52 protein-coding genes, 1 tRNA gene and 1 pseudogene (1 of these 54 cut by a window edge) are annotated in these 56,941 nt (G+C 67.4%); 7 read left to right on the top strand and 47 right to left on the bottom strand.

Translation table 11 applies throughout. The features are described 5' to 3' along the window. From atpA to ACZ4N5_RS05465, 22 genes are all read right to left on the bottom strand, one after another. On the bottom strand, positions 1-1,489 hold the 5' portion of the coding sequence (atpA, locus tag ACZ4N5_RS05570; protein ID WP_467755806.1) for a F0F1 ATP synthase subunit alpha. It extends 101 nt beyond the left edge of the window; only the first 1,489 of its 1,590 coding nucleotides appear in the window; its start codon is at positions 1,487-1,489; its stop codon lies beyond the left edge, outside the window. A 126-nt stretch (positions 1,490-1,615) separates the two neighbouring features. Further along, entirely contained in the window at positions 1,616-2,437 is an 822-nt protein-coding gene (locus ACZ4N5_RS05565; RefSeq protein WP_467755805.1) for a F0F1 ATP synthase subunit delta, read from the bottom strand. Continuing rightward, positions 2,434-2,976 carry a F0F1 ATP synthase subunit B gene (locus tag ACZ4N5_RS05560; protein WP_328553385.1) on the bottom strand — a complete coding sequence of 181 codons (543 nt, stop codon included), beginning with the start codon at positions 2,974-2,976 and terminating at the stop codon, positions 2,434-2,436. The genes ACZ4N5_RS05565 and ACZ4N5_RS05560 overlap by 4 nt, the downstream gene beginning before the upstream one ends. Positions 2,977-3,018: 42 nt before the next feature. Then, the gene (atpE, locus tag ACZ4N5_RS05555; protein ID WP_391858896.1) at positions 3,019-3,246 is read right to left on the bottom strand and encodes an ATP synthase F0 subunit C; all 228 of its coding nucleotides are present in this window, start codon (positions 3,244-3,246) and stop codon (positions 3,019-3,021) included. Positions 3,247-3,320: 74 nt separating this feature from the next. Further along, complete coding sequence (gene atpB, locus ACZ4N5_RS05550; RefSeq protein WP_467755804.1) at positions 3,321-4,148, bottom strand: F0F1 ATP synthase subunit A; 828 nt, start codon at positions 4,146-4,148, stop codon at positions 3,321-3,323. A gap of 225 nt (positions 4,149-4,373) precedes the next feature. Next, positions 4,374-4,811 (bottom strand): hypothetical protein, encoded by a 438-nt coding sequence (locus ACZ4N5_RS05545; RefSeq protein WP_467755803.1) that lies wholly within the window; start codon positions 4,809-4,811, stop codon positions 4,374-4,376. 294 nt (positions 4,812-5,105) lie between these two features. Beyond that, complete coding sequence (locus tag ACZ4N5_RS05540) at positions 5,106-6,473, bottom strand: MraY family glycosyltransferase (protein ID WP_467755802.1); 1,368 nt, start codon at positions 6,471-6,473, stop codon at positions 5,106-5,108. Between the two features lie 129 nt (positions 6,474-6,602). Further along, positions 6,603-7,841 carry a serine hydroxymethyltransferase gene (locus ACZ4N5_RS05535; protein ID WP_467755801.1) on the bottom strand — a complete coding sequence of 413 codons (1,239 nt, stop codon included), beginning with the start codon at positions 7,839-7,841 and terminating at the stop codon, positions 6,603-6,605. Between the two features lie 71 nt (positions 7,842-7,912). Further along, entirely contained in the window at positions 7,913-8,560 is a 648-nt protein-coding gene (locus tag ACZ4N5_RS05530) for an arsenate reductase/protein-tyrosine-phosphatase family protein (RefSeq protein WP_467755800.1), read from the bottom strand. 52 nt (positions 8,561-8,612) lie between these two features. After that, positions 8,613-9,260, bottom strand: coding sequence for an L-threonylcarbamoyladenylate synthase (locus ACZ4N5_RS05525; protein ID WP_103550972.1), 648 nt, complete (start codon positions 9,258-9,260; stop codon positions 8,613-8,615). A gap of 116 nt (positions 9,261-9,376) precedes the next feature. Continuing rightward, entirely contained in the window at positions 9,377-10,222 is an 846-nt protein-coding gene (prmC, locus tag ACZ4N5_RS05520) for a peptide chain release factor N(5)-glutamine methyltransferase (protein WP_467755799.1), read from the bottom strand. Between the two features lie 36 nt (positions 10,223-10,258). Continuing rightward, a complete protein-coding gene (gene prfA / locus ACZ4N5_RS05515) occupies positions 10,259-11,335 on the bottom strand; it encodes a peptide chain release factor 1 (protein ID WP_467755798.1) in 1,077 nt (358 codons plus the stop codon). 170 nt (positions 11,336-11,505) lie between these two features. Beyond that, entirely contained in the window at positions 11,506-11,727 is a 222-nt protein-coding gene (gene rpmE, locus ACZ4N5_RS05510) for a 50S ribosomal protein L31 (protein ID WP_266762813.1), read from the bottom strand. A 148-nt stretch (positions 11,728-11,875) separates the two neighbouring features. After that, complete coding sequence (locus ACZ4N5_RS05505) at positions 11,876-13,012, bottom strand: LCP family protein (protein WP_467755797.1); 1,137 nt, start codon at positions 13,010-13,012, stop codon at positions 11,876-11,878. A gap of 209 nt (positions 13,013-13,221) precedes the next feature. After that, entirely contained in the window at positions 13,222-14,982 is a 1,761-nt protein-coding gene (locus ACZ4N5_RS05500; protein WP_467755796.1) for a trypsin-like serine protease, read from the bottom strand. 220 nt (positions 14,983-15,202) lie between these two features. Continuing rightward, a complete protein-coding gene (gene rho, locus ACZ4N5_RS05495) occupies positions 15,203-17,248 on the bottom strand; it encodes a transcription termination factor Rho (RefSeq protein ID WP_467755795.1) in 2,046 nt (681 codons plus the stop codon). A 388-nt stretch (positions 17,249-17,636) separates the two neighbouring features. Further along, complete coding sequence (gene thrB, locus ACZ4N5_RS05490) at positions 17,637-18,566, bottom strand: homoserine kinase (protein ID WP_467755794.1); 930 nt, start codon at positions 18,564-18,566, stop codon at positions 17,637-17,639. A gap of 492 nt (positions 18,567-19,058) precedes the next feature. Further along, positions 19,059-20,117, bottom strand: coding sequence for a threonine synthase (thrC, locus tag ACZ4N5_RS05485; protein WP_467755793.1), 1,059 nt, complete (start codon positions 20,115-20,117; stop codon positions 19,059-19,061). A gap of 6 nt (positions 20,118-20,123) precedes the next feature. Next, on the bottom strand, positions 20,124-21,413 hold the full coding sequence (locus ACZ4N5_RS05480; RefSeq protein ID WP_467755885.1) for a homoserine dehydrogenase: 1,290 nt from the start codon (positions 21,411-21,413) through the stop codon (positions 20,124-20,126). A 290-nt stretch (positions 21,414-21,703) separates the two neighbouring features. Further along, positions 21,704-23,095, bottom strand: coding sequence for a diaminopimelate decarboxylase (lysA, locus tag ACZ4N5_RS05475; protein ID WP_467755792.1), 1,392 nt, complete (start codon positions 23,093-23,095; stop codon positions 21,704-21,706). A 34-nt stretch (positions 23,096-23,129) separates the two neighbouring features. Next, positions 23,130-24,257: an ArgS-related anticodon-binding protein NrtL gene (gene nrtL / locus ACZ4N5_RS05470; RefSeq protein ID WP_467755791.1), complete on the bottom strand. Its 1,128-nt coding sequence runs from the start codon at positions 24,255-24,257 to the stop codon at positions 23,130-23,132. A gap of 1,027 nt (positions 24,258-25,284) precedes the next feature. Next, complete coding sequence (locus ACZ4N5_RS05465) at positions 25,285-25,776, bottom strand: response regulator (RefSeq protein WP_467755884.1); 492 nt, start codon at positions 25,774-25,776, stop codon at positions 25,285-25,287. A gap of 173 nt (positions 25,777-25,949) precedes the next feature. On the opposite strand from ACZ4N5_RS05465, the gene ACZ4N5_RS05460 reads away from it, so the two are divergent. Beyond that, positions 25,950-26,021: transfer RNA gene (locus ACZ4N5_RS05460), tRNA-Arg, on the top strand. A gap of 63 nt (positions 26,022-26,084) precedes the next feature. Continuing rightward, complete coding sequence (locus ACZ4N5_RS05455) at positions 26,085-26,663, top strand: hypothetical protein (RefSeq protein WP_467755790.1); 579 nt, start codon at positions 26,085-26,087, stop codon at positions 26,661-26,663. Positions 26,664-26,796: 133 nt separating this feature from the next. On the opposite strand, the gene ACZ4N5_RS05450 is transcribed toward ACZ4N5_RS05455, so the two are convergent. The 13 genes from ACZ4N5_RS05450 to ACZ4N5_RS05390 form a co-directional block, all read right to left on the bottom strand. Further along, on the bottom strand, positions 26,797-28,170 hold the full coding sequence (locus tag ACZ4N5_RS05450) for a tyrosine-type recombinase/integrase (RefSeq protein WP_467755789.1): 1,374 nt from the start codon (positions 28,168-28,170) through the stop codon (positions 26,797-26,799). Beyond that, positions 28,167-28,337 carry a helix-turn-helix transcriptional regulator gene (locus ACZ4N5_RS05445; protein WP_392180785.1) on the bottom strand — a complete coding sequence of 57 codons (171 nt, stop codon included), beginning with the start codon at positions 28,335-28,337 and terminating at the stop codon, positions 28,167-28,169. Before ACZ4N5_RS05445 ends, ACZ4N5_RS05450 begins: the two co-directional genes overlap by 4 nt. 11 nt (positions 28,338-28,348) lie before the next feature. Next, positions 28,349-29,731: a replication initiator protein RepSA gene (repSA, locus tag ACZ4N5_RS05440; RefSeq protein WP_467755788.1), complete on the bottom strand. Its 1,383-nt coding sequence runs from the start codon at positions 29,729-29,731 to the stop codon at positions 28,349-28,351. Beyond that, on the bottom strand, positions 29,728-31,284 hold the full coding sequence (locus tag ACZ4N5_RS05435) for a DNA cytosine methyltransferase (RefSeq protein ID WP_467755787.1): 1,557 nt from the start codon (positions 31,282-31,284) through the stop codon (positions 29,728-29,730). Before ACZ4N5_RS05435 ends, repSA begins: the two co-directional genes overlap by 4 nt. Next, a complete protein-coding gene (locus tag ACZ4N5_RS05430; RefSeq protein ID WP_467755786.1) occupies positions 31,274-31,501 on the bottom strand; it encodes a hypothetical protein in 228 nt (75 codons plus the stop codon). The genes ACZ4N5_RS05435 and ACZ4N5_RS05430 overlap by 11 nt, the downstream gene beginning before the upstream one ends. A gap of 90 nt (positions 31,502-31,591) precedes the next feature. Continuing rightward, positions 31,592-31,927, bottom strand: coding sequence for a SpdD-like protein (locus ACZ4N5_RS05425; RefSeq protein WP_326842332.1), 336 nt, complete (start codon positions 31,925-31,927; stop codon positions 31,592-31,594). A 24-nt stretch (positions 31,928-31,951) separates the two neighbouring features. After that, positions 31,952-32,107 (bottom strand): hypothetical protein, encoded by a 156-nt coding sequence (locus ACZ4N5_RS05420; protein ID WP_467755785.1) that lies wholly within the window; start codon positions 32,105-32,107, stop codon positions 31,952-31,954. A 15-nt stretch (positions 32,108-32,122) separates the two neighbouring features. After that, positions 32,123-32,314, bottom strand: coding sequence for a mobile element transfer protein (locus ACZ4N5_RS05415; protein ID WP_326842333.1), 192 nt, complete (start codon positions 32,312-32,314; stop codon positions 32,123-32,125). A 19-nt stretch (positions 32,315-32,333) separates the two neighbouring features. Then, positions 32,334-33,002, bottom strand: coding sequence for a DUF2637 domain-containing protein (locus ACZ4N5_RS05410; RefSeq protein ID WP_467755784.1), 669 nt, complete (start codon positions 33,000-33,002; stop codon positions 32,334-32,336). 74 nt (positions 33,003-33,076) lie between these two features. After that, positions 33,077-33,271 carry a hypothetical protein gene (locus ACZ4N5_RS05405; RefSeq protein WP_326842335.1) on the bottom strand — a complete coding sequence of 65 codons (195 nt, stop codon included), beginning with the start codon at positions 33,269-33,271 and terminating at the stop codon, positions 33,077-33,079. Between the two features lie 2 nt (positions 33,272-33,273). Beyond that, positions 33,274-33,480, bottom strand: a complete 207-nt coding sequence (locus ACZ4N5_RS05400; RefSeq protein WP_326842336.1) for a hypothetical protein — start codon at positions 33,478-33,480, stop codon at positions 33,274-33,276. Positions 33,481-33,562: 82 nt separating this feature from the next. Further along, positions 33,563-34,900: an FtsK/SpoIIIE domain-containing protein gene (locus tag ACZ4N5_RS05395; RefSeq protein ID WP_467755783.1), complete on the bottom strand. Its 1,338-nt coding sequence runs from the start codon at positions 34,898-34,900 to the stop codon at positions 33,563-33,565. 2 nt (positions 34,901-34,902) lie between these two features. Further along, a complete protein-coding gene (locus ACZ4N5_RS05390; protein WP_326842338.1) occupies positions 34,903-35,259 on the bottom strand; it encodes an SCO3933 family regulatory protein in 357 nt (118 codons plus the stop codon). 163 nt (positions 35,260-35,422) lie between these two features. Here ACZ4N5_RS05390 and ACZ4N5_RS05385 point away from each other — a divergent pair, with 163 nt between their 5' ends. Together ACZ4N5_RS05385 and ACZ4N5_RS05380 are read left to right on the top strand one after the other, a co-directional pair. Beyond that, entirely contained in the window at positions 35,423-36,196 is a 774-nt protein-coding gene (locus ACZ4N5_RS05385; protein WP_387301145.1) for a GntR family transcriptional regulator, read from the top strand. Between the two features lie 7 nt (positions 36,197-36,203). Next, on the top strand, positions 36,204-36,752 hold the full coding sequence (locus ACZ4N5_RS05380; RefSeq protein WP_467755782.1) for a GNAT family N-acetyltransferase: 549 nt from the start codon (positions 36,204-36,206) through the stop codon (positions 36,750-36,752). Here the strand turns inward: ACZ4N5_RS05380 and ACZ4N5_RS05375 are convergent. The 7 genes and pseudogenes from ACZ4N5_RS05375 to ACZ4N5_RS05345 all read right to left on the bottom strand — a co-directional run bounded on the left by ACZ4N5_RS05375 (position 36,725) and on the right by ACZ4N5_RS05345 (position 45,603). Next, positions 36,725-37,690, bottom strand: coding sequence for a nuclease-related domain-containing protein (locus ACZ4N5_RS05375; protein WP_467755781.1), 966 nt, complete (start codon positions 37,688-37,690; stop codon positions 36,725-36,727). The genes ACZ4N5_RS05380 and ACZ4N5_RS05375 overlap by 28 nt on opposite strands. Before the next feature lie 823 nt (positions 37,691-38,513). Continuing rightward, on the bottom strand, positions 38,514-39,320 hold the full coding sequence (locus tag ACZ4N5_RS05370) for a protein NO VEIN domain-containing protein (protein WP_467755780.1): 807 nt from the start codon (positions 39,318-39,320) through the stop codon (positions 38,514-38,516). Positions 39,321-39,466: 146 nt separating this feature from the next. Further along, positions 39,467-41,257, bottom strand: coding sequence for an SNF2-related protein (locus ACZ4N5_RS05365; protein WP_467755779.1), 1,791 nt, complete (start codon positions 41,255-41,257; stop codon positions 39,467-39,469). Between the two features lie 181 nt (positions 41,258-41,438). Continuing rightward, positions 41,439-42,785 carry a hypothetical protein gene (locus ACZ4N5_RS05360; protein WP_467755778.1) on the bottom strand — a complete coding sequence of 449 codons (1,347 nt, stop codon included), beginning with the start codon at positions 42,783-42,785 and terminating at the stop codon, positions 41,439-41,441. Between the two features lie 31 nt (positions 42,786-42,816). Beyond that, positions 42,817-44,415, bottom strand: coding sequence for a hypothetical protein (locus ACZ4N5_RS05355; protein ID WP_467755892.1), 1,599 nt, complete (start codon positions 44,413-44,415; stop codon positions 42,817-42,819). 162 nt (positions 44,416-44,577) lie between these two features. Continuing rightward, positions 44,578-44,808: pseudogene (locus ACZ4N5_RS05350) on the bottom strand (DUF1156 domain-containing protein); the annotation flags it as partial. Between the two features lie 483 nt (positions 44,809-45,291). Then, the gene (locus tag ACZ4N5_RS05345; protein ID WP_467755777.1) at positions 45,292-45,603 is read right to left on the bottom strand and encodes a hypothetical protein; all 312 of its coding nucleotides are present in this window, start codon (positions 45,601-45,603) and stop codon (positions 45,292-45,294) included. 176 nt (positions 45,604-45,779) lie between these two features. Here ACZ4N5_RS05345 and ACZ4N5_RS05340 point away from each other — a divergent pair, with 176 nt between their 5' ends. Beyond that, positions 45,780-46,469 carry a hypothetical protein gene (locus ACZ4N5_RS05340; RefSeq protein WP_467755776.1) on the top strand — a complete coding sequence of 230 codons (690 nt, stop codon included), beginning with the start codon at positions 45,780-45,782 and terminating at the stop codon, positions 46,467-46,469. Positions 46,470-46,539: 70 nt separating this feature from the next. Here the strand turns inward: ACZ4N5_RS05340 and ACZ4N5_RS05335 are convergent, their stop codons facing one another. The 4 genes from ACZ4N5_RS05335 to ACZ4N5_RS05320 form a co-directional block, all read right to left on the bottom strand. Then, positions 46,540-47,493, bottom strand: a complete 954-nt coding sequence (locus ACZ4N5_RS05335; protein WP_467755775.1) for an IS481 family transposase — start codon at positions 47,491-47,493, stop codon at positions 46,540-46,542. Between the two features lie 819 nt (positions 47,494-48,312). Continuing rightward, positions 48,313-49,272 (bottom strand): hypothetical protein, encoded by a 960-nt coding sequence (locus ACZ4N5_RS05330; RefSeq protein ID WP_467755774.1) that lies wholly within the window; start codon positions 49,270-49,272, stop codon positions 48,313-48,315. 396 nt (positions 49,273-49,668) lie between these two features. Next, on the bottom strand, positions 49,669-50,205 hold the full coding sequence (locus ACZ4N5_RS05325; RefSeq protein WP_467755773.1) for a hypothetical protein: 537 nt from the start codon (positions 50,203-50,205) through the stop codon (positions 49,669-49,671). A gap of 107 nt (positions 50,206-50,312) precedes the next feature. Beyond that, on the bottom strand, positions 50,313-51,068 hold the full coding sequence (locus ACZ4N5_RS05320; protein WP_467755772.1) for an SCO4225 family membrane protein: 756 nt from the start codon (positions 51,066-51,068) through the stop codon (positions 50,313-50,315). Positions 51,069-52,907: 1,839 nt separating this feature from the next. Here ACZ4N5_RS05320 and ACZ4N5_RS05315 point away from each other — a divergent pair. Then, positions 52,908-54,086 (top strand): hypothetical protein, encoded by a 1,179-nt coding sequence (locus tag ACZ4N5_RS05315; RefSeq protein ID WP_467755771.1) that lies wholly within the window; start codon positions 52,908-52,910, stop codon positions 54,084-54,086. Between the two features lie 62 nt (positions 54,087-54,148). Next, the gene (locus ACZ4N5_RS05310; RefSeq protein ID WP_467755770.1) at positions 54,149-55,525 is read left to right on the top strand and encodes a hypothetical protein; all 1,377 of its coding nucleotides are present in this window, start codon (positions 54,149-54,151) and stop codon (positions 55,523-55,525) included. Between the two features lie 468 nt (positions 55,526-55,993). Here the strand turns inward: ACZ4N5_RS05310 and ACZ4N5_RS05305 are convergent, their stop codons facing one another. Next, positions 55,994-56,896 (bottom strand): PhzF family phenazine biosynthesis isomerase, encoded by a 903-nt coding sequence (locus ACZ4N5_RS05305; protein WP_467755769.1) that lies wholly within the window; start codon positions 56,894-56,896, stop codon positions 55,994-55,996. Positions 56,897-56,941 lie beyond the last annotated feature (45 nt).

The raw sequence follows: 56,941 nt of genomic DNA, 5'->3' as shown, positions 1-56,941 counted from the left end.
TGTCGTCCGACATCTTGCCGCCCTCCTTGATGGAGGTCATGAGGCCCTGCTCCTTGCGGTGCAGGTACTCCAGGAGCTCCTTCTCGAAGCGGCGGACGTCGACGACCGGCACGTCGTCCATCTTGCCGGTGGTACCGGCCCAGACGGAGACGACCTGGTCCTCGGTCGGCATCGGCTGGTACTGAGCCTGCTTGAGCAGCTCGACCAGACGCTGACCGCGCTCCAGCTGCGACTTCGACGCGGCGTCCAGGTCGGAACCGAAGGCGGCGAACGCCTCCAGCTCGCGGTACTGGGCGAGGTCGAGGCGGAGCCGGCCGGAGACCTGCTTCATCGCCTTGTGCTGGGCGGAGCCACCGACGCGGGAGACCGAGATACCGACGTTCAAGGCCGGACGCTGGCCGGCGTTGAACAGGTCGGACTCCAGGAAGCACTGGCCGTCGGTGATGGAGATGACGTTGGTCGGGATGAACGCCGACACGTCGTTCGCCTTGGTCTCGACGATCGGCAGACCCGTCATCGAACCGGCGCCCAGGTCGTCGGAGAGCTTCGCGCAGCGCTCCAGCAGACGGGAGTGCAGGTAGAAGACGTCACCGGGGTAGGCCTCGCGCCCCGGCGGACGGCGGAGCAGCAGGGACACGGCGCGGTAGGCGTCGGCCTGCTTCGAGAGGTCGTCGAAGATGATGAGGACGTGCTTGCCCTCGTACATCCACTGCTGACCGATGGCCGAACCGGTGTACGGCGCAAGGTACTTGAAGCCGGCCGGGTCGGACGCCGGGGCGGCGACGATGGTCGTGTACTCCAGCGCGCCGGCCTCTTCGAGGGCGCCACGCACGGAGGCGATGGTCGAGCCCTTCTGACCGATGGCGACGTAGATGCAGCGGACCTGCTTCTTGGTGTCGCCCGAGCGCCAGTTGTCGCGCTGGTTGATGATCGTGTCGACGGCCAGCGCGGTCTTGCCGGTCTGACGGTCGCCGATGATCAGCTGACGCTGGCCACGGCCGATCGGGGTCATCGCGTCGACGGCCTTGTAGCCCGTCTCCATCGGCTCGTGCACCGACTTGCGGACCATGACGCCCGGGGCCTGCAGCTCGAGGGCGCGGCGGCCGGACGTCTCGATCTCGCCGAGGCCGTCGATCGGGTTGCCGAGCGGGTCGACGACGCGGCCGAGGTAACCCTCGCCCACGGCGACGGACAGCACCTCACCGGTGCGCTGCACCGGCTGGCCCTCTTCGATACCGCTGAACTCGCCGAGGACGACCGCACCGATCTCGCGCTCTTCCAGGTTCAGCGCGAGGCCGAGGGTTCCGTCCTCGAACTTCAGCAGCTCGTTCGCCATGGCCGAGGGGAGACCCTCGATCTTGGCGATACCGTCGCCGGCGACGGTGACCGTACCGACCTCCTCGCGCGAGGCCGCGTCCGGCTTGTACGACTGGACAAAGTTCTCCAGCGCATCCCGGATCTCCTCCGGCCGGATCGTGAGCTCCGCCATCTGGGTTCCCTGCTCTCCTTGTTGGGCCCGAAGTTTCACTTGGGGGGATGGGGACTCCCCCCTATGAGAGGTGAATCCTCTGCACGGCCCAACATGGGCCGTAATTGCGTACTGCTTATGGGATTACTAGCTCGCCATGCGGCGGGCGGCGTCCTCGAGACGGTCCGCGACGGAACCGTTGATGACCTCGTCGCCGACCTGCACCCGGATCCCGCCGAGGACATCGGGGTCCACGTCGAGGTTGAGGTGCATCGGGCGGCCGTAGAGCTTCGCCAGAGCGGCGCCGAGGCGCTGCTTCTGTCCGTCACTCAGCGGCACCGCCGAGGTGACCACGGCGACCATGCGGTTGCGGCGCTCGGCGGCGAGCCTGGACAGGGACTCGAGTCCCGCTTCCAGGCTACGTCCGCGAGGCGCGGTCACAAGGCGCGTCACCAGACGCTCGGTCGTCACGTCGGCCCGGCCGCCGAGCAGGCTGCGCAGCAGCTCGCTCTTGGCCGCCGTGGTGGCGGCCCGGTCGGTCAGCGCGGCGCGCAGCTCGGTGTTCGAGGCGACGATCCGGCCGAAGCGGAACAGCTCGTCCTCGACGTTGTCGAGCGCACCCGTCCGCTGCGCCGCCGTGAGGTCGGCGGTGGCGGTGAGTTCCTCGAGGGCGTCCACCAGGTCGCGAGGCTGCGACCAGCGGGAGCGCACCATGCCGGACACCAGGTCGGCGGCGGTGCCGCCCACCTGGGCGCCGAGCAGCCGCTGGACCAGCTCGGCCTTGGCCTCGCCGGGCTGCGCCGGGTCGGTGAGGACCCGACGCAGCGACACCTCGCGGTGGAGCAGCGCGGTGACCGCGGCCAGCTCGTCGGCGAGCTGTGCCGCGTCCACGGACGTCGAGTCCGTCAGCGCGTCGAGACGCTCACGTGCGGCTGCGGTTGCCTCGCGGCTCGCTCCGTGTGCAGTCATCGAGCCGCCTCGGCCTTCTCCTCAAGCTCGGAGAGGAAACGGTCGATGACGCGGCTCTGCCGGGCGTGGTCCTCGAGGGACTCGCCGACCAGCTTGCCGGCCAGGTCGGTGGCCAGGTGGCCGACGTCCTGACGCAGCGCCTGAGCGGCGGCCTTGCGGTCGGCCTCGATCTGCGTGTGACCGGCGGCGACGATCTCCTCGCGCTGCCGCTGGCCTTCCGCGCGCATCTCGGCGATGAGCGTGGCGCCCTGCTCCGTTGCTTCCTGGCGCAGGCGCGCGGCCTCGTGACGGGCTTCGGCGAGCTGAGCCTTGTACTGCTCAAGAACGCTCTGGGCCTCGGTCTGCGCGGCCTCGGCCTTTTCGATACCGCCCTCGATGGCCTCGCGGCGCTGCTCCAGAACCTTGTTGATGTTCGGGAGAAGCTTCCAGGCCAGGAAGCCGAAGACGATGACGAAGGCGAGCAGGCCGATGACAAGCTCGGGGATCGGCGGGATGAGAGGGTTTTCCTTCTCGGCCGCCAGAATGAGCATGTGGCTCATGTCAGTGCCTTTCGTCTAGTGGGCTGTCGCTGATCGGGTGGATCAGGTGCCGTAGACGAACGGCATGACCAGACCGATGAGGGCGAGCGCCTCACAGAAGGCGAAGCCGAGGATCTGGTTGGCGCGGATCAGACCGGCGGCCTCAGGCTGACGGGCGAGGGCCTGGGTGCCGTTACCGAAGATGATGCCGACGCCGACGCCGGGGCCGATGGCCGCGAGGCCGTAACCGATCGAGCCGAGCGAGCCGGAGACAGCGGCAAGGGTCTGCATGCCAGTTATTCCTTTTCTTTACGGACCGGTGGGGGTTGGCCACCGGACGACTGGGGGGTCGTGAGGACGGGCGCTCAGTGGTGCTCGGCCAGCGCGCCCTGGATGAAGGTGCAGGTCAGCAGCACGAACACATACGCCTGCAGAGCCTGGATGAACAGCTCGAAGGCCGTCATCACGATGACCATGATGAACGAGACGCCCGAGTAGACGATCCCGAGACCGTTGAGCAGGTACCAGGTCGCGATCGTGAACAGCAGCAGCAGAGTGTGACCCGCGAACATGTTCGCGAAGAGTCGCACCGCGTGCGTGAACGGCCGGACGATCAGGTTCGAGAGCAGCTCGATGAACATGGCCAGCGGGAGAACCGGGCCCAGCGACTTGTCGTAGCCGCTGATGTTCTTGAACGCTCCGACGAATCCGTGGCGCTTGAACGTCAGGGACACCCAGACGATGTAGACGATTCCGGCCAGTACCGCGGGGTACGAAATGATCGCCGTGACCGGGAACTGGGCGACGGGAATGATCGACCAGAGGTTCATCATCCAGACGAAGAAGAACAGCGAGACGACCAGCGGTACGTACTTCTCGCCTTCCTTCTTGCCGATCGTCTCGTAGACGACACCGCGGCGGATGAAGTCGTAGCCGGCCTCGGCGACCATCTGCAGCTTGCCCGGGACGACCTTCGGCTTGCGGAAGGCGGCCCAGAAGAAGCTGACGACGATGAGCGAGCCGAGCAGCGCCAGGAGCATCGTCTTGTTGAAGTACACGTTGCTGTCCCCGTTGCCCCAGAGGGGCTCGAACAGGAACGAGTGCAGGCCGGGTGCCGGGAAGCCACAACCGTTGTTCTCGAAGATGTGGCAGTCGGTCTCGAAAGCGAGCACCTGCGTCGGGTCAGCACTCACCGCGGGCTCCTTCAGCGTGGCGCATAGGTACGGCAACCTCGTTGTGTCGGCGCGGCGCACAGCCGCGGTTCGGCACTGGACTGGTGTTACGGATGTGGGGGCGGCAGTGGGGCATCAAGCCTCGCGATTGAGCAGGCGTCAGCTCAGATGCCCGCGCCCGCGATGCCGCAGTTGGCACCGGACGATAGCAGGATCTCCTACGTGCACTTATCCCGGCCCTACCCCTCACGACGAGTGCCCCTTGTTTTCGGGCTTGTCGCCCTTCGAGGGGTCGGGCTCGACATAGAGGATCTTGGCCTTCATATGGGCACGCGCCTGTGCGCCGATCCACACGAGGGTGGTGACGACCAGGGTGAGCGCGAAGGACTTGGGGTTGAACAGCGAAGTGTTCTTGAACACGGCGACAAAGATGAACAGCAGAAGAATCTGCGCCGTGTAGAGCAAGAGACCCATCGCCTGGAACAAGTGCGGAAGCGATTTGGCAACGCGCTGCAGAACGTAGAGCCCGATCCCCATGAAGAGAATCACGACCAGCGTCGCGACGATCGCCCCGACCGCTCCCTTGCCGCCGGCGACCACACCGCTGACGACGGCGGCAATCGCGCCGACGGCAGCTGTGGGTACAGCGGCCTGAAGGAGGATCCGGGCGTCATTGGACGGCATGGCGGCAACTCCGCTTGCTAAGGGGGGCGTGTCGTCATGGACGAGCGTAGTCCCGGGCTGAGAGAGAACCTCACGCCAAAGGACCGTGGTGCTGGGGTCCTTCGGCTCTGCCCTGGGTTCTCGTGAACCGTATCACAAACTATTTGATGAGGTCTTTACCTGGTTGGTGTGCCGACTGTCACACATGAGTGTGAAGGCGCGCGTCTGTGCATCCCGAGAACCAACTTGTCTGGTATTGGGACGCTTTGCTACCCCACGATTTGGTCACGCGTTAGTCAGATTCTTACCTTCGACTCAGCGCGAGGACTCGGCCTCGCGTCGGTCCAGAAGTCGCGGACGGGCACCAATTGCCGTCGCTCCATTGACTCCTGAGACTCCGGCAGCCGCCGGCGCACGGTGCTCACGCGCCTCGTCCTGCTCGCCTGCCACCGCCGCCTCGTGGGTGACGGGCGACCCCGCCTCGACGGCCGCTCCGGCCGCCAGGGCGGCGGCCCTGCGGCGGCGGTAGCGGGGCGGCAGGAGGTGCTCGGCCCAGCGCGGGGCACGCGGTGTGAAGCGCGGCAGCAGGAGCAGCACGAGACCGACCGCGCTGAGTGCCGCGATGGCGAGCACGCTCCACATGGCCCCGGAGTTGACCGAGTAGGCGAGGGCGCCGAAGGCGATCAGCGCCGACCAGAAGTACATGATCAGGACGGCCCGGCTGTGCGAGTGGCCGACCTCCAGGAGGCGGTGGTGCAGATGGCCGCGGTCGGCGGCGAACGGCGACTGCCCGCGCCAGGTGCGCCGCACGATGGCGAGCACCAGGTCGGCGGCCGGGATCGCGATGATCGTCAGCGGCAGCAGCAGCGGGATGAACACCGGCACCGTCTGGTGCACGGTGTTGCGCTCGGAACCGGAGAAGAGGTTCATCACGTCGGGGTCGATCTGCCCGGTGATGGAGATGGCGCCGGCGGCCAGCACCAGCCCGATGAGCATCGAACCCGAGTCGCCCATGAAGATCCGCGCGGGGTGCATGTTGTGCGGCAGGAAGCCCAGGCACATGCCCATCAGGATCGCCGCGAACAGCGTCGCCGGGGCGGCGGCCTCGATGCCGTACGAGTACCAGATCCGGTAGGCGTAGAGGAAGAACGCGGCGGACGCGATGCACACCATGCCGGCGGCCAGTCCGTCGAGACCGTCCACGAAGTTGACCGCGTTGATCGTGATGACGACGAGCGCCACCGTCAGCAGCGTGCCCTGCCACTGGGTCAGCGCGACCAGGCCGACGCCCGGGATCGGCAGCCACAGGATCGTCAGACCCTGCATCACCATCACGCCGGCGGCGATCATCTGGCCGCCCAGCTTGATCAGGGCGTCGATCTCGAACTTGTCGTCCAGCACGCCGATCAGCCAGATCAGCGCGGCTCCGGAGAGCAGGGCGCGTGGTTCGTTGGAGTTCGAGAAGACCGCGTTGAGGTTCTTCAGGTGGTCGGCGACCAGCAGGCCGGCGCACAGTCCGAAGAACATCGCGATGCCGCCGAGCCTCGGCGTGGGTTCACGGTGCACGTCGCGCGCCCGGATTTCCGGCATGGCTCCGGCCACGATCGCGAATTTCCGTACCGGCCCTGTCAGCAGATACGTCACCGCGGCCGTGATGCAGAGCGTCAGCAGGTATTCACGCACGGGCTTCCCCACAGGTCTCGCTGGCCATCACAGCCCCACACCCTAGCGATGCACGCATATGGTTGAGGACTTTCGGGTAGCGACGATGGTTGCACGAGTGGCTGTGCAGCCCGGTACGCGTACCCCCGGTCAGTCCGGATAAGGCGGAAATCTACCGGTCAGTTCCCGCACTTCCTCCCGCGCCGTCCGGCCGTCGATCTCGTCCCGCAGCACCCCCGCGAACAGTGCGGCGACCCGTGCCATCTCCGGCTCGCCCATCCCCTGCGTGGTCAGCGCCGCGGTGCCGAGCCGCAGGCCACGGGTGTCGCCGTGAGGCAGCGCACACGTGTCGAGGACCATACCGGCGGCGGCGAGCCGGCCGCGCGCGGTGCGCCCCTCGACACCGAGCGGCGCCGGGTCCGCGACGAGCAGATGGGTGTCGGTGCCGTCCGTGGTGATCGCGAGCCCCTCCGCAGCCAGCCCCTCGGCCAGCACGCGCGCGTTGGCGACGACCTGATGGGCGTACGCCGTGAAAGCGGGGGTCGCGGCCTCGCCGAACGCGACGGCCTTGGCCGCGATGGTGTGCATCTGCGCGCCGCCCTGGGTGAACGGGAAGACGGCCCGGTCGACGCGCTCGGCCAGTTCGCTGCCGCACAGGATCATGCCGCCGCGCGGTCCGCGGAGCACCTTGTGGGTGGTGGCGCACACGACATCGGCGTACGGCACCGGGTTGGGCGCCGCTCCGCCCGCGACGAGCCCGATCGGGTGGGCGGCGTCCGCGATGAGATAGGCGCCGACCTCGTCGGCGATCTCCCGGAACAGCGCGTAGTCGATGTGCCGGGGGTACGAGATCGATCCGCAGACGATGGCCTTGGGGCGACGGGCGCGGGCCAGGGTGCGCACCTGCTCGTAGTCGATCAGTCCCGACTCCGCCTCGACGCCGTAGCCGACGAAGTCGAACCAGCGGCCGGAGAAGTTCGCGGGCGACCCGTGGGTCAGATGACCGCCGAAGGGCAGGCCCATCGCCAGCACGGTGTCACCAGGGCGCAGCAGGGCGGCGTAGGCGGCCAGGACGGCCGAACTCCCGGAGTGGGACTGGACGTTGGCGTGGTCGGCGCCGAAGAGTGCCTTGGCGCGGTCGACGGCGACGCGTTCGGCGACGTCGACGATCTCGCAGCCGCCGTGGTGGCGGGCGCCGGGATATCCCTCGGCGTACTTGTTCGCCAGCGGCGAGCCGAGCGCGGCCAGCACGGCACGCGAGGTGAAGTTCTCGGCCGCGATCAACTGCAGCGTGGTCGACTGCCGGTCCAGCTCACCGATGAGGATCTCGGCGAGCTCGGGGTCCTGGCGGCTCAGGACATCCGCTTCGAGGGTGGTGGCGACCGGCATGGTGGGCTCCGGACATCTGCGGGGGGACGCTTACGTCCAATGTAGAACCGGGACGGGTGGGACGCCCGGTGTCACGTCCGTGCGGGTACCCCCGTCAGAGCGGTGACGACCGGATCCAGGGCCTCGTTGATCTCGTCCCCGATGGAGCGGAAGAACGGCAGCGGCGCCCCGTAGGGGTCGTAGACCTCGTCGGCCTCGGCGGTCGGGGCCAGCAGCCAGCCGCGCAGGGCCGCGGCGGCCCGCACCAGGGCGACGGCGCGTTCGATCACGCCGTCCTGGAGGGGCGGCAGGGTCGCCGTGTCTATCGCGCGGACCAGCCGGGTGAACTCCTTCAGGGTGAAGGTGCGCAGGCCCGCCGAGTGGCCCATGGAGATGACCTGGGCGCGGTGGTCGCGGGTCGCCGTCAGGACCAGGTCGGCCCGGATGACGTGGTCGTCGAGGAGCTCGCGCCCGACGAAGCCGGAGGGGTCCGCGCCGAAGTCGGTGAGGACGGTCGCGGCATTGGCCTCCATGGGCGCGCCCTCGTGGCCCCAGGTGCCGGCGCTCTCCACGATGAGACCGCCCCACAGGGGGTCGCCGAGCCGATCCGCCAGGGCATGCCGGGTCAGCCGCTCGGTGATCGGCGAGCGGCACACGTTGCCGGTGCTGACGTGGAGGATGCGGAAGGACCCTCTCGGGGACCCACCGGTACCCGAGATCCCCGTGCCTATGCCACGCATGGGGGTGCTCCCTGGTCGAGCGGAGCCGGGAGCCGGGGGGAGTCAGGGGCTGTCAATTCGCCACCTCGAGGTCGGGTACGACCTTCCGGAGCTCCTCCGCCGACAGTGCGCCCGCGCGCAACAGCACCGGCACCTTGCCGGTCACGTCGACGATCGAGGAGGGCACGTTGCCCGGGGTCGGGCCGCCGTCCAGGTACACCGAGACGGAGTCGCCGAGCATGCCCTGCGCGGCGTCACAGTCCTCCGGCGCCGGGTGGCCCGTGAGGTTGGCGGACGAGACGGCCATCGGGCCGACCTCCGTGAGGAGCTCGATGGCGACGGGGTGCAGCGGCATGCGGATCGCCACCGTGCCCCGGGTGTCCCCCAGGTCCCACTGGAGGGACGGCTGGTGCTTGGCGACGAGCGTCAGGGCGCCCGGCCAGAACGCGTCGACGAGCTCCCAGGCCATCTCGGAGAAGTCCGTGACGAGGCCGTGCAGGGTGTTCGGGGAGCCGATGAGGACAGGGGTGGGCATGTTGCGGCCCCGGCCCTTGGCGTCCAGCAGGTCGGCGACGGCCTCCGAGGTGAACGCGTCGGCACCGATGCCGTAGACGGTGTCCGTCGGGAGGACCACCAGTTCGCCACGGCGGACGGCGGACGCTGCCTCACGCAGACCTGTGGTGCGGTCGGTCGCGTCGTTGGTGTCGTATCGCCGTGCCATTTAGCGGGCCTCCTCGTACACGTACTGCTGGCTGGGGGTGCGGAGAAACGCGGTGCGGGGAATCGCGGTGCGCGGGCGCACGACGGCGCCGCGCGCCGGAACCCCGTGGGCCGCGCTCACGGCATCGCCTTGCGGGCGGTCGCGAACCGCGGCCGGTTGTTGAGGTCCGGGTGATCGGCCGCGTCGGCCCAGCCCCGCTCCTCGGTGAAGATCCAGGGCACCTGTCCGCCCTGGGTGTCGGCGTGCTCGATGACGACGACGCCGCCGGGACGCAGCAGCCGGTGCGCGGTGCGCTCGATGCCGCGGATGAGGTCGAGTCCGTCCTCGCCCGAGAAGAGGGCGAGTTCGGGGTCGTAGTCCCGGGCCTCCGGCTGCACGTACTCCCATTCGGTGAGCGGGATGTACGGAGGGTTGGAGATCACCAGGTCCACCTGGCCGTCGAGGTCGGGGAAGGCCGCGAGAGCGTCTCCCTGGCGCAGGTCGACCCTGGACCCCTCGACGTTCTTGCGCGTCCACTGGAGGGCGTCCTCGGACAGCTCCACGGCGTGCACACGGGAGCGCGGGACCTCCTGGGCGAGGGCGAGCGCGATGGCGCCCGAGCCGGTGCACAGGTCCACGATCAGCGGTTCGACGACATCCATCGCGCGGACGGCGTCTATGGCCCAGCCGACGACCGACTCGGTCTCCGGGCGGGGGACGAACACGCCCGGACCCACCTGGAGTTCGAGGTAGCGGAAGTAGGCGCGCCCGGTGATGTGCTGGAGCGGCTCGCGGGCCTCGCGGCGCGCGGTCACCTCCCAGTAGCGGGCGTCGAAGTCCACGTCCTTGACGGTGTGCAGCTCGCCCCGCTTCACGCCGTGCACGAAGGCGGCGAGCTCCTCCGCGTCGTTGCGCGGCGAGGGCACGCCGGCGTCGGCCAGCCGCTGGGTGGCCTGGGCCACTTCCGCGAGCAGCAGGTTCACGCTGGTCCTCCGGGGCTGAGCTGTTGTCGATTGCTGTTATGCGGCGGCGAGCTTGGCGGCCGAGTCCGCGTCGACGCAGGCCTGGATGACGGCATCGAGCTCACCGTCGAGGACCTGGTCCAAGTTGTACGCCTTGAAGCCGACGCGGTGGTCCGAGATGCGATTCTCCGGGAAGTTGTACGTACGGATCTTCTCGGAGCGGTCGACCGTGCGGACCTGGCTGCGGCGCGCGTCGGCGGCCTCCCGTTCCGCTTCCTCCTGCGCCGCCGCGAGGAGCCTGGAGCGCAGGATACGCATCGCCTGCTCCTTGTTCTGCAGCTGGCTCTTCTCGTTCTGGCAGGAAGCGACGACTCCGGTGGGAATGTGCGTGATGCGCACCGCGGAGTCGGTCGTGTTGACGGACTGGCCGCCGGGGCCCGAGGAGCGGTAGACGTCGATACGGAGATCGTTCGCGTGGATCTCGACGTCGACCTCCTCGGCCTCGGGCGTGACAAGGACACCGGCGGCGGAGGTGTGGATACGGCCCTGCGACTCGGTCGAGGGCACGCGCTGCACCCGGTGCACACCGCCCTCGTACTTCAGCCGGGCCCAGACGCCCTGGCCGGGCTCGGTGGCACCCTGGCCGCCCTTGGTCTTCACCGCGACCTGGACGTCCTTGTAGCCGCCGAGCTCGGACTCGGTGGCGTCGATGAGCTCGGTCTTCCAGCCGACGCGCTCGGCGTAGCGCAGGTACATGCGCAGCAGGTCACCGGCGAACAGGGCGGACTCGTCGCCGCCGGCGCCCGCCTTGATCTCCAGGATGACGTCCTTCTCGTCGCTCGGGTCGCGCGGGACCAGCAGCAGGCGGAGCTTCTCGGTGAGCTCCTCTTTCTGCTTCTCCAGGTCCTTGACCTCGGCGGCGAAGTCGGGGTCGTCGGCGGCGAACTCCTTCGCCGTGCCGATGTCGTCCCCGGTCTGCTTCCAGGAGCGGTACGTCGCGACGATCGGGGTCAGCTCGGCGTAGCGCTTGTTGAGCTTGCGCGCGTTGGCCTGGTCGGCGTGGACCGACGGGTCAGCGAGCTTCTTCTCCAGATCGGCGTGCTCGCCGATCAGTTCCTCGACCGCCTCGAACATCTCCGGCTCCAATGGACTGTCCCCAGCTCCATGAAGGGCTCGGGGACGTAGGTACGGCGTGGGGTTCCCCTGCTCGAACGGGTCGAGAAGCCTGGGGAGGGGGCTGGACCGCAAAGCGCCGGTCCCGGCGTCCCCGTGCGGGGACCCCGAAGACCGGCGCTGTGGGCTCGCTACTTGTTGGCAGCGGCAGCCTTGCCGAAGCGGGCCTCGAAGCGGGCCACACGGCCACCGGTGTCGAGGATCTTCTGCTTGCCCGTGTAGAACGGGTGGCACTCGGAGCAGACCTCGGCGCGGATGGCGCCGCTGGAGATCGTGCTACGGGTGGTGAACGACGCGCCACAGGTGCAGCTGACCTGCGTCTCGACGTACTCGGGGTGGATGTCGCGCTTCAAGGTGTCTCCTAGTTTCGGGAGGGCACCGGGTCGCCGCCGCTGGATGCGGATGCGTGAACCGGGGCCGACGTACCAGTCTGCCAGCACTGGCCGTATCCCCCAAAACGGGGGGACGCGACGATCTATTCCCTGGGGGTACGCGCGCGGGTCAGCCGGGGCTGACGACGCCCTTCGCGGTGCCGGTGGCGGTTCCCTCGGTGGCCGCCTTCGGGATCGGCCGGTCGTCCTTCAGCGCCTTCCAGACCAGTTCGGCCTTGGCCTTGTCGACGAGGACGCGGTTGGCGTCGGCGCGGTCGTACTGGACCGGCATCGTCACCATGTTCATGTGGGACGAGCCGATGCCCTTGAGGCCGCTCGCGAAGGAGGCGAGGCGGGTGACACTGCCGATGTCGGTGTCGGTGGTCACCGTCTTGGTCGCGGTGTCGGCGAGGTCGTACAGCTTTTTCGGGTTGGACAGGATCCCGACGTGCTTGACCTGGTCGACCAGTGCCTTCATGAACGCCTGCTGGAGCTGGATGCGGCCGAGGTCGGAGCCGTCGCCGACGCCGTGCCGGGTGCGGACCAGGCCGAGCGCCTGCTTGCCGTTGAGCTCGTGCGACCCGGCCGTAAGATGCAGATGGCTCTCGTGGTCCGAGATGGCCTTGGTCGTGGTGACCGTGACGCCGCCCAGGTCGTCGATCAGCTTCTGGAAGCCGCTGAAGTCGACCTCGAGGTAGTGGTCCATGCGGATGCCGGACATGGACTCGACGGTCTTCACCGCGCAGGCGGCGCCGCCGGTGGAGTAGGCGGAGTTGAACATCACGCCGGAGGCCGCGCCGTGGATGGTGCCCTTCGTGTCGACGCAGGCGGGCCGCTCGACGAGGGTGTCGCGGGGGATGGAGACCACGCTGGCCCTCTTGTGGCCCTTGTACACGTGGACGATCATCGCGGTGTCGGAGCGGGCGCTGCCGTCGTCGGTGCCGCCACCCAGCTTCCTGTTGGTGCCGGAGCGGGTGTCGGAGCCGAGGACCAGGATGTTCTCGGAGCCGTTGTCGACCTTCGTGGGCCGGTCGCTGCCGAGCGCCTGGTTGATGTCGACGCTCTTGAGGTTGCCGTTGAGCTTGAAATACAGGTAGCCGGCTCCGGTGCCGCCGAGCACCACGACGCCCGCCGCGGTCCAGGCCGTGATGAGCAGTGCCTTGCTCCGCGTGCTGCGCGTCTTGCGGCGGCGGCCCTTCGGGCGGCGCTGGGTGCTGTTCCCGGGATCCCCCGGTATACCGGGCTCCGGCGTGCTCTCGGCAGGCATGTGCTCCTCAGTTCCTTTGCGGTCGGTTACCCCCTGCTTTCAGGGCTAGGCCCATCTGGTCGTGACGAGGCGTACCGCTCCATGGTCACTCCGTACGGTCAGACGGGGAAACTCGGGAAAGGGTTGCACAACGCAAAGTGCCCACCGCGTGACGCGATGGGCACTCTGCGTGTTCGGCGAGAGCGGGGAGAACCCGCTCACCTGCGCGGTCAGCCGAAGATGTCGTACGCCTGGAAACCGGTACCTACCGAGATCCTTGTGGCAAAGATCTCGCTGGTGGCCTTTCCGGTACCTGCGTACAGGTACAGCGTGCCGCCGGGGGTGCGGGCCAGGAAGTCGGCCTTGCCGTCGCCGGTCACGTCACCGACGGCGTCGAAGGCGTTGTAGTCGGGCCAGGTGCGCACCTTGATGCGGGTGGAGAAGGCGCCGCTGCCGGTCTTGCCGGTGCCCTTGTACAGGTACATGTACGAGCCGCTGCTGCTGCGCGCGATCAGGTCGGCCTTGCCGTCGCCGGTGAAGTCGCCGTGTCCGCGAACGGAGTTGTACTGGTTCCAGCCGGTGCCGACCTGGACCCGCGTCGGGAAGGTGCCGTCGCCCTTGCCCGGGTACTCCCACATCGCTCCGGAGGAGTCGACGGAGAGGATGTCGGGCAGGCCGTCGCCGGTGAGGTCGCCGGGGGCGACGATCCGGGTGCGGGTCTTCCAGTTGGTGAAGATCTTGTCGTTGGCCCACTTGCCCGTCGCGGGCAGCCAGTGCATCCAGTGGACGTCGCCGGTGGCGCTCTCGCGGACCACGAAGTCCTGGTAGCCGTCCCGGTTGAGGTCGGTCTGGAGCACGACGTTGACGCCGTCCCAACTGGACCACGACTGACGCGCGCCGAACGAGGTGCCGTTGGAGTCCTTCTCCCAGCCCACCTTGGTCGACGAGCTGCGCACCCACAGGTCAGCCCTGTGGTCGTCGTTCAGGTTGGAGTCCTCGACGCGCGGCCAGGCGGCGCCGACGTAGGTGCCGACCTTCGAGAAGACGCTGTACGCGCCCTTCGCGACGCAGTTCTCGACACCCCAGGAGACGACACCGACGATGCGGCCGCCGACGATCAGCGGGCCGCCGGAGTCGCCGTTGCAGGCCGAGGTGGTGCCGGCGTCGCTGCCGGTCGCCGGCTTGCCCGCGCAGACCATGTGGCCCTTGATGAAGTCGCTGCCGAAGGCGGTGGCACACGTGGTGTCCGAGTTGATCGGCAGCGTGGCTGTCTTCAGCGTGTCGGAGATGTCCTGCGTGGTGGAGCTGGTGCGGCCCCAGCCGTAGAGCGTCGCCGTGGTGCCCGCCTTGTACGAGGTGGTGTCACCGGACGTCGTCATGTTGATCGGCTTGGCGGTGACGGGGTTCGCCAGCGTGATGACCGCGATGTCGTTGTCGATGGTCGTCGAGCTGTACGACGGGTGGTTCCACTGCCGCCAGGGGGCGGTGACCGTGCCCCCGTGCACGTCGCTGCCGGTCGGCAGCTGGGAGGTGCCGGTGATGACGGCGCCGTTGGCCTTCCAGTTGTAGCCCTTGACGCAGTGCGCGGCGGTCAGGATCTTCGTCGGCGAGACGACGGAGCCACCGCAGAAGAAGCCGAGGTCGTCGGACTCGTCTGTGGTGCCCTTGTCGTCGTAGTACCAGAGCTGGGCCATCCACGGGGCGGTGCTGATGGTGGTCGTCGTGCCGCCGATGATCTTCGGGTCGACCTGCACCGGGGTCGTGGAGGCGCTCAGGGACGCCTTCTGGGTCGTCCGGCCCGCGATGTCGTCACCGGCGACGGCACCCGCCACACGCTTCTCCAGCTCGGCCAGTGACGGCGTCGAGTGGGTGAGCCGCACGGTCGGAGTGGGCAGCGTCGTAATGGGCGCGGCGTTCGCGGACGACATCAGAAGCGCACCGGCGACGGCGGCGGCGAGGCCGGCTGCGGCGACCGGGACGGCGATCCGCATGCGGCGTCTGTGCCGACCGCCCCCAGGCATGGATGTTTCCACTCAAGTCCCCCCTCAGAGATAAGAGTTCAGATCTGTTTCAGCAAAAGTTCAAGGGCGCGATCGTACACGCGCCCCGAACAGCACAAGGGGCCGCCCCCGTCACCTGCGTGACGGGGGCGGCCCCTGGTGGTTCTTGCCCTGCGGACCTCGGTCGTTGCGGACCTCAGCCGTGGAGACCTCAGTCGTTGCCGTTGCCCGGCGACGGCGTGGTCTTCTGGATCTGGAGCAGGAACTCGGCGTTCGACTTCGTCTGCTTCATCTTGTCGAGCAGCAGCTCGATCGCCTGCTGCTGGTCGAGCGCGTGGAGCACGCGACGCAGCTTCCAGGTGATGGCGAGCTCGTCGCTGCCGAGCAGCAGCTCTTCCTTACGGGTACCGGACGCGTCCACGTCCACCGCCGGGAAGACACGCTTGTCGGCGAGCTTCCGGTCGAGCTTGAGCTCGGCGTTGCCGGTGCCCTTGAACTCCTCGAAGATGACCTCGTCCATGCGCGAGCCGGTGTCGACGAGCGCGGTGGCCAGGATGGTCAGCGAGCCGCCGTCCTCGATGTTGCGCGCGGCACCGAAGAAGCGCTTCGGCGGGTACAGCGCGGTCGAGTCGACACCACCGGACAGGATGCGGCCGGAGGCCGGGGCGGCGAGGTTGTACGCACGGCCCAGACGCGTGATCGAGTCGAGCAGCACGACGACGTCGTGGCCCAGCTCCACCAGACGCTTGGCGCGCTCGATGGCGAGCTCGGCGACCGTGGTGTGGTCCTCGGCCGGGCGGTCGAAGGTCGAGGAGATGACCTCGCCCTTGACCGACCGCTGCATGTCGGTGACCTCTTCCGGACGCTCGTCGACCAGGACGACCATCAGGTGGCACTCGGGGTTGTTGTGCGTGATCGCGTTGGCGATCGCCTGCATGATCATGGTCTTGCCGGTCTTCGGCGGGGCCACGATCAGACCGCGCTGGCCCTTGCCGATCGGCGCGACGAGGTCGATGATCCGGGTCGTCAGCACGCCCGGGTCGGTCTCCAGGCGGAGCCGGTCCTGCGGGTAGAGCGGCGTCAGCTTGTTGAACTCCGGCCGGCCGCGACCGGAGTCGGGGGCCATGCCGTTCGTCGAGTCCAGGCGCACCAGCGCGTTGAACTTCTCGCGGCGCTCGCCGTCCTTGGGCTGACGGACCGCGCCGGTGACGTGGTCACCCTTGCGCAGACCGTTCTTGCGGACCTGGGCGAGCGAGACGTACACGTCGTTGGGACCCGGCAGGTAGCCCGACGTACGGATGAACGCGTAGTTGTCGAGGATGTCGAGGATGCCCGCGACGGGGATCAGCACGTCGTCGTCGGCGACCTGCGGCTCGGCGATCTCGTCGCGTCCACGACGCCCACGGCGGTCCCGGTAACGGCCGCGGCGGCCGCGGCGGCCGCCCTCGAAGTCGTCGTCGTCCTGCGGACCGTTGTCACGCGGGCCGTTGTCACGGGGACCGGTGTCACGGGGGCCGTTGTCGCGCGTCTGCTGACGGTCCTGACGACCGCCGCCCTGCTGCTGACGGTCCGGACGGTCCTGGCGCTCCTGACGGTCCGGGCGCTGCTGTCCGGCACCCTGGCCGCCCTGCTGCTCGTCGCCCTTGCCCGGACGGCGGTCGCGGTCACGGCCGCCCCGGTCGCGGTCACGGCGGTCACGGCGCTCACGACGTCCGTCGGCGCCCTCGGCGTCGCCCTGCGTCTCGGCCCTCGGCTCGCTCTTCGCCTCGGCGGCAACCGTCTCGGGGCTGCCCGCCTCGGCGGTGGCACGGCGACGACGGCGCTCGGCGGGAGCATCGTCGCTGAGCGGCTGGCCGGGGATCTCGATCTGCTGCTGGGCCACGGCCTTCTCGGCGGCGACCTTCTCGGCCTTGTCCTCGGCCGGGGCCGCGGCCTCGTCGCCCGTACGGGCCTTCGAGGTGGTCCGGCGCTTCGGCTTGGTCTCGGCGGCGTCGTCGGACGCCGTCTTGGCCGGGGCGCCCCCTCCGGCCTGCGCCTCCTTGATGACCTCGATCAGCTGGCTCTTGCGCATACGCGCGGTGCCCCTGATTCCGAGGCCGGATGCGACCTGCTGCAGCTCGGCCAGCACCATGCCTTCGAGGCCGGTACCGCGGCGTCGCCTGGAGCCGGCACCGGTGGCAGGCGCGGAGGCGTCCGTGGCGGGCGCGGCAGCGGTCTCCTCGACACGTGCGCCCATCAGATCGGTGGTGTCGCTCACGAAGGGTCCTTCCCTGGAGCGGACGTCGGCCTGTCTGGCTCGGCGACCGGTTGTGCTGTCCGGCATTGGTCCTTGCTGTGTGGACCGTGCCGGGGCGGTGGTCCGCCAAAGCGGCGGAAGACATTGCAGATGATGACGATTCCGGAGCCGTGGCACTGAGGTTCGGTGTCATCGGCTCGGTCACGCCGGTTCCGGAGCGTGCTCAGCACTGCTCAGCGCATAGCACCCAATGCAAGGCACGTAGCAGTTTGGGAGGCTCCCGGAAGAATGGGTGTCCCGGACGGGGACGCGAAGCACCTCGCCATGGTGGGGTCGGGTGCAGACTTGAGGTTAACACTACCGGATCCAACAAACATTCCCCCTCTCCAAATCCGGCAACCGTGCGTCGTCAATTGACCCCGACAGGTGCGAGCGGCAACACGCACGCCCCCTGGGCGTCGAGGTCCAGACGGTTGGCGGCCCAGCCCTGACCTGCGAGATCGGCCACCTTGTCGGCCGACGCGCGGTCCGCCAGCGCGAGGACGGTGGGGCCCGCGCCGGAGATCACCGCCGGGATGCCGTCGGCGCGCAGGCGCTCGACGAGCGCGGCGCTCTCCGGCATCGCAGGGGCGCGGTACTCCTGGTGCAGTCGGTCCTCGGTCGCGGGCAGCAACAGCTCCGGGCGCCGGGTCAGTGCCTCGACGAGCAGTGCGGCGCGACCCGCGTTGGCCGCGGCGTCGACATGCGGAACGGTGCGCGGCAGCAGACCGCGCGCGGTCTCGGTGAGCACGGGCTTTCCCGGTACGAACACCACCGGAACGATGGATTCGGCGGGTTCCATCCTGATCGCCCGCGCGGCGCCGGACTCCATCCAGGAGAGCGTGAACCCGCCGAGCAGACAGGCCGCGACGTTGTCGGGGTGTCCCTCGATCTCGGTCGCGAGCTCGAGGAGCGCGGTGTCGTCGAGCCTGCTGTCCCCGCCTATCGTCACCGCGCGGGCGGCGACGATGCCGGCGCAGATGGCGGCCGAGGAGGAGCCGAGACCCCGACCGTGCGGGATGCGGTTGGCGCAGACGATCTCGAGGCCGCGCGGCTGTCCGCCCAGCAGATCGAAGGCGGTGCGCAGGGAACGTACGAGGAGATGGTTCTCGTCGCGCGGCAGCGTCTCGCTGCCCTCCCCCGCGATGTCGATGTGCAGCCCGGAGTCGGCCACCCGGACGACCACGTCGTCGTACAGCCCAAGTGACAGCCCGAAGGCGTCGAAACCCGGGCCGAGGTTGGCGCTGGTGGCGGGGACGCGCACCCGGACGGCGGCGGCGCGGAACGCTGGACCGGCCATCGCTCGATGACTCTCCTTGAGCTGCGTGATGTACGAGATTTTCGAAGAACTGCGAGATGAACCGCGACAGACGGGCACAGGACCCGGAGTCCGCAAAGACGGCGCGGCGCCGCGGCATATGCGGCGGGCGGGTTCGGTACAGCCTATCGAAGGAAGGTTCTGTGGCGACATAGGGCGCACAGGAGGCGCACGATGCGTGTCGTAAGCCCCTCGTGCACCCCCCGTCGGGTCGCCGTGGGGATGACCCCCACGAACGGACGGTTTCCGTCGGCTTTCTGACGGTTTCCCGCCCGCTCACGGCGCGTTCCGCCCTGTTGGACGGGTCCCGTCGGGTCGGACGGGGGCCGACCGGCCCCGCCTGGCGGGTTCACGCCTGGCGGGTTTACGCCATACCGGGCCTGGATCCGGGCCGGACCGGACCTGGTTCTACGCCCAACCAGATCTGGATCCACGCCGGATCGAGCCCGGATCGACGCCGGACCGGGCCTCGATCTAGGCCAGTCCGAGCCGCTCCGCCGCCGTAGCCGCGTCCACCGGGACCGTGACCGGCTGCGGAGCACCCGCGACGGCCCAGTCGGGGTCCTTGAGACCGTTTCCGGTGACCGTGCAGACGATGCGCTGCCCCGGGTCGACCTTGCCCTGCTCGGCGGCCTTCAGCAGACCGGCGACGGACGCGGCGGACGCGGGCTCGACGAAGACACCCTCCTGCGCGGCCAACAGCCGGTAGGCGCGCAGGATCTCACGGTCCGTCACCTCGTCGATGAGGCCGCCCGACTCGTCCCGCGCGGCCAGCGCGAACTTCCACGAGGCCGGGTTGCCGATCCGGATCGCGGTCGCGATGGTCGAGGGGTCCTTGACGATCTCGCCGCGCACGATCGGCGCGGAACCGGAGGCCTGGAATCCCCACATGCGCGGGGTCCGCCGGGCGATACCGTCGGCGGCGTACTCCGTGTAACCCTTCCAGTACGCGGTGATGTTGCCCGCGTTGCCCACCGGAAGGACATGGATGTCGGGCGCGTCGCCGAGCATGTCCACGATCTCGAAGGCGGCGGTCTTCTGGCCCTCGATACGCACCGGATTGACCGAATTGACCAGCGCCACCGGGTAGTTGTCGGACAGCGAGCGCGCCAGCGCCAGACAGTCGTCGAAGTTGCCGTCGACCTGGAGGATCTTGGCGCCGTGGATGAGGGCCTGGCCCATCTTGCCGAGCGCGATCTTGCCCTGCGGCACGAGGACGGCACAGACCATCCCGGCGCGTACGGCATAGGCGGCGGCGCTCGCCGACGTGTTGCCGGTGGAGGCGCAGATGACGGCCTTCGCGCCCTCCTCCTTCGCCCGCGTGATGGCCATGGTCATACCGCGGTCCTTGAAGGAACCGGTCGGATTGGCGCCCTCCACCTTGAGGTGGACCTCGCACCCTGTGCGCTCCGAGAGCACCTGCGCGGGTACGAGCGGCGTACCGCCCTCGCGGAGCGACACGACCGGCGTGCTGTCGGACACCGGAAGCCGGTCCCGGTACTCCTCGATGATTCCGCGCCACTGGTGGGTCATTGCTGGTTACTCTCCTTCAACCCGCATGATGCTGGCGACACCCCGCACGGTGTCGAGGCTGCGCAACGCCTCGACGGTCCCGGCGAGGGACGCGTCGGACGCGCGATGGGTGACGACGACGAGGGAGGCCTCGCCGTCCTTGCCCGACTGACGCACGGTGTCGATGGACACCCCGTGCTCGGCGAAGACGGTCGCGACCTGGGCGAGAACACCGGGTTTGTCGGCCACGTCGAGACTGATGTGGTAGCGCGTGACGACCTCGCCCATGGGTGAGACGGGCAGCTGGGTGTACGCGGAGTCGCCGGGCCCGGTGGCGCCGCCGAGCTTGTTGCGGCACACGGCCACCAGGTCGCCGAGGACGGCGGAGGCGGTCGGGGCGCCGCCGGCGCCCGGCCCGTAGAACATCAGCTGACCGGCGGCGTCCGACTCGACGAACACGGCGTTGTACGCGCCGCGCACGGAGGCGAGCGGGTGCGTCAGCGGAATCATCGCGGGATGCACGCGCGCCGTCACCGAGCCCCCGTCGGCGGCCCGCTCGCAGATGGCGAGCAGCTTGATGGTGCAGCCCATCCCCCGCGCCGAGGCGAAGTCGGCGGCGGTGACCTCGGTCATGCCCTCGCGGTAGACGTCGTCGAGGCGCACGCGCGTGTGGAAGGAGATCCCGGCGAGGATGGCGGCCTTGGCGGCGGCGTCGAACGCCTCGACGTCGGCGGTGGGGTCGGCCTCGGCGTACCCGAGGGCGGTGGCCTCGTCGAGGGCCTCCTGGTAACCCGCTCCCGTGGAGTCCATCTTGTCGAGGATGAAGTTGGTGGTTCCGTTGACGATCCCCATCACCCGGTTGATCTTGTCGCCGGCGAGGGACTCGCGCAGCGGCCGGATCAGCGGGATGGCGCCGGCGACGGCGGCCTCGTAATAGAGGTCCCTGCCGTGCTCCTCGGCCACCGCGTGCAGGGCGGCACCGTCCTGGGCGAGCAGCGCCTTGTTCGCGGAGACGACGGAGGCGCCGTGCTCGAACGCGGTGGTGATCAGCGTACGGGCGGGCTCGATGCCGCCGATGACCTCGACGACGACGTCGATGTCCCCGCGTTTGACGAGGGCGGTGGCGTCGGTGGTGACCAGGTCGGGGTCGATGCCCTCGCGCACCTTGGAGGGTCGGCGCACGGCCACGCCCGCGAGCTCGACGGGGGCGCCGATCCTGGCCGCGAGGTCGTCGGCGTGCGTCGTCATGATGCGCGCCACCTCTGAGCCGACAACCCCGCAGCCCAGCAGCGCCACCTTCAGCGGACGCGTACGCATCATCCGACCTCGTTTCCTCATACCGTCTTCGGTTGGACCAGTCTCACTCACCGGACGGGAGTTTCTACCCTTCGTCCGGATCGTGAGACGTCCATTTCATTTTTCTGGTAGGTGACGACAGGAGATCTTCCACCCGTGGGCACCCGGTACATCCGATCACCTGAAGTCACCTCCTGTCACCTGACGTCATACCTGGACCCGATGTCGCCCGCCCCCCGACGCCACCCCGGCGCCGGAAGCCCCTCCGGTCAAGTCCCCCCGACCAGGTCCTTCCGGCCAAGTCCCTCCGGTCACCCGACATCGAGGCGCAGCAGGTCCTCCTCCGTCTCGCGGCGGACGATCACCCGCGCAGAGCCGTCCTTCACGGCGACGACCGGCGGGCGCAGCGCGTGGTTGTAGTTGCTGGCCATCGACCGGCAGTACGCGCCGGTGGCCGGGACCGCGATGAGGTCGCCCGGGGCCAGGTCAGCGGGCAGGAATGCGTCCTTCACGACGATGTCACCGCTCTCGCAGTGCTTGCCGACGACGCGCACGAGCATCGGCTCGGCGTCGGAGGTACGCGAGACGAGGGCGACGCTGTACTCGGCGTCGTACAGCGCGGTCCGGATGTTGTCGGACATGCCGCCGTCCACCGACACGTACGTCCGCAGCCCGTCGAGCGGCTTGATGGTGCCGACCTCGTAGAGCGTGAACGCGGTGGGACCGACGATGGCGCGTCCCGGCTCGACGGAGATCCGCGGCGTGCGCAGCTTGGCGGCCTCGCACTCGCGCGTCACGATCTCGCTCAGCGACTTGGCGATCTCGTGCGGTTCGCGGGGGTCGTCGTCGCTGGTGTACGCGATGCCGAGACCGCCACCGAGATCGATCTCGGGCAGCTCGACCCCGTGCTCGTCGCGCACGGCGGCCAGCAGCGCGACGACGCGTCGGGCGGCGACCTCGAAGCCGGCCATGTCGAAGATCTGCGACCCGATGTGCGAGTGGATCCCGACGAGTTCGAGCGCGTCGAGCGCGAGCGCCCGCCGTACGGCCTCTGCGGCCTGCCCGTCGGCGAGCGCGATGCCGAACTTCTGATCCTCGTGCGCCGTGGCGATGAACTCGTGCGTGTGCGCCTCGACGCCCACCGTCACCCGGATCTGCACCCGCTGCCGCTTGCCCAGGGACTGCGCGATGTGCGCCACCCGCACGATCTCCTGGAAGGAGTCGAGCACGATCCGCCCGACACCGGCCTCGACAGCCGTACGGATCTCGTTCTCGGACTTGTTGTTGCCGTGGAAGGCGATGCGGTCGGCGGGCATCCCGGCGGACAGCGCGGTCGCCAGCTCACCCCCGGAACACACGTCCAGGTTGAGCCCCTCCTCGTGCAGCCACCGCACGACGGCGCGCGACAGGAAGGCCTTGCCCGCGTAGAAGACATCGGCGTCGTGCCCGAACGCGGTACGCCAGGCACGCGCCCGCTCGCGGAAGTCCGTCTCGTCGAGGAAGTACGCGGGCGTGCCGAACTCCTCGGCCAGCGCGGTGACTTCGAGTCCGCCGACGCTCACGACACCGTCGTCCGTACGGCTGACGGTGTGCGACCACACCTTCGGGTCGAGGGCGTTGAGGTCGGCGGGCGGGGCGCTGTAGTGGCCCTCGGTGAAGACGTCGGCGTGACGGGGCCCGGCGGGATGTGCGGAACGGCTCATGTCTTTAGGGCTTTCTGCTGTGTCATCTGCTGTGTCAGAGGTATTCGGGTGCACTGATGCCGAGCAGGGACAGGCCGCCGGCCAGCACCGTCCCGGCGGCTTCGGCGAGCGCGAGCCGGGCGCGGTGGGCGGCCGAGGGTTTCTCGTCGCCGAGCGGCAGCACGACATGCTGGAAACCGAGAAGGGCGTCGGCGGTCACGACGAGATGCCGCGCGAGCCGATCAGGCGCCCGGTGCCGCGCGGCGACACACAGGGCGTGCGGATATTCGGCCAGGGCGGCGAGGAGATCGGCTGCGTCCTGGTGGGAAGGGGTGGGGAGCGCGGCAGGGAAGGCGCCGGTGCCGCTGGGGGTGCGCGGGCCCTCGTTGCCCGAGGAGGTGGGCGAGCCACCTTCGCGGGGAACGGCGTCGGCGCGGGCGCCGGAACCGTTCGGAGGGCGTACGCCGTGGGGGGCGCCGGCGAAGCCGAGGGTGGTGGCGGCGAAGCCGAGGGTGGCGGCGTTGCGGCGCAGGGCCCGGGTGCGGGCGTGGGCGTAACGGACGCGGAAGAGAGGATTGCTCTCGCGCTGAACCAGGTGGTCGGCGCTGATCCGGGGCCGGTCGTGGGGCGCGGGGTGGAGCAGCGCCCAGCGGGCGGCGTCGGGGCCGAGGGGGGTCGGGTCCTCGGGCGCGGGCACGGGCCGCAGGTTCACGGGCTCGGCGTGGCGCACCTCGGCACGTCCGCCCTGGGTGGCGACGATCCGTACGAGGGTGTCGGCGACCACTTCGGCCCGGGTGTCGTAGGGAACGCGCAGCTCGACGACCTGCCCGGCGAAGGTGTCGCCGTACCCGTACCGCGTCCCCTGCTCCAGAACCTCCGCCACCAGGGCGGCGAACGCTCCACCCCCGAGTGTGATGTTGAGGAACCCCGGTCCGGTGACGGCCACGTCGGCGACGCCGGGGGCACCCGCGATGTGCGGCCGCAGAATCTCGGCGACCTCCGGAGCGGGCCGCCCGGCCGGACCGGCCAGCCGCAACGCGATGTTCGTCGCGTAGTCACCGCACCCGCCCGGCCCCGGCGGCGTGACCACCGCACTCGCGGGCACGGAGACGCTCAGTGCCCCCACGTCGACAGCACGACGCACCGCGCGCAGCACGGTACGGGAGAGCTCGACGGGGGTCACGGGACAAGCCTAGGGGAGGAGGGGGGTGGGAATGCGAGCCGGTTTGGACGATGGTCCGGCATGTGGACGGGGGCGAGGGGGTGCGGTGGCCGGGGGCGGGGGTGTGGGTGGGGGTGGTGGCTGAAGTTGGGGGCGGGGGTGCGCTGTCCGGGGGCGGGGGCGAGGGGGTGCGGTGGCCGGGGGCGGGGGTGTGGGTGGGGGTGGTGGCTGGAGTTGGGGGCGGGGGTGCGCTGTCCGGGGGCGGGGGCGAGGGGCGGAAGGTCTGGGCCCGGGGGGCGTGGGCCCGGGGGCGGGGCCGGAGGTCGGGGCCGGAGGTCGGGGCCGGAGGCCATGACTCGGGGGTCGGGGCCGCGGTCGGACGGGGCCGGGGGGGCCGTGGGCCCGGGGAGCGGGGTGCCGGGGCCGGAGGCCGGGGGTCCGTGAGCCCGGGGAGCGGGGTGCCGGGGCCGGAGGCCGGGGGTCCGTGAGCCCGGGGAGCGGGGTGCCGGGGCCGACATAGGGGGTCGGGGCCCGGAGGTCGCGGGTCGGGCCGAAGGCCGCGGGTCAGGGTCGCTGCGCGAGGCGCGCTCGGTCACGGTCACGGTCACGGTTGGGACGGAGGCAGGGGGTCAGGGTCCGGGTCGGACTGCGGCCGGAGATCGGGGGTCGAGGATCGCACTCGGGGAGTGGGCTCGATGGCCTTGTTCCGACGGCCCCACTCCTTCCCCCCCCACTCCAGCGGCACGACTGGGGGGGGGAGGAGTGGCTGCGGGAGGGACCGGACTCGCGGCCAGCTCGGGGGCCGGCCTCTCACCCGGGACTCGGGACACACCCGGCCGGCCCTCGGCGCGTGGGTTTGCTGATCACCGTGTCCCAGGGCGGCGCCTTGGGCTGAACCAGCCGCGGCCCAACCCACATCGGCAGAAGGTGCGAACGAGTCTCGGAGATCGGCGGGTCCGGCAGACGTCGGCAGGCGGCCGGGGTACTCCACACAGGTCGGCCGACCAACAGAACGGGACGCCTCGCGCCCCAACGCCCCGGGTACGGCTCAGTGACCAGTGCGTCCCGCGCGCTCGGTCTCCTCGACGGCGCCGCCCGCGACACCACCGCCAACCTCACGCCGCTCGATCAACTGCCTTACGAGTCGCACGAGTTCAGAGGGCTCGAAAGGCTTGGCGAGAAAGGCGTCGACACCGACGTCGAGCCCGCTCTCGACCTCGTACTGCGTGCAGGCGCTGACAATGGCGAGGGGAAGATTCCGCGTCCGGGGATCGGCACGCAGCCGAGCGGCGGTGCGCAGGCCGTCGAGCCGAGGCATCACGACGTCGAGGGTGACGACATCGGGCCGAACCTGATGGACGACGTCCAGACACTCGGCACCGTCAGCCGCGGTCACGACCTCGAGACCCTCCAGCTCGAGGTTGACCCTGATCAGCTGCCGGATGACCTTGTTGTCGTCCACAACAAGCACCCGACCGGACACGCCTGGCACAACTCGAGAGTAGGTCCGCGCCCACCGCCGCGTCCGGGTTTTCCCCACTTCCACCCCCGTGCGGACCCCACCACCCCTCGCAGGACGCACCCATCCGCCCAGCCCTCCCCCACTCCTCCCGCACTCTCCGCAACACCACCTGCCCCCGGCCAAAACACGTGGCGATCACCCCTGAAGGAGCTGGTAGGGTTCTACCCGTCGCCGCACAACGCGCCCGACACGCCCCCGTAGCTCAGGGGATAGAGCAACGGCCTCCGGAGCCGTGTGCGCAGGTTCGAATCCTGCCGGGGGCACCCCTCATGAGGTGCCCAAAGACCCCGTCACCAGCGGAAACGCTGAGGCCGGGGTCTTCGCGTATGTGCAGCCAGATGCCGCCCAGAGCCGCCGCATGTCGGGGTCTGTGGACGAGGTGTGGACGGGATCTTGGCATCCCCAGCCAGGACAACGAGCAGTGGTCGACCGGAGACCTGCAGGTCGACGGCGGCTTCGGCACCGCCTTCGTCTCGTTCGGACACTGGAGGCGCATCGCCGGCACGGGCCTTGGCGCTCTCCTGATCTACGACGCCCCCAACGGCATGTGGTCCACCACGACGCTCGCACCCGACGACAGTTTCGACACCATGCACGTTGTCGCGGCCCGCAGATTCGGTGCGTGGGGGGCACCTCGCGCATCCAGCCGGCTGGGACGTCTTTGGATCTATGCTCGGTACTTGCTCATTGAATCTTTTGGGGGGCGCATGAGCCAGGAGCCCGAGTTCGTATCGTGTGTCAAGGGCGGTATGAGCTGCCTGATCTTTCTGATGATCGCCATCATGATCGGCTCATTCGTGATCCAGGCGGTAGGCCTTGGGACAGTGGTGTTCTTCATCGTCGGCTCTGCAGCCATCTTGGGCGTGGCCTGGTATCAGCGGTCAGCCACCAAGAAGAGGCAGTAGCGGGAAGACACTTGCCCCTCGAGTGGCGGACCTGGCCCGCGTCGGAGAACGCATCCTCACCCTGACCGCCGTCAGCTGGCGCGCAAGGCCCCCGGCCCGGGTGCCGAGGGCCTAGGTAATACAGGCAGTCACGTCACTCGTACTCGCGAAGCAGATCCTCGATACGTCGGTTGGCGACGTCCTGCCGTCCATCGAGGCACTTCGCGTAGCGGTTCAGCAGGACCTCAACACTGTTACCAGCCCGCTCCGCGACCTCGGTGGGGTCGACGCCCGCGTTGAGCCAGGTCGACAGTGCCGAATGCCGAAGATCGTACGGGCGGCTCGCGAGCGGCGAGGAGACGACGGCCGGCGGCAGCGCGAGCAGTCGGGCTTCCTGCCAGACGCGGTAGTACGTCGAGGACGGAACGACCGAGCCCTTCTCACTGAAGAAGAGCCGCCCGTCGTCCGCCGTGCCGAAGGTGGCCAGATGTTCGCGGAACACCGCTACGAGGTGGGGCGGGATGGGAACCCGCCGGACGTCCTCAACCGGCCGGTTCTTCAGACCGCGGTCGTCGTGGGTCTCCCCCGAGTCGGTCCACTGCCTTCCGACCGACGGACGCGTTCGGTTCAGCAGAACCGATCCCCAGCCCTGGGGAGACAGCACCAAGTCCGTCTCGACGAGCCCGATCGCTTCAGCCGGCCGGAGTCCACCGAAGTACATCGAGGCGAAGAGACCCACCAGGCGCCGACCGCGAGCACGCCGGTAACCACCCACGTAGGAGACGGCCGCCAGGAGGTTGCCAGCCTGCTCCGGGTTCGCGACTACTCGGGGGTCAACCTGGTTGGAGACCTTCGGTTTCTGCCAGCGGACGGCCGTGATCGGGTTTTCGCGCAGCTCCCCCAGGTCGACCGCGTAGTTGGCGGCGTTGACGAGCGTCCGCCGCTTGCGCCGCACGGTCTCGGCTGCCGCGGCCGTGCCATCGAGCTTGAGCTTCAGCGAGTCCAGCACCGCACGGGCCGTGGCCGGTTCAGCTAGATCAGCGAGCGGTCGCGATGCCTTCGACACCCAGTGGAGGACGTTGCGCACATCGTCCGGGACGTCTCGGTCATCGGGCCCCGGCAAGACGAAGGCCCAGTTGCGGAGCGCCTTTCGGACGGCCTGGTCGGACGGTCGTCCAGCCCGCTCGTCGAGGAGCTCCACGGTCACGCTGGTGAGCGATTCATTGATCCCATCGCGCGTATTGGGAGCAGCATGAGGCCACTTCATGGCGAGGTACCGAAGAGCAAAGTCGTACCAGGACACAGCCGACTTCTTCTGTTCCATCGAGGCCGGAAGACCGGACGCCTTATCGAACTCCTCGCCGTCGCGCATCGCCCGCATCAGCTTTGAGCGGTAGTGATCGGCGAGCGCCTTCGTGCGGAACGAGTCGGAGAAGACGTTGCCCGCCACAGACCAGCGGACGCCGTACGAGGGCGTTTTGGTGTCGCGCTTGCGGACGGCCCAGACCTTCACATCAAGAGACTTCACGCTGCGGTCTCCATCTGCCGTAGCCATGTCCGGAAGTCGCTACGCCAGACGCGCAGCTCACCGTTGGGGAGTTTGAACGCGGCAGGTGCAAGTCCCAGCTCGCGCCACCGGTAGAACGTTCGCCGCGATACGCCGCCGAGTTCCTCAAGGATCTGCGGTACGGTCATCAGTTCGTCTTTCACGTCAAAGCCCCCTCCACAGCGGCGAGTTCTTCGCGGGCGATTTGGCGGTTGATCTGGAGATCCCGGGCGATGCTGGCGGCAAGGACGGATTCCCCGGGCGTGTGGCCGTGGCCGGCGTACTGCCAGCTCGCCAGCACGAGGACGGTGTCCGGCTCCGTGTCGTCGAGGCCGCGGTCTTGGCGCTCTTGGGCAGCGCGGTAGTCGGCGCGGATCTGGCGCAGAGTGCCGAGGGTGGTCGAGTAGCGGCGGGACTTGGTGCTGAAGTGACCGCGGAAGCCGAGCATGTGCGCCCAGGCCCGCAGGCGCCGGTCCGGGTAGAGGGAGTCAAGGTCGAAGCAGGCCTCGATGAGGCGGCGGGCGTGGGCGGGGACGCCGAGGATGACCGGGGCTTCGCGGTTGCCGATCGGCCGGTCCAGGGTGCCTGTGTTCTCGGCTGCCTTGGTGGCGTACTTGGCGACGTAGGAGGCGACTGCCTGCTCGGTGATGTCGGAGCCGTCACCGAACGCCTTGACGGGGCGGATGTCGAGCTGAGTGCCCCATTGGAAGGAGCGGGCCGGCTGCTGCCCCGCGGCGGGCACGCTGACGGTCGAGTAGCGGTGAACAGAGGCGGCCCGGATGGACTCCGTGAGCAGCGCGGTCGCGGCCCAAAACGGCGGCGGATCATCCGGACCGTCGGGTCCGTCGAGGCGGATCACGGCGTGGAAGTGGACGGCGCCGCGCTTCTGGAACTCGGCGACCTTGCCGTAGGAGAGGCGGCAGGTGTCGGCGAGTTCGCGTTGGGTCAGGCCCGCGCGGGCGGCGATCTCACGGCGCAGCCGCTTGACGAAGCGGTGCCACAGGTCACCGGCGTGGTTGTTGAAGAGCACGGCGCCCGCGTAGTCGTACGATGCCGGGTCCAGCGCGGTACCGAGCGCGGGGTCGTCCTCGGCGTGCCGAGTGCCGCAGCGGCAGAACCCGCGGGTGGGGCGGTTGTGGACGGGCCCGAAGGATGGTGCGGTGAAGGTGGCGAAGACGCGGGGGCGTTCACGGACGGTGGCGGGGATGCCGTGGCGGTCGTCTCCGGCGAGGCCCGCGCGGATCAGGTGGTACGTGTCGCCCGCGTATGTCCAGGCACAGGCCGGGCAGCGGGAGGCACGGCGGTTTCCGCAGGCAATCCGTAACCGTGCGCCCGGCTCGTGCTCGGTGCTGTAGTGGTGCAGCGTCTCACCGGTCGTCCTGTCCTTGGTCAGGGTCCAGCCCGTGAGGTGGATGGGGTTGGCGCAGCCGCCGGTGCGGCGGATCTGGTCTTGCCAGCGGCCGAAGCCCGGGGAGCCAGCCACCCGGAGTGTGTCGGTGAGGGCGGCCGGGTCCAGGCCCGCGAGGGTCGCGGTGTCGGTCATGCGGCGGTCACCACCGTCTCCCGGTCAAGCGGTGCGCCGGTGATGGTCTCGATGAGGGCGGAGACGAGGACTTCCGCGACGGGTGGGGTGACGGCGTTGCCGTACTGGCGTACGCGTTCACGCTTGGTGCCGAGCACGGTGTAGGCGTCGGTGAAGGCCATGCCGCGGCCGATCTCGTACGGCTCCAGCATCCGGAACAGCACGTCGTCCAGGTCGACATGGCTGCCCGTGGTCAGGCCGTAGCGGTCGTGCGTGGTCAGGGTGCCAACGGGTTCGGCCACCGGGCGGGCGGTGCCGGTGCCGTAGTACGGGATGAGGAGGCTGTCCCAGCGGACGGGTTCGAGCGTGGTCGGGGTGACCAGGCCGTGGTGGTTGCCGGAGGCGGTGACGGTGGCGAGGGCGTCCAGGACGGGGCGGGCGTCGGAGTGGCCGCCGCGCAGTTCGGCGATGAAGGGCAGCCAGGCCAGGCCGGTTTCGTTGCGGGCGGTCTGGGTGCGCAGCGGTTCGCCGGCCGGAGCGGCGTGCTTGCCGTCGCGGCCTTCCACCGGGACCAGCAGCGGCGGCACGGCCAGGGCGTCGTTCTCGCGGGTGGTGCGGGTGGGCAGCGGCGCCGTGACGGGGTTTGCCTCGGTGCGCCAGGTGCCGCCTGCCGGGACGGTGACGGGCAGCGCGTAGCGGTCGAGTCCGGCGCGGATCCGGGCGAGGGTCTTGGGTGACAGGCCGCCAGGGCGGGCGCCGATCGGAGTGCCGGGGCGCGACCAGTCGACCGCGACGGCAGCCGGGAGGACGGAGGGTTCCACGAGGGTGTTGCGGCAGGTGACGTGCGGGCAGCGATACACGTACTGCTGCCGGTACCGGCCCATGTCGCGGCGGAAGTTCTTGAACACCTGCACCGCGTGCACCCAGGTCTCGCAGACGGAGCACCAGGCCGACGGCCGCAGCCACTTGTCCCAGTCGGGGGCGCGGCCGAGCGCGCGGCGCCAGTAGGCGAGGTAGAGCCGGTCTCGGGACTGGGGCGCGTAGGGCGTGCGAACCGGGCGGGCGTGCATCGAGTTCAGGGCGATCAGCCGGGTGTCGTAGCCGAGGTTGCGGATGGTGGCCCGCCAGGTGTGCCACAGGTCCCAGGCGCGGACGTCGATGACGTTCTCGACGATCCCGGCGAGCACCGGTCGGCCCTTGGCCAGGCAGGCTTCGAGGTAGCGGGGCACGTCCCACATCAGGGCGCGGGAGCGGTCGGCGGCCGGGTCGGGCAGGGTCTCGCCGAACAGGTCGGGTTGTTTGTCGAAGTCCCGGCGGCGCCCGCGCGCGTTGGACCACTGGGGGCATTCCGGGGAGGCCCAGAACACGGCGGCGGCCGGGAAGCGGGCGACATCGGCGTCGTGCAGGTCCCCGCGGAAGTGGTCGGTGTCGGGGAAGTTCGCGCTGTGCGACTCGATCGCACGGTCCCAGTGGTTGGCGGCCAGGACGGGGCTGATGCCGGGTACGCAGACGGCGCCGTAGGACGAGCCGCCGACCCCGGCGAAGAAGTCGATGTAGGTGAGGTCAGAGGACACGGTCCACCGCCCTGCGCGCGGTCGCCGCGTCGTACACGTCGGCGATGAGCTGGAGCGGCAGCCAGCCGAGGCCGTTGCAGCCGATGCAGTTGGCGAAGACGATCGTGTAGGAGCCGTCGTCGTGTCGGGTGCCGACGGTGACGGCGGCACGGCCGAAGCCCCAGCAGTTGGGGCACATGCGGCCGTCGTCGGGGAAGAGCTCGGTGTAGTGCGCCATGATGGGCGTTCCTTCCGGTTGAGAGATCGGACGGGGGCACGGCTCCCGGAGCGGACGAAACTTGGCGGTAGAGGCCGCTCCGGGGACCGGTCAGCGTCGGGTGTCGCTGGCGAGGATCGAGCGGACGACGAGCGCGCATACGGCCAAGGAAGCGGCGGTGATGGCGACCGCGAGCAGCATGGAGACCAGGACCACGCCCACGACGACGACCACGGCGACGCCCGCGCCGGCGACGGCCACAACGGCGCCCGGGGTGAGCTGGACGGCAGGCCGGGACGGTGGGGAAGCCATGGCGGCCGGCGCGTGGTGTTGGCAGCCGCAGGCGGCGGCCGTGGCGTGGTGGGGTTGTTCGACGGCGGTCGGAGTGACCACGGGGACGACCTGCTGGCCAGGGGTCGGGTTGACCGGAATGCGGGGCTGGAACACGGTGGAACTCCCTTCTGGATCAGTTCATTTGGTGGTGGCGTCGATGGCGGGGGCGAGGAAGCTGGCGGCGAGGAGGTAGCCGCCGATCAGCAGGACGATCACGAGCCAGAGCGGCGGGCGGACGAGCTTGATGCCGACCAGGCCGACGCAGGCGATGAAGAACCACAGCGGTACGGACATGGCGCCGGTCCCCTTTCAGCGGACGGGGCAGCGGTGGCCCTGGGCGGCGATCATGGCGGGGCTGATGTCGTCGTATTCGACGGCCCAGCCGCAGTCGTCGGCGGCGCAGGCGGCGACGTATTTGATCTGGCCCCGTCGTCCGTGGGCGGTGCCGACGGTGACCTTTCCGACGCGGTGCAGTTCGCGCCAGATCTGGTAGATGCCCATGGGTGGTGCTCCTTTCGGGTCAGGTGAGGTGGGCTGCGATCGCGTTGGCGAGATGGAGCGGGACGCCGAGGCGGGTGCGCAGGGTGTCGGTGTCGATCGGGGTGCCGGTGCGGGCGCGGTGGTCTTCGGCGACCTTGCGGGCGTGGTCGATCAGCGCGGCCGGGACGGGCGGAAGAGGATCAGCGGCGGACAGGGCGGCCGGGTCCTCGGCAGCGGGCAGCGAGGCGGGCTCTGCCTCGAGGACGGGCCCTCGCTCGATGTCCAAGTCCGTGTCCGGTGCGGTCGGCGGGACTTCGCTTGCCGGGCCCGTGGGCTCCGGACCAGGAGGCGCATAGGAGTGGGCGAGGAGCGTCCCGCCGAGGAAGGCGAGCGCGGGCCATCCGGCGATGCCGAACCGCAGCCAGGCCGGCGGGTGCGCCAGGTCGAGGAATCCGGCCGTGGCCACGTTGGCGCCAAGCGAGGCGACCAGGGCGATCAGAAACCAGCACCAGGCCAGTCGGGACGGTCCGTCCGAGCGGAGGCGTCGCCAGGCAGCGACCAGGAGCAGGTCGACCGAGACCGGATAGGCCCAGGCTTTCCAGCCGTCCTGACCAGCAGCGTCGGCCAGGTCATGCAGGTGGGCGAAGGACAGCGCACCAGCGATCACGGCTTGAACGAGGACGGCGTCCGGGCGAATCGAGCGGGACATGTCTTCACCTCCTTCTGTGGTGTGGGGCCGGGACCGGGCGGGATCGTGTCCGGCCGCCCGGGCCCCGGCGCGGTTCAGTCGGTGGGGGCTTCGCCGCTGCCCCAGCAGGTGAGGCAGAGTCCGGCCTGCTGATCGGCGGTGGCGCGGCCTTTGCGGGAGCCGACCCGGACGGCTTCGGTGCTCTCGCCCGTGCCGTCGCAGTCCGGGCACTTCGCGGGCTTGGGTACGGCGGTCCTGCGACGGCCGGCGGGCTTCTTGGCGGTGGCCATGGTCACCGGCCCTGGCCGGGGTACTCGGGGCCCTCGTTCGGGTCGTAGCCGGGCGGGAACATCCCCGGCGGCGGCTCCGGCAGGGACGCGGCCAGGCACGGGCCGACGGTGTCGATGAACGTCTGGTCGGCGTCGTGGAGTTCGGCGTAGACGGCCAGGGAGCCGAGCATCAGCACCGTGCGGTGGAAGTCCTCGCAGTGCTCACACATCGAGTGGTCCTCCTGTTTCAGGCATGGCTCGGGTAGGGACGTGGCGCAAGGCGGTCGCGCCGGCCGGTGGAAAGGGGACGGATCAGACGGCTTGAGCTACCGCCGGAGCCTCAGCGGGCGCGAGACCGAGCCCGGGCCGGAAGCGGGCCAGCTCCGGGAGATCCGGCACCAGGTGGGCGTGCCGGTTGCAGGCGGCGACGGCCTGCCGCATCGAGGTGTGCGGCGTGCGGATACGGGTCCAGTCGCCGGTGGAGTAGCCGACCACGGCCATCCCGCGGCGGGCGTTGGGAATCTGGGTCGCGGCGAACACCGCATGCGGGGAGACATCGCCGAAGGCCATCTTGGCCGTCGATTCGTCGTTGACGCGGTGCACGGTCCGGCCAGTCAGCTGGGCGCGGAGCATGGTGATCCCGTCACCGAGTTCGGACCCGAAGCGCTGCCCGTAGATGTCTAGGAACATGCCCGCCGCACGGCCGAGCTGAGCGAGGCGGATAAGGGCGGTGACGATCCGGTCCCGTCGCGGATCGTTCCGCTTGGCGCTGAGAGCGAGTTCGGCGATCTCGTCGATGGTGACCACCACCGGGACCGGGCGTAAGGCTTCGGGCAGGTCCCAGATGTTCGCGGCGATCTCGGCGTCCGGGGTGTCGGCGCTGATCCGCTGTTCGCGGCGGACCACGTCGTAGATGGACTCCATCCGGGCCACGAGGGCTTCGAGCAGGTCGGCGGCATCATCGGGATTGTCGACCAGCGCGGAGAAGCGACGGGCGAACGGTCCGAGTTCGATCTTCTTGCAGTCGATGCCCACCAGCGCGACCGGCTGTGCGGCGAGCTCCTTGATCACGGTGCGCTGAAAGACAGACTTACCGGACTGCGTGGCACCGACCGTCACCGAGTGCGGCACCTCCCGGTAGTCCCGGTAGTGGATCGAGCCGTCCTCCACGAGAGCGACCGGAATTTTCAACAGGCCGCGGTCGGTCTTGGCGGGCATCTGTACGTGCTTGAGCACGTCGTAGCCGGTCAGCGTGATCTCAACGACGCCCGGCTTCATCTCACGAGAGGTGACCTGATGGACGCCGAAGGAGTGGCGCAGCCGGTCAGCGGCGGCGGAGAACTCGAAGGCGTCCTGACCGGGACGCATCTTGATCCGCAGTCGGATGCCGGTCCGTGTCGGCCGCAGCCACAGCAGTCGGGGCACCCGCTGCTGCGGGACGGGCTTGTTGAACCACCGGGCGAGTGCCAGCCGAAGACGCGAGGCCGGCACGGTCAGGTGGCAGGCGTCCATGACGGCCGCGTAGCGGAAGCGGATCCGGAGCGCAGCCAGAGCGACGCCGAAGGTCAGCCAGTACCAGGCCGGGCGGCGCCACCTCAGCAGCAGCGCCACCCCGACCACGATCGCAAGCGCGATCACTAACCGGCCCATGATCAGGCCGCCTTGGGCTTGGCTGCCTCGGTCACCAGCGAGGTGACGGCGACCGCACGGAAGCTGATCCCGTGCCGCTTCTGGCCGTTGAACTCGTTCTCCCACGGCCGGGCCACCAGCCCGGTCAGGGCGACCGGCGTACCCATGACCAGCTCCCCGGAGATGTCGGGCTCTGCCACGGTCACCGTGATGACCTCCGCGTTGCCGTTCATCACGAAGAGCACGTCCACGGTCATCAGCGTGAGACCGGATTCCTGGTCGGTGGCGATCTCGCCAGTGCGGCGGTCCTTGACCTTGGGCTGCGGAGGCTGCGCCACCATCGCGGTGGCGGACGAGGTGTCGACGGGGATCTGACGCATCGTGCGTACTCCTTGGGTGAGTGTTGACGTCAAGTAGCGACTGGCTCAGGCCAGTTGAACTGGCTTGCACCAGTAGTACTGGCTCAAGCCAGTAGCGTCAACCCCTTCGCCGCAACTGGCTTGAGCCAGGCGATAGAGTGACGTCAGCCAGTTAGGAGGCTCGATGACGGATCAGGCCGGCGAGAGCAAGCCGCCCAGCCAGCGGATCGCCGACGAACTACGCGCAGCGATTCAAGGCGGGGAGTACGAGCCCGGGGAGAAGCTGAAGTCGCAACGCGCGTTTGCTGAGCAGTACGGCGTAGCACGCAACACCGTGGACGAAGCGTTCAAGATCCTCGGCCGCGAGGGACTCGTCACCTCGGAGTGGGGGCGCGGGGTGTTCGTCCGGGAGAAGCAGGCACTGATCCGCCTGGGGAACGACAGGTACTCACCCAAGTACCGGGAAACCGGCCTCTCCCCGTTCCTGATCGAGTGCGCGAAGCAAGGGAAGACCGGCCGGTTCGAAGTGCTCGGCATCGAGCGAGTGAAGCCGGACGCCGAACTGGCCAAGCAGCTCAAGGTGCCAGGCAAGACGAAGTCGGTGCTGCGGCGGGAAAACGTGTTCTACGCGGACGACGACCCCGTTTACCGGGTCACGACATGGATCCCGTGGAGCATCGCGGAGGGCACCGGGCTACTCCAGGAGGAAGTCCCCCACCAGTACGGCATCCACGGCATTCTCGAAGAGAAGGGTCACGTCATGACCCGGATCAACGACGAGATCACGGCACGTATGCCCACTCCGGAGGAGGTTCGCTACCTCAGCCTGCCGTCTGGAGTCCCTGTGATCGAAGTTGCCCACACCAGCCTTGACCAGGACGGCGAGCCGTACGAGCTGACGAAGTTCGTGATGCGGGCCGACATGAACGGGCTCAGCTACAACGTACCTGTCGAGTGAGCACGAGGTGAGGAACGAGATGCACCGCGACGCAGCCGGACAGACCACGACCATCCGCCCACGCACAGAAGCAGACCTGCCAGGGGCGGCAGCGGCTCTTGTCGCCGTTCACGCCGTTGACGGATACCCAGTGGAAGGCGTCGACGCCCCGCTGGAATGGCTGAGCCCCGCGGGCGTTCTTCAAGCGTGGGTGGCAGAGAAGGGCAGCGAGATCGTTGGGCATGCCATGCTCAGCCGGCCTCAGGGCGAGGACGCCGTGGAGATGTGGCTCGAGCAGAGCGGCGACACTGCGGACCACGTAGCCGTAGGCGCCCGTCTGTTCATCGCACCCGAGGCGCGGGGCGAAAGGCTCGGCGAGCGGTTGATGCGGACCGGTTTCGACTACGCCCGGGACCACGGACTACGGGTCGTTCTCGATGTGATGACCAAGGACAAGGCAGCCATCCGGCTCTACGAACGGTTGGGGATGCAGCGCCTCGGGACCGCCAGGCACGCGTACGGCGAGGGGCAGGAGATCGACGCTGTCTGCTACGTCTCCCCAGCCCCCAAAGCCTGACCGGGTGCCGAAGGCGGGTCCGTGCGAAGCCACGCGCGCTTGTGCCGGGCCACCGCGAACAGCGAATCGACCTGTTCCAGGGTGAGCTGCCCGGTCAACGGCGCCAGGGCGGAGACCTCCCGTTCCTGGTAGGTCCGCACGGTGTGCTGCGTCGGTGCGCGGACCACCGAGGCGACATCGACGAAGGCAAGGACGGGCACCACGTCGGGCGCGAAGCCGGCGTAGCGCTCCAACACCCCTCGCACATAGGCGGCTTCCGCCTTGCTCGCCGCTGGGTACGGGTGCGGGGAACCGTTGACCTTGGCCACCTCGTCACCGACCCAGACGGAAGCACCAGGGTGCCGCTTCGTGTTGAAGACGAACACCCCGCCGGGACCGATCAGCAAGTGATCGATGTCCCCGCCATTGCCCTTGGGGATGCCGTGCAGGACCCGCCAGCCATGAACGGTGAGACGTTCCAGCTCACGGCCCACCCTCTTTTCCCCTTCAAGGCCATCGAGCCACGATTCCCAGCCCGAGGGGCGTTTCAGCAACTTGGACCACACTCGCGCAACAACCGAGGGGCCACGGACTGCCATGTCGCTGAGGAGTACTGCACCGGGAGGGTTCTTCGCCAAGTCATCGGCAACGGTGAGTTCGGGCAGAGGCAGTGGACGCCGATCACGCCGAACCTTCGCCGAGGGTGAAGGCTGCTGAGGAGGCTTGGCCGGCCGAGGCCGACGAGAAGGCGAAGGGGCCGGGCGGTCGGTGCGCACGGTCACCGGATCACCAAGGTGTTGGCGGAGCAGGGCGACAGCCTCGTGCCGATGCTCAGTGACCTTGACAGTGATGACCTTGGAATCCCGGTCCGCCCACGCGACCGGCGTGCCGTCCGGCAGGTTCACATAGAGCCTGTCCTTACCGTGCCGCTTCCACGGATTCACCGTGAGGCCTTCCACCGGCTCCGCCCCCCAAGTGCGCATTTGTCCCCAGCACTCATGGCAGCAGCCGACGATGCCCCCTGCAAGGGCGCCATGCGGCCAAACTTTCCCTACTTCATCAAGGCTCGCTGCGCTCGCTTGTCCGGCGGCCGACGGCGCTCATCGATCATCGCCAACCCGACCGCCGCACTCTCCGCCCAAGCGCATCAACGGCCGCATACGGCCCGCATGCCACCGCCACCACGATTCGGCCTCAGGAGGGGAAAACACAACTGCGGCCGGACCTCAACGCCCCGCTTCGGGGGCCACGCCGCGTCCCTTCCACCTGGTTGCCTACATAAGTAGGTCGGATCAACCGAGGGCCGCACCAAGCGCGGCGGCGCCGGCCGGTCGCCGCCGCGCCGCCTCAATGTCTCCGCCACCGGCCGCACGTCGCCGCCCGCCCGTCGCCGCACACAGCGGCCACATTCCAACACCGGCACGGGACTGGCTGTGACCCCAACGGTGCAAGTCAAAGACGCTTTGTGTCACCGAAGGAGGCCGGATCGTGACGGCGGTGGCATGCGGACCGGCGCTGCCAGATGCGCGGGCGTTCGTACGGCCCGCTGATCCCGCGCCAAGCCGCCGACCGCGGCCATGAGAGGGAAGAACCCCGCTGTGGCTGGGGCGGTCGGCTCCACGACTTTAGCCAGCCACTTTGGCGCGAGCCTCGAAGATCATGGCCCCAACGTCGTGCTTTACCGGGCAGGTCCACAGACTGCCCGACGCGCCGGAAGCTTACGGGGCCATGATCACTCGCGCCAAAGCAGCTCCCGGCCAAAGTCCTTCCGCCGACCTCTATTCAGACACTACCTGGTCTAATTACAAGGTATTGCGTGGGAGTCGCGGACAAAGCACCTGAATCCAGCAGGGAGCTAAGCCCTCGAAATATCACTGGATACCCTCGCTCTGTCAATTTCTTGAACTCTTCTTGAACCTCAGACTTAAGGTTGACGCCACCCCAAAAATGCACCTCGTAAGCATCTCCCACTTCACGAGCCACATTCCATTCGTTCCGACTAAGAAAAAAGCGAACCTTTTCTTCACCGCTAGCCTTAACTTCAATCCTCCGCTTAGGACTGTAGTTCAGGTCTTCAATGTCGTACCCGAGAGTCTCGTCATCCCGTGCCACCCACCGAACTTTAGTGCCGTCCGTGGCCTGCATGCGACAGTATTGGTAGCTGTACAGCTCCCCGCGGTTTCCCATGTCCTTTTTGAAATCGAGCTCAGGACCAACCTGAGCTGGTAGCAAGGACCAAACGCCGCCCAGCTCAGCAACGAGACTGGCCTGCACCCGCAATTCATCCGTGAACGAGACGGAGCTAAAACGGCGCAGAATTCCAATCAACTGAGGTGCCACGCCCAACGCAAGATCCCTGGAACACACAAGTGATCCAGTCTCGTCTATCTCGCTCACCTCAAGGAGACGGCGAATCTGGCCCGAAAATAAACCAGCACGGATTAGCCTCTGACCTAGAAGTATTCCCCCTACCTGGTGATCCTGAGTGGCAACCCGTACTCCAACTTTCGTGGGCCTCAATCGATTTTCTTTGACCTCGACAAGCTCAATTTGACGCAAAATATCAACGAGCGCATCGACATCATCCATCGGTCCACCACAATGACGCCACAGATATCTGCGCGCTTCTGCAGTATGGATTCCCGGGGGCGGATACTTACGAATGCTTGTGAGTACGATTGGCATCCGCTCGACTCGTACACCAGTCATCCAGCTACTGAGGTCCTGAGGCGGCACTATGCTTCCTGGCCCAGCAGGTAGCGCAGAAGCGCCTCCAGATCTCCTTCATCACCTTCCGCATCAACGGATGGATCTTCCGACAGCTCAATGGGAAGCAGCTCTGCACCCTCCAACAGCGTCTGCATACGCCGTGACTTAGAGGTCAGCGAAGCTTCAACCAGAGAATCCACGGTTGGCCGCCCATCAATCAACGCATCGAGGATATGCACGTTTACCGTTGCATCAGGCGGCAATCCTAGTCGATGAATTCTATCAATGGACTGCAGAAACATGGCGCAGTCATACGTTCGGTCAAGATAGATTGCATTGTGACACGAAGTATGCAGAGAAATCGATTCTGAACACGAAGCAGGATTCGTCACCAGCACAGCCGGCCCGCTTTCTTGCAAGAATCTCTCGATAATTGACTCGCGCGTATCTTCGTCAATAGCCAATTCAGACGCCGCATTGGCATCAGAATGCAAGGCGTCCTGACCTGCTGGAACCCGGCCATCGATCTGATAGCAAGGGATTCCCAGCATTTGAGTCACGAGACTCCGGAAGTGGTCCAGATTTACGACAAAATTACTCCAGCAGACAACCTTTTCCCCCTTAGCTGCTATCGCTCGAATCAATTCGATTGCAGCAGCCGATTTGGCTGGAATTTCATCAGAGAAGCCGTAGCTAACGAGACGCTCCATAAGCGTCGGAGCCCTATCTTCCATCTGGGGAAGCCGGAAGTAGGTGTCCTTCGAGGAAAATGTCAGCGGATTCGATGCAGCTTGCAGGAGGCGGATTGGACGACCCCTTCGAAGGCTGTCAATTTTATCCTGCCATGTGACTGCATCCGCAATGCGCTGCCTAAAGCGATTCTCGATAAGTTCGTAAATCTCTGCCTGGATCCCCACAAGTTCTACGGACTGATGATGGATCTGATAGGGGGGGAGCCCCAGGGCGGATTTAGGAGTCCGGGAAACAAAAGGCATAACCTCACGGACAATATTGTCAAAATCGTTCTCAACCCGTCCCGCAAAGGCTTCTCTCGTACCCGTCAACTGACCGTCGGGCCACAAGATATTGAGCTGCGTAAAGAGATCCTTTCCAGACTGCGGCATAGGTGTTCCCGAGAGGACCATGCGGACTTTAGCCCTCTTAGAAAGCTCGACCAGTGCCGGAGCCCAGACTCCGCCGCGAAACCTCTTCACGCGATGCGATTCGTCGACGATCAGCATTACATCGTGACGACTGAACAAATCTAGCAGCATCATTTGATCTGCTGCAGCAGTCGGATAACTGAGGAGAAGGAGATCGTTAGCCCTGGCCTGCTGATATGTGACCTGTCGTTGGCGTGCGGTACCACGTACTCTCCGGGTCCGGATCAAAGACCCAACCGCAGCACGAGTTTCCTTTTCCCAAGGATCGAAGCAAGCTAGAGGACCAACCACTACGACGAGGTTGATGGTCCCAGATTGAAGGTGCGTTACGGCTGCGGCGAGGGTGGTTGTTGTCTTCCCGGCACCAGGAACTGAGAAGTTCCCGACATTAATCGCTGTCAATGCGTGTGCTACGCCGAGCTGCTGATGCGGCCGCAGCTTCCTGTCAGCTGACCATCCAAAACCCTGCATGGCAAGGTCAACACGCGAAAAATCGAAAGCCGTGCTGTCGCTCTTTTGGTGCTGGGCAGCCTCCTTAGTGCGCGCAAAGCTGCGCCGGCGCTCCAGTTCTAGGCTGACCGTGGTACTAACCTCACCTGCGCCTGCCGCTTCCCACCCATTGGCGAAAAGCCAATCATAGACTCTGAGAGTCAAGGCAGGGAGGCTGAGCCGCCTTCTCGGGCACCTGTAACCACGCTGCTCTTCAAGCTGTTCAGCTCCAAGAACGCTTCGGAAGAATAGGCGAGCTCTACGATCAGTGGTTAGCGTTGTGCTGAGTACGAGGAGATCGTCAGCCTCATAGTCCAGAGTGACCTTTTTCGAACGGTCCATGCGCCTAGGCCTCCGTGTCCGTCAGATGCCTATTGCTGTCCACCCATTCGATGATCTGCCTAAGGCTTTCGCTGACAATGGCCCCACCATCACCTGCGAGCGCTGCGCTCAGACGTTCCCCTTCTCCGAGCACCTCAAGTCGATTACAGACCTCACGCAATACCTGTGCAACGTCGTCCTGCCGTGACGCTTCGAAGCCGTCGATAGCCAGATCAATCGCATTACCCACCTGGCCTGATGGATAGTCAACGACCTCTGGCCCAGGACCCTCTCCGTCAGAATCCTCTTCGATCTCGTCGTCGCCAGACTCTCGCTCACCCGGCGCAGAAGATCCCGGGTTCGAGAGCGACGGGCCCGCCGAGAGCTCCCATCCAGATTCTGCTTCAGCTACGGTGTCTGCCAAGCGATCAAATCTACGCTTGTCCTGCTTAAACATTGTCCGCATGTCGCGGATATCCAAATGCGTCTTCCCGGCCCGCACCGCGGCAAAAAGGGTTTGGAGGATTCTCTCTTCCTCCAAAGGATACTGCCCCTCGATTTGCAACATCATGCGGCCAATGTCGCGGAATCGCTCCAGAGTCTTCAATACTCTGTGGTACTCACCAACCTGTCCTGAATCCTCCAGGAAGATGTCCATATACTTAACCGCATAGAGGTCGCGCTGAACTTCGTTCTTAGACTTCTCGACCATCGTCTGCAGAACGCCAGCAACTGATTCAATGCTTTCAGGGTCGAACCACTCGATTTCGCGATTCTCCGCGGCTTCACGAAGAGCAAGCAGGTAGTCGATATCGTTATAGCGGACTTTAAAATTCTCGGTGAGCTGCTCCCTCTGTTCCATCTCAAGGAGGGTTGCTTCGTTGATTTCGCCAACGGGCAGAATGATGGCTTCAACCCATTCTAGTCCCGTAGCACCCCCCTCTCTCTGGAGCCTCTTAATCATGGAAAGTCGACGGTTTCCGTTCCGAACCGTTCCATCCGGACGAATCCACAACGGCGACTCTTGCTTACGGCGAAGCCAGTCGTTCTTAAGTGATTCCGAACTGCCCGTCGGCTTTCCTACTACCTGATCACCTTCGACCCGATGCGATGTATCCAACAGGAGCGATTCAATCGAAAGCTCGTCTGTCGGATTATTCTCCGGATCAAGCGGACGACCAAGATGCTCTTCCGCCCACATCCTTTCGGCACGGAACCGTCGGTTGTCTGCATTGAGCAACAATCCTTCGACAGGTACCCGATAAATTTCGAAGCTGCGCCATTGGTCTTGCACCCAAAGACGAGCCTTTTCGCCGGTCGCAGACTTATCCTGCGTAATGATGTGCGACCGCTCAGCTGAGTTGCTACGCATTTCCCCCCCAGGTGACATACGCTTTACTCGTTCACAGAACCTTACCGAAGCGCGATTGCGCCATTTGCATCGCGAAGCGGAAGTTTTGAGTGTCCGCCTCGTTAACGTTGAGAGGCTTCATCTCGCATACCCAAGAATCAACGGTATCCGAAAATTCCAGTTCAACTGTTCCACTTCGAGGCCTGCAGACAACGACAACGTCCCACTCGCAGTTCCCGGGATTGCTGTGATGCCCCATGTGTCCGTCACTACGGATGGGCCACAGCTGAGTCACTACGAGTTGCGCGTTGTCCAGAGCCAGACCTACTGCCTTCCAAGCATCAGGATTTGAAGAATGGTAGGTGAATGCGAACGGCTTATTGCCCCGTGCGCGTTTCACCATCTCGCTTAGAGATCTGCCTAGCTGGGAACCAAAGGACTGTACCGGATCTTCAGATTTAGGAAGCAGAGGCTCGCCCGCGAGTTCCAACTCTCCGAACCACGACCGGTGGAACTCGGACAGTTCGTCATAGGCAATAAAGTCAAAGTATGGCGGATCGAATACAGCTACATCGATCTTGCTTATCGAGTCGATTCCCGAAGGAGAAGCGGCATTCTTTAGGGTGACCTGGCTTTTTCCAGAAGCGCGCTCAAACGCAAACGTATTAGCGATGGGCCTGCTCGCCTGGAAATCCCAGATATGTCGACGCACTCGCCTCGTATCCGTCTTAGCGACCCGCTCGACACATGCTGCAATGGTTCCGCGTCCGGCGGTGTCATGCAGGGGGTTGAGCTCCACCATCAAGACTGGAAGGGAGTAACCCCGCACCGAGAAGAGGGCAGAAAGCCGCCCGTAATCCGTGGCATAACCGCACAACTTGTTGTTCGTTGCGAGAGAGTTAGAAATTGCAAGCTCAAGCGCCCTCCGGAACGTCTCCTCGCGTACATTTTCACGAATCCACTGAAAGGCGTGTCCAAGCACGAGCAGTTGACGTGGCGTGAATAGCTCCTCGTAGGAGGTGATCCCGAAGCTGCGCGGCCGCTCGTCCGATCGAGTCGCCCTGATCTCTCCCTGTGGACGCGGAACAACGTTGCGCTGGATGTTCCATTGCTGCGTCGCTTCGAGCTCATTTGTAGCGTCAGCTTTCTCGGGCATCCGGAGCTGGCGGCGCCCATTGACCTGAGTCTCTTCCACAGCCACGATGCGCCGTCGAGCCAAACCAGTCTTAAGCTCACGGTGAGTCGAGGCTTGACCGCAAGAAGGACAGTGGTAGGCGGCCGCCCTATAGGTTCCACTTCCAATTTTGGACCGTTTGCCGCAACAGACGATCTCCTTGCGGTCCGCCGAGTCCAGATGATGCAGGGTCCAACAGAGAGGGCAGAAAACTGTCAGAGCATGGTCACGAACGACTGCTCCAGGCTTTTTGGGATCCCGAACGAGGACTAGATTGCGATAGAGCGCGCCTGTTTCATTACATGATGGGCACTGCACTTCAGCAATCGAGAAATAGTGAAGCGGCTGGGCGTCAGATGCCGACGGGTAAAGCCAAGACAACTCTGATCGCAGGTGATGCAGAAGCCGGTCTCCGTATCCCCGCAGTTGCTTGCCGTCAACAGGCGTGAGCTCTGACTGCACGATGCGGACCGACATGGGGTCAACGTCTGACCCCATCACGGAAGCCCCGAGTCGCTGAGCTTCTACCAGCGTCGACCCACCGCCCATGAACGGGTCATAGACAGTGAGGCCAGCCAGATGGTGGTCCTCGGACGCGTACCTGCTCCAGAACTCCTGGGCACTTGTGCCCGGGGGAAGGGCCGTCGCAAGAAGGAGCGCGCGCAGGAGCGCCGGCGGCCGGCGAGCCCACCAACGGTGCGCAGCGTATGCAGGGTCCCGCACTCGCCGGTCCTTGGCGATCAGCTCCGAGAGCTCGCGGGCGGGGAACCAGGTCTCAATGAGGGAGGCGCCTGGCTTGGGGACGGTCGTGAGGTCTGTTAGGTACTCCGAGAACCGGAGCTGAGTACCTGCGGCGACATCTAGAGTCATCATTCTCCATCTTCTACTACCAGCTGGTGGAGACTCCAGATGCCGTCATGGTCCTCCGAGTCGTACAGCGTCCTAGCCCAGCAGGATAGCTCCTCTAAGATCCACCAGGGCGCAAAGCAGCGATGCCGACCAGGCGGTGTGCTCATAGTCATTTTGAGACAAGAGATTGACTACTCAAACGACTAGGTTTGTTACTATGCGTACGCGTCGCCTTGCGCCCACCCGGCCTCTCGTAGGCGCTAGCGAGACCCCGCGGCTCCCCCTTGCGCTCGGGGCATCTCTGGCCCCCTCTGTGACGAGCTTGCCGTGGGAGCCATCGAAGGCCCCTGGCCGGCTGCCATGTTCTCTCCAGTAGGCCAGGGCCAGTCCCTTCGGAGATACGTTCAGAAGGAGCGTTACACCCCTGGCGACGCGTCACAGGCCACTCGTCCGAAATGCATCGTCACTTGACGGCGTGAGCGGCTTGGCGGAGCCCGCTCTAGCTCACTCGTGATCGACACCCAAGATCTCCGCGAGGCGAGAAAGCCCTTCGATGGATCGCCCCCTATGTACAGGAACGATGCGGTCTCGCGCTGCCCTGGGGAGGTGCTGTTCTGCCTCCTGCAGCAGCGTGGCGTACTCACGGAAGGTCTGTACGCACAGGTTCGCGAGTTGCGCCGCTTGACGACGAACCGGATCTTCCTCGTTTAGGTCAGCTTCGAACAGCTCCAGGGCATCTTCCAGTACGGAGTGACGATTGGGCGCGAGCGCACCGGGCGTTGGTCGGTCATCCACGCGTACAGTCTGGCGGCTCACGCTGGCAACCGTGAAGGGGTGTGGAGGTAGACCACCACCAGGCAAGCAACTGCCCCTGGGAGCAGGGGCAGTTCGCGCCCCCTGGCGACCCTCGGTGGCTAATGCGTCGCCATGAAGGCCTAGTTGATCATCGCAATGTGGCAACACATCGGTGTCCCGCAGTTGAGGATGTCGGGGTGACCTCCAATTCGCTGAGCATCGATGGGTTCACCGCGCCTGGAAGGCCAGAGTGCATCGTGTGCAACGAGCTGCACCCCCTGTGGCCTTCCGAGTCCCTCTACCCCCCGTTTGCAGATCTCCACATCGACCCCTACGCCGCGGGCATCGTCATGCGCACTCTGGCAGCAGCAGGCGACGGGTCGCCAGAGTGCAACACTGCGCTGCTCTACGCGCCCGTTGAGGCCTACCGTCAGGGTCTCACCAACCTCCGGACCAGTGAACGGCAGCGCCGCAGGGATGCGAAGGATCGCCAAAGGGGGAAATCTCCAGCGCTGACCCATGAGATGACCTTCTACACCTTCAACGTGATGACCTTCATGTGGTCGCTTGGGATCGCGAAGCATACGGGCCGTGATACGACAGACACATTGCTGGAAGAAGTCATATTTCCCGCGAACGACATGATTAAAAACGTACCGAGCGACCTAGTCCTCATGACTGGCGCGGCATTCCATGTCGCCCTCAACTCCAAATATAGAGACACGGAGGGACTGTTCAAGAATTTGTTTCGAGAAAGCATGAACCTTGAGATCTTGGCAGAGCGCCAACGCCCAAATGATCTGTTTTCAGGAATGCATGGGATGCTTATGGCTGCGGCGAGCTACACCATCTACGCCGGGGCAATTCTCGGACGCACTGCCGCCTGACCAACTTGGAGAACACGGCCTACGCCGTAGTCGTACCCGAGCGCGGCGTCACGGTGACGCTGCGCGTGCCCTAGGTGTACTGACCCGTGAGGTTGGGGACGCGGCTGGCGGGTGGTTGGCCCTTCAGCGCGGTGTGTCCGCGGTGGTGATTGTAGGTGTGCAGCCAGCCGGGGAACGCCTCGCGTCGTTCGGTCTCCGTCCGGTAGGGGCGGGCGTAGGCCCACTCGTCGAGGAGGGTGCGGTTGAAGCGTTCGACCTTGCCGTTCGTTTGCGGCCGGTAGGGGCGGGTTCGTTTGTGGGTGATCCCGGCTGTGGCAAGGGCATCGCGCCAGTCGCGTGAGCGGTAGCAGGAGCCGTTGTCGGTCAGCACCCGTTGGACGGTGATCCCGGCCTGGGCGAAGAACGTCTGGGCCCGGCCCCAGAAGGCGGTTGCGGTTTCCTTCTTCTCGTCGGTGAGGATCTCGCTGCAGGCGAGGCGGGAGTGATCGTCGACGGCGTTGTGCAGGTAGCTGAAGCCCACGCCGGAGCGGATCTTGCGGCCGGCCTGGCGGCCCAGGGTCTTGTGGCCGCCGCCGTCGGGGATGTTGCCGAGCTTCTTGATGTCCACGTGCACCAACTCGCCCGGCATGGACCGTTCGTAGCGGCGGATCACCCGTCCGGTGGCACGGTCGAGATGAGCGAGGCGGGCGAGCTTGTAGCGGGCCAGGACGCGGTGCACCGTGGAGGGGTTCAAGCGCAGCAGGTAGGCGATGCGCGCCGGTCCCCAGCGGCGCAGGACACGGACCTTGATGATCCGCCGCTCGGTGCGGGTCGGGGTCCGGCTCGGGCTGAGGTGCGGTCTGGACGAGCGGTCGCGCATGCCTGCCGCGCCGAGCCTGCGGTAGCGGCCTGCCCATCGCTGGGCCGTGGTCGGCGAGACCTGGAAGCGTTCGGCAGCCCTGCGCAGAGTCCAGCCATCCTCGACCACGCAGCGGGCCAGACGCAGACGGCCGGTCTCGGTCAGGGGTGCATTACGGTGGGGCACGAGGGCCTTTCTGTCGGTGTAGACGTCGCAATCCACACCGAACCGGAAGGCCCTCACCCGTTCAAGATCCCTCAGCCGAGACCTGGCTCACCCGTCCACAACCTCCCGAGACAGAACACCTAGGCCGTACGCGACCAGCCCGCCATCGCGGTGTATGCCAGGACGGCGGCGTTCGGTACGTGCCGTGACAACGCCCGGTACCGGTACTTGCCGGCGAGTGCAAGGCGACGCCCCATCGTTTGACGCCAATCGACAGGCCGCCCGGCGCTCAGCACTACAAAGGCAACACGGTGCCTATCGCAGACAGTCCACCAACTGTGCCCCCGTTGTTTTCCAATTCAAGCTCCAAGTCGCATCGCGAGCGAATGGAGCGTTCCAAGCGCATAGTCTCTAGTGGGACTTCGTACCGACGAGGTCCTCGCTCTGGCAGGGCGTCGTGGACCATCCGTGGACGGGTTCCGCTCAGCTGGTCACAGACAGTGCCTCTGACCAGCAACGTTTCGTAGGACCAAAGCCCCCTCCGGAGCCGTGTGCGCAGGTTCGAATCCTGCCGGGGGCACCCCTTATGAGGTGTCCAAAGACCCCGTCGCCAGCGGAAGCGCTGGGGCCGGGGTCTTCGCGTGTTTGCGGTCATGTGCAGGCGGATGCCGCCCGGGGCGGCTCCAGGTCGGGGGCTGTGGGCGAGGCGTGGGCGGGATCTTGGGGCATCGGCCCAAGTCGCTGGGCGTGGAGGGCGGGGCCCTCTGCTCCGCCTCCTCCGTCTTCTCTCCCGGATCGCCGATCACCGATGGCCGCACCGTCGTTGTGCCCGCTCAGCGGTCAGGACGTACAGCCGGGGACCGAGCCGACAGGCCGGCAGTTGTTGGGGGTGTTGTCGACGATCCGGCTGTTGACGAGGTTCAGGACGCTGGGTGACGGCGCTTGCCAGATGCCGCCGCCGTTGAGGGCGGTGTTGTGCTGCACGACTGTTTTCGTCAGCGTGCTGCTGCCGTAATTGGCGATACCGCCGCCCATCTGGCCTGCCCGATTGTCGGCGATGGTCGTCGAGGAGATGGTCATCGGGGCGCGGTCGTTGTAGATTCCGCCCCGCTGCTCGAACGCGCGATTGCCGCCGATGTACGACTTCTTGATGGTCAGAGAGGCCCCGGCGGTGAAGATGCCACCCCCAAGTTGCGTAGCCTGATTCCGCTCCACTTTGGTGTTGTCGAGCAGGGTGGTGCTGCGCGGATCGTTGTAGATGGCGCCTCCCCGCTGTGCCGCGCTGTCCCGCAGGGCGCTGTCATGGACTTCGAGGGTGCTGCCCTGGTTGACGTAAATGGCGCCCCCTTGGTTCGCCGTGCTGTTGGTCACCGTGCTGTGCCGGAGGATGAGCGTCGCTCCGTCGGTGGGCAGGTAGGTGCCGGCGTAGTCGAGGTAGCCGCCACCGGTCGCCGTGACACCGTCCACGGTCAGGCGCCCATTGGGACCGTCGATCTCCGCGATGCGGAAGCCATCGGCGGCGTCGGGGTCCCGTCGGATGGTGGTGTTGTGACTCAGCAGGGTGACGGTGCTCGTGATCTGCGGCAGGGCGTTGGCGCCGAGCCCCCCTGTGGACGCTGGAGTCGTGACGTTGTAGACGCATTTGGGCGCGAGGCGGATGGTGTGCGGTCCGGTGTCGTTGTTCGCGGCGACGATCGCGTTGTTGAGCGCAGTCACATCGCAGGGGATGGATACCTGGGGTTCCGCGCTTGCCACGCTTCCCATGCCGAGCACAGCCACAATCGGCACAGTCAAGGCCACGGCGTTGAGTTGACGTCTGAGCCTTTCTTCTCCAGATCGCATTGCGTGATCCATTGATCACTTTCAGCGACAGTGCCCAGGTTTTCGCGAGCTCGCAACCTGTCATTCGTGGCAATGGCAGGACCGGCAACCGGGTATCGACGTCACAGCCATGGCTTCCGACGCGTCCCGGCGGGCATGCACGGTCGGCACGCCGATGGGCGCACCAGCGGCGGTGGCGCAGGCCGAAGGCGGATGGGAGGCCGGTGGGTGAGACCGGTGGGTGAGGCCGGTGGGTACGGAGATGGTGACGGCAGATCGTGCCCTCAGTCACTCGTACTCGCGAAGCAGGACCTCGATACACCGGTTGGCGGCGACGTCCTGCCGTCCGTCGAGACACTTCGGGTGCAATTGGATTCAGATCCCGCCGTCGACGGGCGACCGAAACACCGGGCCTCGGGTACCCAGCAGTCCGGGCACGCCCTGCCACAGGGCCGCGCCGTTCGCCCGCTCCCAGTCTGTGGTCGCTCGGGACCGCGCCCACTGGACCAAGGCTGCGGGCGCCAGCATGAGGGGCGGCATCACCTCATGGAAGGCCAGACCGATGAGCATCATCCAGCAGGCCCCCGCACCCACGAATCCGGCGGTGCGGCGTAGCGACAACCGCCGCGCCCCGTCCTGGCCGGGGCGCGGTGCGTCGACGCTGTCGATCTGCGCGGCACGCTCGTACTTGCGACGCAGCCGGGCGGGGAGACGCGAACCAAGCGGCAGCAGCGCCAGGGACGCGAGAGAGACCGCGACTGTTCCCACCAGGAGGGTCTCCAGCCGGTGAGCCGTACCGATCAAGACCAGCAGCAACCCTTCGGACAGCACCACGCCCGCGCACGTCATCAGCGCGGACGTCTGCTCGAAGTGGACCACCCTTACCAGCCCGGGTCCGGCGTTCTCGGTCATCGTCCCAGCTCTCTGCCCCGACACCCGCCCGGGCAGAGAAGATCCAACGCCACGTGGAACGCGGGGTCAACAAGCAGCGTGTCAGAACATCGTCAGGACTGCGTTCCTCAGACGGCCGGGCGTGCTTCCCGGGCCCGCAGCCTGCGCGCGAGCAGGCCGAGCAGGGTGGCGTTGACCAGCCCGGACAGGGCCACACCGACGGAGAAGATCAACGGGCTCAGCCAGGAGAGCGAGGAGTACTCCGCGGGTGCCGCCGCGAGGGAGGCGAGGATGCCGAGCGGCGCCGTGGTCATGAGCGGCCAGATCCCGGCGAACCCGGGGTCCGGCGACAGGTACACGGCGTAGAGGAAGAACCCCAGCGCCGCCGCGACCACCGCGAGGTAATCGCGCGCGAGCCAGTTGTCCACCCCGGGTTCCAGCAGGGCCCGCATTCTTCTCAGGCGGGGGCTCGTGGAACGCGCCTTGTCCGTTCCCTCCCGCTGAGAGGGGTCCGAGATGGGCGGGAGGGGCTCGCGCGCGTCGGCCGGGGCGGCGGTCGCGGACCGCTCGACGAGGGCGCCCAGCACTGCGGCGTTCACGAGGGCGCACAGCAGGAGCCATACGGTCCAGGAACCCATGGCGAGCACCTCGGCCGCCCCGCCGCCCTCGGTGCCGGGACCGAAGGGGAGGACCACGCTCAGGAAGGAGAGGGGTGCCGTGAGCGTCAAAGGGTCCGGGACGAAGCCGCTGTCCGGGAAGAGGAACACGACCAGAGCGGAGGCGGCGAATACCGCCAGATAGCCCCGGGCCAGCCAGTTGTCCGTGGCAAGAGCGAGAAGTCGGCGCAGGTGCGGGAGGCGGCGCGGGCGGGAGGTATTCGGCATCGAGGGTTCCTTCGGGTCCGTCCGGTTGGTGATCTACAGGGTGGACCGGAGGGTGCGCTCAGGCATGAGTGCAGCTACTCATCGGCAGGGCGGCAGGACCTACCACGTTGCTCGGTCATACTGCCCACGACTTCGGAGGTCTGCCCGGTGCCGGAGCTGTTCCGCTGACATCCAACGCTGACATCAACGTCCGCGGCCGCGGTCAGCAGCGGCAATCGGCGGCCTCGACCGACTCCGGCTCGTAAGGCGGGGCTCAACCACGCCCGGGCGAGACCGAACCTCCAAAGCAGATGTCAGCCCCGGTGCTGGGACGAGGGCAGGCCCGGAAGGCAACGGCAGAGCTGCCCGTTCGGGCAGCGAAGCACGGCGTAGTGCAGCACCCACCTCCAGGGCTGGACCGACATAACCGTGTCTTGGCAGACCGGATCTCGGGCCGTTCCGACGGCAGACGGCTTCACCTGGAAGTCGCAGTCCACGGTCCTCTACCGCGGTCGCGGGCACCATGCCCCACCGGAACGCGAGTCGGATCTCCGCTACTACTCCCCCGTAATGATCGCGTCCACATGAGCGCGTCCACGTGCCGTCCGGTTCGGCCCGCGGGGTCGCCCCGAGCGCGTGGCCTCCGTCGTCCAACCGCGCGATGAACTGGGAGAGTTGGCGTTTGTCGGTGCGCATCAGGTCGAAGCGGAATCGGTGGTGGTGGTGATAGTGCGGCAGGGGCCGGGCGGAAGAGCCTGTGCGGCCGGCGCGGCCAGCCGCTGCGGCACTCCCGGCCGTACGCGGTGCTTGACCGAGGCGACCTGATCGGGCAGCCACTGGCAGACTGACGGCGCCTAGAAGTTCCGGTTCGGCAAGGCGACTTGAGAGATCACCCGCTCCAACCAGAGCTTCGTTGCGGCGAGAGGGGTCGGCTTGCCGTCGTCACACCGCCGTGAACTGCAACTACCCGACATCACCCGGGCTTTGAAGCAGCCCTGATGTGCAGGTGGATTGACAGGCTCGGCGTGGAACTGAAATCAGAGGTGGCAGAAATGCGCTCCCCGGATCACAAGCCCGACCGTATCGGGCCCGTCATCGCTTCCATCGCGAGTGTGAGCAGCCTGTATTTGGCTCACTGCGTAGCACCCGAGGTGTCGCTCGGTTTGCTGGTCGTCCCCGGGATTCTCGTCGGAACGGCCATCGCGATAGTGATGCGCAGGCCGAAGAGAAAAGGGACAGCAGGTTGATCCGAGCGTGAGATCCGCGGCGCCCACTCGGTGACTATCGGTGACTATCGAATGGTATGCCGCATAACGTATCGGGCGGCCTCCGGCGGATTCCTCTTCCGTCGGGACGGCACACCGGCCAGGAAGTGCTCGGCTTTGCGCTCGTAGCGACTGCGACTGTGCAGGCGGTGGCAGGCACTGAGCCAGGTCAGCCGGTCGATCGCGCACCGCGACCAGTCCGGCTCGCCGTTCGCGCCGAGCCGCGCCGCGCCGATCCGCGCCGATCCGGCACCACCCTGTGCAGCTTCGTCCACACCCGGGCTTGGACCAGCCCGTGGACTGGCGCCTTCCTGTATCGCGGACAGGGCGCGGAACGGCCCCCACGTGACGGGGAATCCCTTGTGCCGTAGGGCGTTCCTGACCTCGGCGTCAACACGCCGGGCGTATCTCGCCGGGGACGAGCATCGGGGCGTCTGCGGACTGCGCTGCCGAGGAAGTGCCCGGCGACGAGGGCCGCCGCCCGGGCTCGTACAACCTTCGTACGGCGATCTTGGTCTCAGCGTGCGAGCACACCGTCTTGTGGGCCGGCTCCAAGGGGTCGACCCACGGGCGTTCCACGACGTACGGAGGGTTCGTGCCCCGTCGAGAGAGTCGCGCCCGCCGGCAGCGAACCGGCCGCGCCGCGCCCCTGGCCCTGGCCCTGGTGGCCGGTCTGCTGCTGGTCCTGGGGACACCACACCTCGCCGCCGCCGAGGAGGACAAGCCCCACTTCGACCGGGCGATCGAGAAGGTCACCACGACCCCGGGGGCGACGTTCGACCTGCCCGGAGGATTCACCAACAGCACGGGACGCACGCTCGACACCCTCTATCTGGAGGTTCATCTCGCCGACTACCTCTCCTTCGCGGAGGAGTTCGGCAACTGCTGGTACGAGGAGGACCTCGACACCTTGCTGGTCCACAGAATGACCTGTCGGCTGGAAGGCACGATGCGGCCCGGCCGGTCCTACGACGTGGACTTCGGCAAGGTGAACGTCGACAACGCGGCGCGCTTCGGGAACATCTACTACGGAGTGCCCGTCGACGCCAAGCCGCCGACAGGCGCACGCCGGGGCACGGGCCGCCCGCTGACCTTCGGTGAGCGTGACCGCGCAGACCGGTACGTCCGGTCGGCTTCGGCTTCGCACGACGTGGTGTCGACCCAGTTGGACGTCGTCAACCCCATCGACCTCGCGGTCAACGAGGTGACCCTGCGCGGCAAGCGGGGAGACAACGTCAAGGCCGACTTCTTCTTCGTCAACAACGGTCCCGCGGGCACACCGGCCGTCTTCGACAGCGAGGAGGACAACGAGACGGCGGTCGTGGTCAACCTGACGGTGCCGCCCGGACTGACGGCCGTCGAGGTCCCCGACTTCTGCCGGGGCAAGGAGCGAGGACACGGGGACAAGGGGGCCCCGGGCGCGTCCCATTACTACTGCTGGCAGAACCGTCTCGACAAGAGCCGAACCATGTCCCCGGGGCAGTTCGAGTATTTCCCCTTCGTGTTCCGTATCGACCGGGCCGACGACAGGCCCGGTCGAATCGACATAGCGACGTCCATCCACCGCGACGACAGCGACCCGTCGAACGACTCGGCCGCCATCAAGGTCGACATCGCCGGCGCCCCGGCCACCCCGTCGGACTCAAGGAGTGGCTTCTCCCTCTCACACGTCCTCATCGGCGGCGGCATCGCCGCGGCACTGGCCCTGGGTGGCGGCGCCCTGTGGCTGCGGCGCCGGTCCGAGGCCTCCCACACCCTCCGGGAGGCGTCCTGATGAATCGCGCACCCCGTCTGAATCGCGCACCCCGTCGCCCCCGCCGCCTCACGCTCGTCGGCATGGCTCTGGCGGCCGGTGCCCTGCTGACCACGGCACCCGCCGACGCGAACACCACCCGGCCGGACGCCACCACACACCCCCTGGTCGTGGTCATCGACAGTCCGTGGCAGGAGATGGTCCCCATGAACAAGGTCACCCGCTCCAACGGCATCTGGGTGTCCAACGTGGAACGGGCCGACCTCACCGACGTCACCGTGACGATCGACGCTTCCGCCCTGAAAGGCGTCTCGGACGACGTGGACGTGCCCTGCGACCCCGATGGCGACCTGATCGGTGTCTGCCATGGCATCGGCCCGGTCCGGCGGGGCGTGCCCGTCCGGGTCGGAGCGGTGCGCGTCGGCCACCCGAAGATCTCAGCCACGGGCACCTCCCATCAGGTGCGGATCACAGCCACCGTCGGGGACGGCTCGCGTGGCATGCAGCGGTACACGGTCACGGTCCCGGAGACCGGGCCGACGTTCGACCGGGGGGCGAACGTCCGCGAGCGGCTCGCCCCCGGCGGGACGCTGCCGCTGCCGGGCGGCTTCACCAACTTCACCCGCACCCCTCTCCCGGCTGTCCGGGTCGAACTGACGCTCTCGTCGGGCCTGTCGCTCACTGAGCGGTTCCGTAACTGCGTGTGGGTGCGCGAGGAGAACCGCTCGACAACCGTGCGTTGCAAGGTACCGGGCCCCTTCGACCCGCTGGCCTCGTACGACCTCGATCTCGGCGCGGTACGGGCCGACGTCCACGCCATGCGGGAAGGCATCGGGTACCAAGTGAGATCGATGTCGGCCGACGACCCCCTGGTGGAGTTGCCCGAGGGCCACGAACGGATGGGCGACGGGTCCGACGAGCTGACGGCCGTCCCCCGGTCCGCCGCTCCGACGCACCTACGCACGGACGGGGATTTCTGGCAGCCACTGCACACCGCCGTCGACGTGGCCAACACCGCGGACTTCGCCGTCACCGGGGCCACCCTGCGGGGCAGGCCCGGCGAACTGGTGCGGGCGGAATTCACCGTGCGCAACCTCGGGCCCGGTTCCAGGGACGCCACGCAGAAGGAGGAGAGGACCAACTACGCCCCGTTGTGGCTGTCCGTGCCTCCGGGGGTGACCGTGGTGCACGCCCCGCCGACCTGCTTCGGGCACAAAACGAACCGGCCCTCCATTCGATACGAGGACAATGTGGGGCTGGGCAAGCCCAAGGGACGGGGTTACGGCTGCGGGGGCACCGCCGGGCAGTACCTCGCGGCCGGGGAGGAGGGGCGGTACACGTTCGAGTTCCGCATCGACTCGTCGCGGGACCCGCGGCCCGGGTACGTCACCACGATGTACCGGGAGGGAGATCCCCACCCGGAGAGCAACACGGCACGAATCGAGGTAGCGGAGCGGTAGGAGCAGCGGAGGGATCCGCGAAGCGCCGGGCCCGGCACGGCTGCCGGGCCTCCGGCCAGAAATTGCTCGGCCGCGTGGTCCCGAGGACTGCGCAGATGAATCGGCAGTCGCCGCCAGGGGTGGCGTCCGGGGCTTCCGCCGCCGTCGAGGGAGAGGCACTTGCCGCTGTCGCCGTTCACACTGGTCCAGGTCACCTCGCCGGAAACGGCCCCTTGCAGGTCAGTAAGCCAATCGTCAGCGGACGCCGCCCCCGAAGATTTCCCGGTCACCTTGCAACCCCGGGGTGGCGATGCCCCCGGTCACCTTGCAACCCCGGGTGCCGACGCCCCCTCCTAACGGGGAAGTCCGAGGCGTACGAACAGACCGGGGCACCGGGCACATCCTCGACGCAGGCGGGGTCGCCGCGCCTCCGACGACCGACTCCCGAGCGGGCCGGGAATCCTCGGGCGCTGGACCCGGAATACGCGGTCAGACCCCGGGCGTGTTCCTCGTGTGGTCGACGCTCGCTGTTCCGCCCAGTTGGATCCGTGGTCCCCGGGTGCCGGAGTGGGCCGTGGCCGTGATCGTGGCGGGGCTGCCCAGTGCGTCGCCCATGTCGATGGTCAGCTCGGTGGTGCCCTGTCCGGCCAGGTGGGCGGCCAGGCAGGCGCTGCTGTTCGCGTTGGCGATGTCCTCCGGGACGCCGATCGACGGTGCGAACATGCGGGCCGCCAGGGAGCCCGAGGGAGACGGCGGCGAGTAGACGAACGCGCCCAGCAGGCCGAAGCGGTCGCAGGCGGCGCGGAGTTGCCCGAAGTCCGGGGTGAGTGCGGCGAGCACCGTGCGGTCGGGAACGGGGACCAGGAGCCGCTCCCTTCCCATCGCCGCCACACGTACGTTCATGCCGTACGCGTCCCTGCCGGACTCGTCCGGTGCCAGGCCCAGGGCTGTCAGGGCGAGGGCGCGCTCGGTCTCCGTCGGTTCTCGCAGGGCCACGGGGCCGGGATCGAAGGCGGCGGCGAGGTGGGCCCCACGCGGTTCGGACCAGCCGTCGAAGACGCGCCTCGTTGTCCCGAGGGTCGTCCGGAGGGTGGCTCGGTAGGGCTCCGGGACACCGTTCCGCGGCGCGTGGTGGGCGAGGTACGCCAGCGCGGCGACCGTTCCGTGGCCGCAGGCCGGCAACTCCCCCTCCGCGGTGAAGAAGCGCAGGTCCACTGTCGGTTCGCGGGTCCCGCCGGGGTGCACGCGGACGTAGACGGCGTGCGAGGTGCCCGCCTCCACCGGCACCCGGCGCCGTTCCTCGTCGCTCAGGTTCAGGTGCGGCTCCTCCAGCACCACGGCGGTGGGGCTGCCGCCCGTGCCGTCGCGCAGGCAGGCATGGACGAGTGTCACGGGCGGCGGCGCGCTCATCGGCCGTGCCCCGGTCGGCGGCCGGGG

The organism is Streptomyces sp. NPDC026500 (assembly GCF_055567635.1).
The sequence above is the reverse complement of the archived record's forward strand: the minus strand, read 5'-3'. Positions and strand labels throughout refer to the sequence as shown.

What these genes read in the sequence shown, in the direction of transcription:
- ACZ4N5_RS05565 (WP_467755805.1), bottom strand. Translation starts at nt 2,437, where the DNA reads ATGACTGCACACGGAGCGAGCCGCGAGGCAACCGCAGCCGCACGTGAG.
- ACZ4N5_RS05560 (WP_328553385.1), bottom strand. Translation starts at nt 2,976, where the DNA reads ATGAGCCACATGCTCATTCTGGCGGCCGAGAAGGAAAACCCTCTCATC.
- atpE (WP_391858896.1), bottom strand. Translation starts at nt 3,246, where the DNA reads ATGCAGACCCTTGCCGCTGTCTCCGGCTCGCTCGGCTCGATCGGTTAC.
- ACZ4N5_RS05545 (WP_467755803.1), bottom strand. Translation starts at nt 4,811, where the DNA reads ATGCCGTCCAATGACGCCCGGATCCTCCTTCAGGCCGCTGTACCCACA.
- ACZ4N5_RS05535 (WP_467755801.1), bottom strand. Translation starts at nt 7,841, where the DNA reads ATGCCGGTCGCCACCACCCTCGAAGCGGATGTCCTGAGCCGCCAGGAC.
- ACZ4N5_RS05530 (WP_467755800.1), bottom strand. Translation starts at nt 8,560, where the DNA reads ATGCGTGGCATAGGCACGGGGATCTCGGGTACCGGTGGGTCCCCGAGA.
- ACZ4N5_RS05525 (WP_103550972.1), bottom strand. Translation starts at nt 9,260, where the DNA reads ATGGCACGGCGATACGACACCAACGACGCGACCGACCGCACCACAGGT.
- prfA (WP_467755798.1), bottom strand. Translation starts at nt 11,335, where the DNA reads ATGTTCGAGGCGGTCGAGGAACTGATCGGCGAGCACGCCGATCTGGAG.
- ACZ4N5_RS05505 (WP_467755797.1), bottom strand. Translation starts at nt 13,012, where the DNA reads ATGCCTGCCGAGAGCACGCCGGAGCCCGGTATACCGGGGGATCCCGGG.
- ACZ4N5_RS05500 (WP_467755796.1), bottom strand. Translation starts at nt 14,982, where the DNA reads ATGCGGATCGCCGTCCCGGTCGCCGCAGCCGGCCTCGCCGCCGCCGTC.
- thrB (WP_467755794.1), bottom strand. Translation starts at nt 18,566, where the DNA reads ATGGCCGGTCCAGCGTTCCGCGCCGCCGCCGTCCGGGTGCGCGTCCCC.
- thrC (WP_467755793.1), bottom strand. Translation starts at nt 20,117, where the DNA reads ATGACCCACCAGTGGCGCGGAATCATCGAGGAGTACCGGGACCGGCTT.
- ACZ4N5_RS05480 (WP_467755885.1), bottom strand. Translation starts at nt 21,413, where the DNA reads ATGCGTACGCGTCCGCTGAAGGTGGCGCTGCTGGGCTGCGGGGTTGTC.
- lysA (WP_467755792.1), bottom strand. Translation starts at nt 23,095, where the DNA reads ATGAGCCGTTCCGCACATCCCGCCGGGCCCCGTCACGCCGACGTCTTC.
- ACZ4N5_RS05455 (WP_467755790.1), top strand. Translation starts at nt 26,085, where the DNA reads ATGTGCAGCCAGATGCCGCCCAGAGCCGCCGCATGTCGGGGTCTGTGG.
- ACZ4N5_RS05445 (WP_392180785.1), bottom strand. Translation starts at nt 28,337, where the DNA reads ATGACCGTACCGCAGATCCTTGAGGAACTCGGCGGCGTATCGCGGCGA.
- repSA (WP_467755788.1), bottom strand. Translation starts at nt 29,731, where the DNA reads ATGACCGACACCGCGACCCTCGCGGGCCTGGACCCGGCCGCCCTCACC.
- ACZ4N5_RS05430 (WP_467755786.1), bottom strand. Translation starts at nt 31,501, where the DNA reads ATGGCGCACTACACCGAGCTCTTCCCCGACGACGGCCGCATGTGCCCC.
- ACZ4N5_RS05420 (WP_467755785.1), bottom strand. Translation starts at nt 32,107, where the DNA reads ATGTCCGTACCGCTGTGGTTCTTCATCGCCTGCGTCGGCCTGGTCGGC.
- ACZ4N5_RS05415 (WP_326842333.1), bottom strand. Translation starts at nt 32,314, where the DNA reads ATGGGCATCTACCAGATCTGGCGCGAACTGCACCGCGTCGGAAAGGTC.
- ACZ4N5_RS05410 (WP_467755784.1), bottom strand. Translation starts at nt 33,002, where the DNA reads ATGTCCCGCTCGATTCGCCCGGACGCCGTCCTCGTTCAAGCCGTGATC.
- ACZ4N5_RS05405 (WP_326842335.1), bottom strand. Translation starts at nt 33,271, where the DNA reads ATGGCCACCGCCAAGAAGCCCGCCGGCCGTCGCAGGACCGCCGTACCC.
- ACZ4N5_RS05400 (WP_326842336.1), bottom strand. Translation starts at nt 33,480, where the DNA reads ATGTGTGAGCACTGCGAGGACTTCCACCGCACGGTGCTGATGCTCGGC.
- ACZ4N5_RS05395 (WP_467755783.1), bottom strand. Translation starts at nt 34,900, where the DNA reads ATGGGCCGGTTAGTGATCGCGCTTGCGATCGTGGTCGGGGTGGCGCTG.
- ACZ4N5_RS05390 (WP_326842338.1), bottom strand. Translation starts at nt 35,259, where the DNA reads ATGCGTCAGATCCCCGTCGACACCTCGTCCGCCACCGCGATGGTGGCG.
- ACZ4N5_RS05385 (WP_387301145.1), top strand. Translation starts at nt 35,423, where the DNA reads ATGACGGATCAGGCCGGCGAGAGCAAGCCGCCCAGCCAGCGGATCGCC.
- ACZ4N5_RS05370 (WP_467755780.1), bottom strand. Translation starts at nt 39,320, where the DNA reads ATGGATGATGTCGATGCGCTCGTTGATATTTTGCGTCAAATTGAGCTT.
- ACZ4N5_RS05360 (WP_467755778.1), bottom strand. Translation starts at nt 42,785, where the DNA reads ATGCGTAGCAACTCAGCTGAGCGGTCGCACATCATTACGCAGGATAAG.
- ACZ4N5_RS05355 (WP_467755892.1), bottom strand. Translation starts at nt 44,415, where the DNA reads ATGTCGGTCCGCATCGTGCAGTCAGAGCTCACGCCTGTTGACGGCAAG.
- ACZ4N5_RS05325 (WP_467755773.1), bottom strand. Translation starts at nt 50,205, where the DNA reads ATGACCGAGAACGCCGGACCCGGGCTGGTAAGGGTGGTCCACTTCGAG.
- ACZ4N5_RS05320 (WP_467755772.1), bottom strand. Translation starts at nt 51,068, where the DNA reads ATGCCGAATACCTCCCGCCCGCGCCGCCTCCCGCACCTGCGCCGACTT.
- ACZ4N5_RS05310 (WP_467755770.1), top strand. Translation starts at nt 54,149, where the DNA reads ATGGCTCTGGCGGCCGGTGCCCTGCTGACCACGGCACCCGCCGACGCG.